Source organism: bacterium (assembly GCA_037128595.1).
Taxonomy (GTDB): Bacteria; Verrucomicrobiota; Kiritimatiellia; order CAIKKV01; family CAITUY01; genus JAABPW01.
The window spans coordinates 1-57,200 of sequence record JBAXWB010000026.1 but is presented as its reverse complement, the minus strand read 5'-3'; the positions used below and the strand labels follow the sequence as shown (position 1 = coordinate 57,200).

The 57,200-nt window shown below is 57.3% G+C and carries 54 protein-coding genes and 1 other RNA gene (1 of these 55 running past the window's edge); 33 read left to right on the top strand and 22 right to left on the bottom strand.

The features are described 5' to 3' along the window. The 8 genes from WCS52_14995 to ruvX form a co-directional block, all read left to right on the top strand. Positions 1-1,230 carry the 3' portion of an ABC transporter substrate-binding protein gene (locus WCS52_14995; GenBank protein ID MEI6168487.1) on the top strand. It extends 519 nt beyond the left edge of the window, so only the last 1,230 of its 1,749 coding nucleotides appear in the window; its start codon lies off the left edge, out of view; it ends in the stop codon at positions 1,228-1,230. Positions 1,231-1,233: 3 nt separating this feature from the next. After that, complete coding sequence (locus tag WCS52_14990; GenBank protein MEI6168486.1) at positions 1,234-2,622, top strand: aldehyde dehydrogenase family protein; 1,389 nt, start codon at positions 1,234-1,236, stop codon at positions 2,620-2,622. Positions 2,623-2,651: 29 nt separating this feature from the next. Continuing rightward, positions 2,652-3,329, top strand: coding sequence for a hypothetical protein (locus WCS52_14985; protein ID MEI6168485.1), 678 nt, complete (start codon positions 2,652-2,654; stop codon positions 3,327-3,329). Between the two features lie 65 nt (positions 3,330-3,394). After that, complete coding sequence (locus WCS52_14980) at positions 3,395-4,180, top strand: ABC transporter permease (GenBank protein ID MEI6168484.1); 786 nt, start codon at positions 3,395-3,397, stop codon at positions 4,178-4,180. A 1-nt stretch (position 4,181) separates the two neighbouring features. Beyond that, positions 4,182-5,366 carry an ABC transporter ATP-binding protein gene (locus tag WCS52_14975; protein MEI6168483.1) on the top strand — a complete coding sequence of 395 codons (1,185 nt, stop codon included), beginning with the start codon at positions 4,182-4,184 and terminating at the stop codon, positions 5,364-5,366. Then, a complete protein-coding gene (nadC, locus tag WCS52_14970; GenBank protein MEI6168482.1) occupies positions 5,363-6,217 on the top strand; it encodes a carboxylating nicotinate-nucleotide diphosphorylase in 855 nt (284 codons plus the stop codon). Before WCS52_14975 ends, nadC begins: the two co-directional genes overlap by 4 nt. A gap of 20 nt (positions 6,218-6,237) precedes the next feature. Beyond that, positions 6,238-6,999, top strand: coding sequence for a type III pantothenate kinase (locus tag WCS52_14965; protein ID MEI6168481.1), 762 nt, complete (start codon positions 6,238-6,240; stop codon positions 6,997-6,999). Next, complete coding sequence (gene ruvX / locus WCS52_14960) at positions 6,996-7,445, top strand: Holliday junction resolvase RuvX (GenBank protein MEI6168480.1); 450 nt, start codon at positions 6,996-6,998, stop codon at positions 7,443-7,445. The genes WCS52_14965 and ruvX overlap by 4 nt, the downstream gene beginning before the upstream one ends. Here ruvX and WCS52_14955 read toward each other — a convergent pair. From WCS52_14955 to WCS52_14945, 3 genes are all read right to left on the bottom strand, one after another. Beyond that, positions 7,378-8,904, bottom strand: a complete 1,527-nt coding sequence (locus WCS52_14955) for a metallophosphoesterase (GenBank protein MEI6168479.1) — start codon at positions 8,902-8,904, stop codon at positions 7,378-7,380. The genes ruvX and WCS52_14955 overlap by 68 nt on opposite strands. Before the next feature lie 239 nt (positions 8,905-9,143). Further along, positions 9,144-10,790, bottom strand: a complete 1,647-nt coding sequence (locus WCS52_14950) for a metallophosphoesterase family protein (protein MEI6168478.1) — start codon at positions 10,788-10,790, stop codon at positions 9,144-9,146. A 67-nt stretch (positions 10,791-10,857) separates the two neighbouring features. Further along, positions 10,858-11,241, bottom strand: coding sequence for a RidA family protein (locus tag WCS52_14945; GenBank protein ID MEI6168477.1), 384 nt, complete (start codon positions 11,239-11,241; stop codon positions 10,858-10,860). Between the two features lie 133 nt (positions 11,242-11,374). On the opposite strand from WCS52_14945, the gene WCS52_14940 reads away from it, so the two are divergent. From WCS52_14940 to WCS52_14920, 5 genes are read left to right on the top strand one after another with little or no spacing between them, the layout of a single operon-like run. After that, positions 11,375-12,736, top strand: a complete 1,362-nt coding sequence (locus WCS52_14940; GenBank protein ID MEI6168476.1) for a sigma-54 dependent transcriptional regulator — start codon at positions 11,375-11,377, stop codon at positions 12,734-12,736. Between the two features lie 12 nt (positions 12,737-12,748). Continuing rightward, positions 12,749-14,017, top strand: coding sequence for an ABC transporter permease (locus WCS52_14935; protein ID MEI6168475.1), 1,269 nt, complete (start codon positions 12,749-12,751; stop codon positions 14,015-14,017). 3 nt (positions 14,018-14,020) lie between these two features. Then, entirely contained in the window at positions 14,021-14,983 is a 963-nt protein-coding gene (locus WCS52_14930; protein ID MEI6168474.1) for an ABC transporter permease, read from the top strand. A 23-nt stretch (positions 14,984-15,006) separates the two neighbouring features. Further along, positions 15,007-17,217, top strand: coding sequence for a ribonuclease R (gene rnr / locus WCS52_14925; GenBank protein ID MEI6168473.1), 2,211 nt, complete (start codon positions 15,007-15,009; stop codon positions 17,215-17,217). Continuing rightward, positions 17,217-18,233, top strand: a complete 1,017-nt coding sequence (locus WCS52_14920; GenBank protein MEI6168472.1) for a hypothetical protein — start codon at positions 17,217-17,219, stop codon at positions 18,231-18,233. Before rnr ends, WCS52_14920 begins: the two co-directional genes overlap by 1 nt. On the opposite strand, the gene WCS52_14915 is transcribed toward WCS52_14920, so the two are convergent. Then, complete coding sequence (locus tag WCS52_14915; protein ID MEI6168471.1) at positions 18,177-18,629, bottom strand: GtrA family protein; 453 nt, start codon at positions 18,627-18,629, stop codon at positions 18,177-18,179. The two genes, WCS52_14920 and WCS52_14915, sit on opposite strands and share 57 nt — an antisense overlap. Before the next feature lie 100 nt (positions 18,630-18,729). On the opposite strand from WCS52_14915, the gene WCS52_14910 reads away from it, so the two are divergent. From WCS52_14910 to WCS52_14895, 4 genes are read left to right on the top strand one after another with little or no spacing between them, the layout of a single operon-like run. Then, on the top strand, positions 18,730-19,794 hold the full coding sequence (locus tag WCS52_14910; GenBank protein ID MEI6168470.1) for a serine/threonine-protein kinase: 1,065 nt from the start codon (positions 18,730-18,732) through the stop codon (positions 19,792-19,794). Then, complete coding sequence (locus WCS52_14905) at positions 19,791-20,189, top strand: gamma-glutamylcyclotransferase family protein (protein ID MEI6168469.1); 399 nt, start codon at positions 19,791-19,793, stop codon at positions 20,187-20,189. Before WCS52_14910 ends, WCS52_14905 begins: the two co-directional genes overlap by 4 nt. Further along, complete coding sequence (locus tag WCS52_14900; GenBank protein ID MEI6168468.1) at positions 20,177-20,767, top strand: hypothetical protein; 591 nt, start codon at positions 20,177-20,179, stop codon at positions 20,765-20,767. The genes WCS52_14905 and WCS52_14900 overlap by 13 nt, the downstream gene beginning before the upstream one ends. 4 nt (positions 20,768-20,771) lie before the next feature. Next, positions 20,772-21,887 (top strand): LptF/LptG family permease, encoded by a 1,116-nt coding sequence (locus tag WCS52_14895; protein ID MEI6168467.1) that lies wholly within the window; start codon positions 20,772-20,774, stop codon positions 21,885-21,887. Here WCS52_14895 and WCS52_14890 read toward each other — a convergent pair. Genes WCS52_14890 through WCS52_14875 form a run of 4 tightly spaced genes read right to left on the bottom strand, consistent with a single transcriptional unit; the run spans position 21,868 to position 28,317 of the window. Further along, positions 21,868-22,704, bottom strand: coding sequence for a VTT domain-containing protein (locus tag WCS52_14890; protein MEI6168466.1), 837 nt, complete (start codon positions 22,702-22,704; stop codon positions 21,868-21,870). The two genes, WCS52_14895 and WCS52_14890, sit on opposite strands and share 20 nt — an antisense overlap. Next, complete coding sequence (locus WCS52_14885) at positions 22,701-25,094, bottom strand: glycosyltransferase family 39 protein (protein MEI6168465.1); 2,394 nt, start codon at positions 25,092-25,094, stop codon at positions 22,701-22,703. The genes WCS52_14890 and WCS52_14885 overlap by 4 nt, the downstream gene beginning before the upstream one ends. Positions 25,095-25,138: 44 nt before the next feature. Next, a complete protein-coding gene (locus WCS52_14880) occupies positions 25,139-26,815 on the bottom strand; it encodes an SPFH domain-containing protein (protein ID MEI6168464.1) in 1,677 nt (558 codons plus the stop codon). Continuing rightward, on the bottom strand, positions 26,815-28,317 hold the full coding sequence (locus WCS52_14875) for an SPFH domain-containing protein (GenBank protein ID MEI6168463.1): 1,503 nt from the start codon (positions 28,315-28,317) through the stop codon (positions 26,815-26,817). The genes WCS52_14880 and WCS52_14875 overlap by 1 nt, the downstream gene beginning before the upstream one ends. A 131-nt stretch (positions 28,318-28,448) precedes the next feature. Between WCS52_14875 and WCS52_14870 the strand changes: the two genes are divergently transcribed. Continuing rightward, on the top strand, positions 28,449-29,183 hold the full coding sequence (locus WCS52_14870; GenBank protein ID MEI6168462.1) for a TlyA family RNA methyltransferase: 735 nt from the start codon (positions 28,449-28,451) through the stop codon (positions 29,181-29,183). Next, on the top strand, positions 29,180-30,034 hold the full coding sequence (locus tag WCS52_14865) for an NAD(+)/NADH kinase (GenBank protein MEI6168461.1): 855 nt from the start codon (positions 29,180-29,182) through the stop codon (positions 30,032-30,034). The genes WCS52_14870 and WCS52_14865 overlap by 4 nt, the downstream gene beginning before the upstream one ends. Positions 30,035-30,043: 9 nt before the next feature. Here the strand turns inward: WCS52_14865 and larC are convergent, their stop codons facing one another. From larC to WCS52_14805, 12 genes are all read right to left on the bottom strand, one after another. After that, positions 30,044-31,270, bottom strand: coding sequence for a nickel pincer cofactor biosynthesis protein LarC (gene larC, locus WCS52_14860; protein MEI6168460.1), 1,227 nt, complete (start codon positions 31,268-31,270; stop codon positions 30,044-30,046). After that, a complete protein-coding gene (gene larB / locus WCS52_14855; protein ID MEI6168459.1) occupies positions 31,267-32,007 on the bottom strand; it encodes a nickel pincer cofactor biosynthesis protein LarB in 741 nt (246 codons plus the stop codon). Before larB ends, larC begins: the two co-directional genes overlap by 4 nt. 31 nt (positions 32,008-32,038) lie before the next feature. Then, a complete protein-coding gene (gene mqnC / locus WCS52_14850; protein MEI6168458.1) occupies positions 32,039-34,222 on the bottom strand; it encodes a cyclic dehypoxanthinyl futalosine synthase in 2,184 nt (727 codons plus the stop codon). Next, on the bottom strand, positions 34,219-34,842 hold the full coding sequence (locus WCS52_14845) for a heme-binding protein (GenBank protein ID MEI6168457.1): 624 nt from the start codon (positions 34,840-34,842) through the stop codon (positions 34,219-34,221). Before WCS52_14845 ends, mqnC begins: the two co-directional genes overlap by 4 nt. Positions 34,843-34,924: 82 nt before the next feature. Continuing rightward, on the bottom strand, positions 34,925-35,740 hold the full coding sequence (locus WCS52_14840) for a four helix bundle suffix domain-containing protein (protein MEI6168456.1): 816 nt from the start codon (positions 35,738-35,740) through the stop codon (positions 34,925-34,927). A 20-nt stretch (positions 35,741-35,760) separates the two neighbouring features. Beyond that, positions 35,761-37,221 carry a ubiquinone/menaquinone biosynthesis methyltransferase gene (locus WCS52_14835; protein MEI6168455.1) on the bottom strand — a complete coding sequence of 487 codons (1,461 nt, stop codon included), beginning with the start codon at positions 37,219-37,221 and terminating at the stop codon, positions 35,761-35,763. Continuing rightward, positions 37,218-39,002 (bottom strand): UbiD family decarboxylase, encoded by a 1,785-nt coding sequence (locus WCS52_14830; GenBank protein ID MEI6168454.1) that lies wholly within the window; start codon positions 39,000-39,002, stop codon positions 37,218-37,220. Before WCS52_14830 ends, WCS52_14835 begins: the two co-directional genes overlap by 4 nt. Then, positions 38,999-39,559, bottom strand: a complete 561-nt coding sequence (locus tag WCS52_14825; GenBank protein MEI6168453.1) for a UbiX family flavin prenyltransferase — start codon at positions 39,557-39,559, stop codon at positions 38,999-39,001. Before WCS52_14825 ends, WCS52_14830 begins: the two co-directional genes overlap by 4 nt. A 42-nt stretch (positions 39,560-39,601) precedes the next feature. Then, positions 39,602-41,158, bottom strand: a complete 1,557-nt coding sequence (locus tag WCS52_14820; GenBank protein MEI6168452.1) for a UbiA-like polyprenyltransferase — start codon at positions 41,156-41,158, stop codon at positions 39,602-39,604. After that, on the bottom strand, positions 41,155-41,946 hold the full coding sequence (locus WCS52_14815) for a 1,4-dihydroxy-6-naphthoate synthase (protein MEI6168451.1): 792 nt from the start codon (positions 41,944-41,946) through the stop codon (positions 41,155-41,157). Before WCS52_14815 ends, WCS52_14820 begins: the two co-directional genes overlap by 4 nt. 28 nt (positions 41,947-41,974) lie before the next feature. Then, on the bottom strand, positions 41,975-43,630 hold the full coding sequence (locus WCS52_14810; GenBank protein MEI6168450.1) for a glycerol-3-phosphate dehydrogenase/oxidase: 1,656 nt from the start codon (positions 43,628-43,630) through the stop codon (positions 41,975-41,977). A gap of 277 nt (positions 43,631-43,907) precedes the next feature. Then, positions 43,908-44,090 (bottom strand): hypothetical protein, encoded by a 183-nt coding sequence (locus WCS52_14805; protein MEI6168449.1) that lies wholly within the window; start codon positions 44,088-44,090, stop codon positions 43,908-43,910. Between WCS52_14805 and WCS52_14800 the strand changes: the two genes are divergently transcribed. After that, entirely contained in the window at positions 44,083-44,280 is a 198-nt protein-coding gene (locus tag WCS52_14800; GenBank protein MEI6168448.1) for a hypothetical protein, read from the top strand. The two genes, WCS52_14805 and WCS52_14800, sit on opposite strands and share 8 nt — an antisense overlap. Here the strand turns inward: WCS52_14800 and WCS52_14795 are convergent. Next, on the bottom strand, positions 44,238-44,675 hold the full coding sequence (locus WCS52_14795; GenBank protein ID MEI6168447.1) for a LacI family DNA-binding transcriptional regulator: 438 nt from the start codon (positions 44,673-44,675) through the stop codon (positions 44,238-44,240). The genes WCS52_14800 and WCS52_14795 overlap by 43 nt on opposite strands. An 80-nt stretch (positions 44,676-44,755) precedes the next feature. Between WCS52_14795 and WCS52_14790 the strand changes: the two genes are divergently transcribed. The 10 genes from WCS52_14790 to WCS52_14745 all read left to right on the top strand — a co-directional run bounded on the left by WCS52_14790 (position 44,756) and on the right by WCS52_14745 (position 53,981). Further along, positions 44,756-45,337 (top strand): ORF6N domain-containing protein, encoded by a 582-nt coding sequence (locus WCS52_14790; GenBank protein ID MEI6168446.1) that lies wholly within the window; start codon positions 44,756-44,758, stop codon positions 45,335-45,337. An 84-nt stretch (positions 45,338-45,421) separates the two neighbouring features. Next, a complete protein-coding gene (locus WCS52_14785; GenBank protein ID MEI6168445.1) occupies positions 45,422-45,739 on the top strand; it encodes an AbrB/MazE/SpoVT family DNA-binding domain-containing protein in 318 nt (105 codons plus the stop codon). Between the two features lie 164 nt (positions 45,740-45,903). Then, positions 45,904-46,746 carry a PHP domain-containing protein gene (locus WCS52_14780; GenBank protein MEI6168444.1) on the top strand — a complete coding sequence of 281 codons (843 nt, stop codon included), beginning with the start codon at positions 45,904-45,906 and terminating at the stop codon, positions 46,744-46,746. Continuing rightward, positions 46,724-47,971 carry a coproporphyrinogen-III oxidase family protein gene (locus WCS52_14775; GenBank protein ID MEI6168443.1) on the top strand — a complete coding sequence of 416 codons (1,248 nt, stop codon included), beginning with the start codon at positions 46,724-46,726 and terminating at the stop codon, positions 47,969-47,971. The genes WCS52_14780 and WCS52_14775 overlap by 23 nt, the downstream gene beginning before the upstream one ends. Before the next feature lie 21 nt (positions 47,972-47,992). Further along, positions 47,993-48,877 carry a fumarate hydratase gene (locus tag WCS52_14770; protein ID MEI6168442.1) on the top strand — a complete coding sequence of 295 codons (885 nt, stop codon included), beginning with the start codon at positions 47,993-47,995 and terminating at the stop codon, positions 48,875-48,877. Continuing rightward, positions 48,868-49,470 carry a FumA C-terminus/TtdB family hydratase beta subunit gene (locus WCS52_14765; GenBank protein ID MEI6168441.1) on the top strand — a complete coding sequence of 201 codons (603 nt, stop codon included), beginning with the start codon at positions 48,868-48,870 and terminating at the stop codon, positions 49,468-49,470. The genes WCS52_14770 and WCS52_14765 overlap by 10 nt, the downstream gene beginning before the upstream one ends. A gap of 7 nt (positions 49,471-49,477) precedes the next feature. Beyond that, positions 49,478-50,416, top strand: coding sequence for a methionyl-tRNA formyltransferase (gene fmt, locus WCS52_14760; GenBank protein MEI6168440.1), 939 nt, complete (start codon positions 49,478-49,480; stop codon positions 50,414-50,416). 75 nt (positions 50,417-50,491) lie between these two features. Beyond that, the gene (locus WCS52_14755) at positions 50,492-52,060 is read left to right on the top strand and encodes a sialate O-acetylesterase (protein ID MEI6168439.1); all 1,569 of its coding nucleotides are present in this window, start codon (positions 50,492-50,494) and stop codon (positions 52,058-52,060) included. Positions 52,061-52,078: 18 nt separating this feature from the next. Then, on the top strand, positions 52,079-53,272 hold the full coding sequence (locus WCS52_14750) for an aldo/keto reductase (protein ID MEI6168438.1): 1,194 nt from the start codon (positions 52,079-52,081) through the stop codon (positions 53,270-53,272). A gap of 16 nt (positions 53,273-53,288) precedes the next feature. Then, entirely contained in the window at positions 53,289-53,981 is a 693-nt protein-coding gene (locus WCS52_14745) for a Type 1 glutamine amidotransferase-like domain-containing protein (protein MEI6168437.1), read from the top strand. Here WCS52_14745 and WCS52_14740 read toward each other — a convergent pair. After that, positions 53,935-54,816 carry an ARMT1-like domain-containing protein gene (locus WCS52_14740; GenBank protein ID MEI6168436.1) on the bottom strand — a complete coding sequence of 294 codons (882 nt, stop codon included), beginning with the start codon at positions 54,814-54,816 and terminating at the stop codon, positions 53,935-53,937. The two genes, WCS52_14745 and WCS52_14740, sit on opposite strands and share 47 nt — an antisense overlap. A gap of 141 nt (positions 54,817-54,957) precedes the next feature. Here WCS52_14740 and WCS52_14735 point away from each other — a divergent pair, with 141 nt between their 5' ends. The 3 genes from WCS52_14735 to WCS52_14725 all read left to right on the top strand — a co-directional run bounded on the left by WCS52_14735 (position 54,958) and on the right by WCS52_14725 (position 56,949). Continuing rightward, positions 54,958-55,656: a C4-type zinc ribbon domain-containing protein gene (locus WCS52_14735; GenBank protein MEI6168435.1), complete on the top strand. Its 699-nt coding sequence runs from the start codon at positions 54,958-54,960 to the stop codon at positions 55,654-55,656. Between the two features lie 25 nt (positions 55,657-55,681). Next, positions 55,682-56,068, top strand: an RNA gene (gene rnpB / locus WCS52_14730) — RNase P RNA component class A. 179 nt (positions 56,069-56,247) lie between these two features. Continuing rightward, complete coding sequence (locus WCS52_14725; GenBank protein MEI6168434.1) at positions 56,248-56,949, top strand: hypothetical protein; 702 nt, start codon at positions 56,248-56,250, stop codon at positions 56,947-56,949. Positions 56,950-57,200: the final 251 nt, after the last annotated feature.

Sequence of the window (57,200 nt, the reverse complement as noted above, 5' to 3'; positions counted from 1 at the left end):
CTGATCCGTCCTTTCCCGGCCTTGTTGTGGATTCTGACCATGAATTTCGCGTATGCGGTTCCCCGTGAAGCCGTGGAGTATTATGGGGTGGATTTTGTTTCGCACCCCGTGGGAACCGGACCATATATTCTGAAGTCCCACATTCATAATTACCGCCTTGAATTTGAGCGAAACCCGAAATGGCGGGAAACGGGGCGCGAAGAGCGTTATCCGGCTTCTGGTGAGGGATCAGATGTGGCCAATGGTTTTTTGGCCGATGCCAGCAAACCGCTACCGTTCATTGACCGGCTGGTGCAGTACGTCATTACCGATCCCTCGACCCAGTGGCTTTTATTTCTTTCCGGACAACTGGAGGCGACCGCCTTGTCCCGTGATAATTGGGATGCCGTCGTAACGTCGGACCGGAAGTTGACCCGGGAGATGACGGAGCGCGGGATTGAGATGAGTTCTGCGCCGGCTTTGGATACCGCCTATCTTGGCTTCAATATGGAGGATCCGGTGGTGGGAACCAACCGATGCCTTCGCCAGGCGATGATGGCCGCATTCGACCGGGAACGGTGGGTCAAGTTCCAGAATGGACGGGTGACGCCCGCCATGGGACCGATTCCGCCCGCCATGGGGGTGTCCGCCCCCAATGAAAGCCTTTTCCCCTTTGATCTCGAACGGGCCCGTCAATTGATGGTCCAGGCGGGTTATCCCGACGGCAAGGACCCGGGCACCGGACGTCGGCTTGAGCTGACATTGGAGTTGGGGTCCGGAGAACCTGAGACGCGGGAGATGGTCGAAGTGCTGGCCTCCTTCATGGAACGTATTGGGATTGTATTGGTGCCGAGTTTCAACAATTGGCCTTCTTTCTTGAAAAAACTTGAGCAGAAGCGGGCGCAGATTTTCTACCTGAGCTGGATGGCCGATTACCCGGATCCGGAAAACTTTTTACAGCTTTTCTATGGTCCGAATATCACCCCGGGTGCCAACCGCTGTAATTATGTGAATCCGGATTATGACCGGTTGTATGAAAAATCAGGCACCTTGCCTGAAGGAATCGAAAAACGAAAAGTCTATGCCCGCATGGAGAAGATCGTAAAAGGGGATTGTCCCTGGCTGTTTTTACACCATTCACTGACGGTGACGCTCAAGCACGCCTGGTTGAAAAATTTCAAACCCCATGACTTCCCGCTCGGGCTCAATAAATATTACCGGATTGATGGAAGAAAAGATGGTAACTTGTAACGCATGAGCGATTCAGTCAAAGAGCTTGTCGAGCGCGCCCGGCTGGCGCAACAGATCATCGAGTATTGGCCGCAGGAGCAGGTCGATCTGATGGTGGCCGCTGTGGGGTGGGAACTCTATAAAGAGGAAAACGCCATCCGATGCGCCGAATTGGCGATCCGTGAGACCGGCATGGGGGTCTATGAGGACAAGTTGCTGAAACACCGCAAGAAGACCCTTGGTGTGTTGCGCGATCTGCATGGGGTCCAGACGGTTGGCGTGATTGAGACTGACGAGGCACGCGGACTAATTAAGATCGCCAAACCGGTTGGCGTGGTGGCTGCGATTATGCCTGTAACCAATCCGACGTCCACCCCGGCCGGAAACGGGCTGGCGATCCTGAAGACCCGCAATGCGGTCATTTTCGGGGCTCATCCCCGGGCCCGCGAGACGACCGGTCTGGTCGTGGAACTGATGCGAAAAGGCCTTCGTAAGGCAGGGGCGCCCGTCGATCTGGTACAGGGGCTGCCTGAGCCGTCGCGGGAAGCCGTGCGGGAGTTGATGTCAGCCGCGGATCTGGTGGTGGCTACAGGGGCGGATGCGATTGTCAAGGCCGCCTATTCAAGCGGAACCCCGGCGTATGGAGTAGGGGCGGGGAATGCCTGCGTGGTGGTGGATGAGACCGCTGTGATTCCGGATGTGGCCAGAAAGGTATTCCTCAGCAAGACGTTTGATAACGCCACCTCCTGTTCGAGTGAGAATTCCCTGATTATCCAGAAGAGCATCTGGAATGAGTTGATCAAGGCGTTGCAGGCGGAAGGCGGATACCTTTGTACGGCTGAAGACAAGGTCCGTTTGCAGGCGACCCTCTGGCCTGATTCCCATAAATTGAATTCCCTGATTGTGGCCAGACCGGCCCGCACGATCGCACAAATGGCGTCCCTGCAGGTACCGGACTCCACCCGTTTTTTGATGGTGGTAGGCGAGGAACCGCTGGTTAAAGACTTGTTTGCGGGAGAGAAGCTATCCCCCGTGGTGACGCTCTGGCGCTACGATGCTTTTGCGGAGGCGGTGGACTATGTGGAACGTTTGACCCGGGCCTGCGGCTATGGCCATTCCTGCGGCATTCACAGTCTGAATCAAGCCCATATCATGGAACTCGCCACCAAGTGTCATGTGAGCCGGATGATGGTCAATCAGCCGCAGTGTTATGCCAATAGCGGCAACTATGACAACGGGATGCCCTTCACCATGACCCTGGGGTGCGGAACCTGGGGTGGCAATATCACCAGTGATAATATTGTGTGGAAGCATTTCCTCAATAACACCTGGGTATCAAAACCGATTCCCGCGGTCATCCCCGATGAAAATGAAATCTTCAAGAGCTGTTGGGCCATGCTGGGAAAAAGTTGATGACGCAAACAACGCGGGAGCATGTGACTATGGATCCAACCACTTTAGACCTTGAGATATCTGCCGGCATCAATTTCGCGGTCGCCATGTTTCGCTGGTGGCACCCCTCATCGAGCCAGGTGCTGAAGGGGGTTCTGGTTCTGGTTCCGGGAAGCAATGGGGACGGACGACCCGATGTAGCCGATCCCTTTTGGCAGGAATTTGCCCGGGGCCACGACCTTGCGCTGGTCGGGTGCTGGTTCAAGGATCATCCGCATGAAAACATGGCGATTGAGGAGTACGCCCTTGCGGGAAATGGAAGTGGCCAGGCACTGCTGGATGCCGTTGAAGGTCTGGCGAAGGCAGCCGGTCATCCTGAAGCGGGGGCTGCACCCCTCCTGCTCTGGGGGATGTCTGCCGGGGGGCAATTCAATTACGAGTTTGCCTGCTGGAAGCCCGGGCGGGTATTGGCATTCGTCGTCAATAAGGGTGGCTTTTACTTCACTCATCTGGCGCCCCCGGCCACACGCGCCGTGCCTGGAATTTTCTTCATCGGGGGCAAGGATGAGGAGTTCCGGATTCACAGTATTCGCGGCATTTTCGCCGTGAATCACTGTGCGGGGGCGGCCTGGAAACTTGTCGTTGAAGCCGATAAAGCGCATGAACTCGGACGGTCGCGCGAGGAGACGGTCGATTTCTTTGCCGGAGTGTTGGCGCGCCAACCCTGAGGCTCATCCTGAAGACAGGATTCTGAGTTGTTTTCAGTGGCGACACCGCATACAATCCCGCCCCGATGATTTCATTGGTTAAAGATATATTTGCGCGCCGTGAACTGCTATCCATGCTGGTGGTCCGGAACGTCAAGATCCGCTATAAGGAATCGGCCCTCGGATTCCTTTGGACCCTGTTGGGCCCGGTTTTCCTGATTGCCATCTACGGCGTTTTCATGAACATCATCATGAAATTCAATATGCCCATGACCGTGCTGGTATCAGGCATTTTTGTCTGGCAGTACCTCGCCATGTGCCTCGGGGATTCCTCATTCGCCATTATCGGTAATGCGAATCTGGTCAAAAAAGCCTGTTTTCCCCGGGTCTTATTGCCTCTTTCCATTGTCCTGGCCAATTTCGTGAACTTCCTGCTTTCACTGGGGGTGATGCTGGTCTATTTGATCTGGGTTGGCCCACACTTCGGGGGGATCCTGTGGCTTCCTCTGGCATTGGTGGTTCATCTGGCATTGTGTACGGGGGTGAGCCTGGCGCTGAGTGCCTTGAATGTGTTCTTCCGGGATGTCCAGCATCTGACTGGGATTTTCACCATGGCGTGGTTTTTTCTGACACCGGTGGTCTATGACATCTCGATGATTGCCACCATTATCGAGAAACATCCCATACTGGGCCAATTGTACTTTTTGAATCCCATGGCCGGAATTCTGGCGCTTTACCGGACCGCCTTGCTGGGACGTCCTCTGCCGGACATCTCCCTGATCGCCCTTTCGGCGGGCATGACCGTCGTAGTTTTCATAGCCGGCATTCTGGTCTTTCAGAAACTTCAACCCGGATTTGCGGACGAACTGTAACATGAGTGATATTGCCATACAGGTTGAAGGAGTAGGGAAGCGATTCCGGTTGAGGAGTTCCGGCGGCCGCACCTTGAAATCCATGGTCATGGATATGATCCATGCCCCTGGAAGTGAGCGTGACTTGTGGGCGCTCAAGGATATCAGTTTCAGCGTTGAGCGTGGCTCCACGCTCGGCTTGATCGGTGCCAATGGGGCGGGCAAAAGCACACTGCTGTCGGTTCTGGCAGGAACCATGACGCCCACTGAAGGCAAAATCAAGACCACCGGTGTGATTTCTTCCTTACTGGAATTGGGCGCCGGCTTCCATCCCGATCTGACCGGGCGGGAGAATGTATTTCTGGCCGGTGCCATCATGGGGTTGACCCGGGAACAAATGATCCGACGGTTTGACGCCATCGTCAGCTTTGCGGATATCGGCACGTTTATCGACCAACCCGTAAAGCATTACTCTTCGGGCATGTATGTCCGGCTGGGCTTTGCGGTGGCGGTGGAGGTAGATCCGGATATCCTGCTGGTGGATGAAGTACTTGCGGTCGGAGATGCCTCCTTTCAACGCAAATGTCTGCGGCGGATGTCCGAATTCCGTGACCAGAAAAAGACCATGCTGATCATCTCGCATGACCTGGGAACCATTCAATCCGTAAGCGATCAGATTCTGTTTCTTGACCATGGCCGCGTATTGGGCCATGGCGATCCCGGTAAAGTCGTGGGCCAGTATGAAACCTTCTGGCGCAATCAGGCGAGTGCGGAACGCAGTCGGGAATGGGGCACCCGTGAGGTCATTATCACCGGTGCCAATTTTTCCGACGAGACCGGTCTTCCCACCACAAAATTCAAGTGGGGCCATCCCCTGACCGTTCAGCTGGGGTATGAGGTAAAAACGCCTGTGGGTCCTTCGATATTCGGGTTTGGCATCAGCGACGAGGCCGGGCGGCTGGTTCATGGCAGCAACACCGAGATTGCGGCGGTGTCGATCCCCAGGCTGTCCGGTTCCGGACAGGTCGAGTTGAGGATCCCGCAGCTGAATCTGGCCCGCGGCACCTACTTTTTATCGTTTTCCGTTCATTCCGCTGACCACAAGGTGAACTATCACCGGATGGACAATGCCTTTGCGATCGGGGTGGAGTCGGACAAGAGTTTTGAAGGGATTTGTCACATGCCCAGCGAGTGGAGGATCGGATGAGTTCCATTACCGAAAACCCTGTGGTACAGGATCTGATCCAGCGCGCATTATTGGAAGATATCGGGAGCGGGGATGTTACCACCCTGTCCGTCGTGCCCGAAAGCAGTCGGGGAAAGGCGGTGATTCTAGCCCGCGGGAATTATGTGGTATCCGGAGGGGAGGTGGCTCAGGCCGTATTTGCCAGCGTGGACCCGGCCCTCCAGTGCCGCTGTCTGGTCGCGGACGGAATGGCCGTCAGGCCGGATCAGGCCTTAATGACCATTGAGGGCCCCATTCGCGGTATTCTTACAGGGGAACGGACGGCGCTCAACTTCATGCAGCGGATGACGGGCATCGCCTCGCGCACCCGGGAATTTGTAGATCTTGTTAACCCATTCGGAACCCGGATTCTGGACACCCGCAAGACGACGCCCACGTTGCGCGTTCTGGAAAAATATGCCGTGACCTGCGGCGGGGGGACGAATCACCGGATGGGGTTGTACGATATGGTGCTGATCAAGGACAACCATCGCCGTCTCTGGCAGGAGGCCGGCATCACCAATCTGCAGGGGGCGGTCGCGGCGGCGCGGGCTAAATTCCCCGGTATTCCCGTTGAGGTGGAAGTGGAGTCCGAAGAGGAGTTGCGTGACGCATTGCGGGCCTCTCCCGAATGGATCATGCTGGATAACATGGCCCCGGACCGGATGAAGGCCTGTGTCGCGATTTGCGCGAAACGATGCAAGCTGGAAGCCTCGGGTGGAGTTTCCCTGGCCACCGTTGCGGCCATTGCGGCCACGGGCGTGGATGCCATTTCTATTGGCGGCCTGACCCATTCCGCGCCTGCCGCCGATTTATCACTTGAACTTGATTAGTTGCTATGGGGTTGAGTCCTATGGAATATTTTTTCGTTATTGATATTGGAAATACCAGCACCCATATCGGGCTGGCCCGCGGCCGGCGGATCATCCGTCAGTGCCGAATGTCGACCCGCGAGGGGCGTGAAGAGCGTAAAATCATGCTGCTCCTGCGCAAATTGGCCACTGGCCGGACGGTCCGGGATGCGGTCTTGTGTTCGGTGGTCCCCGGTCTCAACCCGCTCTGGGCGCAGGTGCTCCAGAAACTGTGCGGGAAAGCCCCTTTACTGGTCGGGCATAGTATTAATTTGAATATCAAGGTGGATTATCCCCAACCTGAAACCATCGGGGCCGATCGGCTGGCTGATACCGCGGCCGCCTGGGATCTCTATGGGTCTGCCGTCATTGTGGCCGACTTCGGAACGGCCCTGACCTTTGATATCGTCACGGGTGATGGCCGGTATGTGGGGGGCGTGATTGCGCCCGGGCTCCCCTTGATGACGGATTATCTGGCCGAACGGACGGCCTTGCTGCCCGAGATCGGGCTGGATGGCCGGTTTAAAAATATCGGACGCTCCACGAGTGAGGCCATGCGAATCGGTGTAGTGGTTGGCTACCGGGGCATGGTCCGGGAGATCCTCAACCATGTGAAGGCCGGGATGAAAGAGCGGAAAGTGCAGTTCTGTGCGACAGGTGGATATGCCGGGTTGGCCCTGAAAGGCCTCGATACCCCTGTTGATATTGTGCCGGATCTGACGTTGAACGGACTGGTATTGCTCAGGGAGTTAAACCGCTCATGATGGGCCGGGTCCTTGGTGTGGATTACGGAACCCGACGCGTAGGCATTGCGATCAGTGACCCCATGGCCATGCTGGCGACGCCACTATCCGTCGAAACCATTCGCTCCGTCGAGGAGGCGATCGCCGCCGTGTGCCGGATTGCCCGTGACCGCGGGGTGGTTAAAATCGTGGTGGGCATTCCGATCAACATGGATGGCACCAATGGCGCGATGGCGCTGGAAGCCGGAAAATTTGTCGAACTCTTGAGAACGGCGAGCGGTTTACCGGTCGATACAACGGATGAGCGCTTAAGCACCAGCCTGGTGGAGCGGATGCTTCTGGAGGCGGATGTCTCGCGCGAGCGGCGCAAAGAGGTTCGCGATAAACTGGCTGCACAAGTCATTTTGCAGGGCTATCTGGATACGAAGGCTGAAGCGAACTACGTTCATGATCCGGATAATGATTGAGCTCCAGGGACAGGCTTCTGGTCCGGAGGGTTCCGCGAAATGCCCCCCGGATCTGCACCTGAATCGTCTCTCCCCCTGCGGGAATCGTGAATGACTGCCGCACTTTCATCCACCCATCTGACCGTGCCAGAAGCGGCTCCTTTACGGCAAAATTTTGATTTGTGATTGATCCCTGATTGCCCCGCCGTATGAGCGTCACGGCCATGACAGTAGTTCCGGCAAACGAAACTCCTTTTCCGAATAATCCACTCATACTCCAACTCTGGCCAGGTTGGACGTGAATGAGCGGGGCCGTAAGGGTAACCCCGGCCTCAGCTGCTCCGGATTCAAGCTGGATACAAATGCCCTCTTTTTTGAGGGCAAGAACCGACGCCTTCTGAAGCCGGTAATCTCCAAGTTGGATTTGCCATCCGGGAATGGCTCGACCGGGCGGGACGGGGGATTGCGGGTTAATAAGCAAATTGGTTTTTACCTGAACATGGGTTGCGGCCAGTGGGGTAGGTGAGACTCCTATAGTGGCGCGATAGTCTCTTTGCTCGAACCAGACCCGGATCGCGGCAAGGATTAAAAGCACCATAATGACGGCAGCAGACAAAAACAGCCTTTGCCACTGGCGGATGGATCGTCGCAAGGTTGTAATGTCCTGCATCGCGACAGTCGGGCGTGCCAATTTTTCCGGGGCTGTGGGCGGGGTAAAGTCCAAACGGGCCCTCAACGGAAGTGTCTGGACCAGCGGATCGGTCTTCAACAAGGCGCACCGGTCCAGCTCAAGCCCTGAATGAATCAGGGTCGTCCGGAAACTATCCAGATCAAAGGGCACCCGCCGCCAGAACACCGCACGGGCAGCCGTGTCGTAAATACAGTAACTGGCCCGGGGGTCACCATCCCGCGAACAGCCCACTGAGCCGACATTGACGAAATAGCGTTTGCCCGGCTCGATCTCGAAATCCTGAGGGGCAATCTGGCGAGGCACACCGCTTGGCCCGAGGAGGAAAAATGCCGGCTCGTGTGTGTGGCCCGCCAACAGAAGTGGTGAGTCGACGGCCTGCCAGGACGGGATCGTCTCTTCCGGATTCAGCACATAATCAAAACTTGCTGGACGGGAAAATTCGCCATGGGCACACTGGAATCCATTGCCGATGATGGTTAGGGGAAACGAGGCTAAAAAGGCAGAGGCCTTCCGGTTGAGCCTGGCGGCCGTCCACCGGATCATATCCCGGGCATGGGGATTAAATGACGTGTCATCCATTCTGCCACTGACCACCGCGTCATGATTCCCCAGCACGAAAGCGTCGATGTGCGCGTGTGCCTCATTGAGCACTTCGACGGGAGAGGGGCCATAGCCGATGAGGTCGCCGAGGCACAGGATATAATCAATTTTGTTGCTGCGGATATCGCGATGAACGGCCCGCCACGCCGGCAGGTTGGCATGGATGTCAGAAATAAAGGCATAACGCATAGCTAATAACTAGCACGTTATAGCTAATCATCTCAATTAAATTATTCAGGCGATGTTTCCGCCGGCAAGGTCTATTGCTTTGGCCCTTCTGGCACAGGTTTCGACAGAGCGAAACCCTCCATAAGGGTTGAAAGCATGGCCGTATCGCGTGTGTTCGAATGGAGGGATGCGCTCCGTCGCATCCGCAGCGCCAAAATAGGCCAAAACAATACCCCCTCCTTCAGCCGGGTGCGGCAGCTTTATTTAGCCTTCATCGACCATTTATCCTCGGGATCGGCCGGTTTGGTCGCGGGCTCAGCGGCAACGGCGGGAGCGGCGGTGACGACGGGCTCAGCAGGTGCGACCGGAGCAGCGGGAGCGGCCTCCTGAGGCACGGCAGGAACGGGCGCGCTCACTGGCTCCACGGCTTCTGCCGGTGCCTTGATCGGGACCTCTGTCGGCTGCGCGGTGAATAATTTAGGTTTCAGGATTAATAGTTTTCCTGAAAAGTTTCCCTGCAGGGCCAGACGCAGCTGCACGCCTCCCTCAGGAATAATAAACTGCTCCTGAATTTTCGAGAGTCCGGAGGCCTGGGCGGGCGGGATGTTCAAGGTGACAAAATTCGAGACAATCGTCCCGCCGCTTTTCTGGAGCATGAGCGTCAAAGAGACGGTCCCATTGAAGTCCTTTTTCTTCTGCAACGAGGTGTCAAACGTCCAGCTTTGGCCCAGTTGAACACTCACCCAGCTGGATGACAGGGCAATTCCCTTGGTGGCTTTTTTGGAGTTGAAATACAGGAACGGCTGTTTGAAGGGGTCGAGGTTAATCCCGACCTGCTGGTTATTTTTATCCTCCATATGAATATCCCACCCGGCGATCGGGTCCCCGGGCTTAACCGCCCGATCCGGCAGGGAGAGACTATTCCGGTCGGAAGCGGCCAATGGCTTCGTACTGGCTGCATTGATGTCGTCGACGTGCGGGATGGTTCGCCAGACCGCAACGAACACAATCAAAACGACGAACAGGGCCAGCGAAATCATGCTGAGCGGAAGTTTCTTTTTCCGTTTAGGAATGGTCTTCAGGTCCTGGACGGCGACGACATCGCGTGTCGCCTGTGCGGGTGATTTCGGCGGGGAGAACATGACCTGCCAGTTTGCCGAAGTTTGTTCGGCCGCCCCTTTCACCGGCTCGGGCAGGTAGTAGCTTTGATCGAGTTTAAGCCCGGTGGCCTTGAGCGCCTTCCGATAGGCCTCGACATCAAATCTGACGCGGCGCCAGTAGATCGCCCGTGATTCGGTTTCATAGATGCAGTAACAGGAGCGCAGGTCGTTATCGCGAGACTGGCCCACGGAGCCGACATTGACGAAATAGCGTTTGCCCGGATCGATGGTAAAGTCCTGGGGTTCCACCAGGCGGGGAATGCCGCTGTTGCCCAGGACGTGAATGGAGGGAACATGGGTATGACCGACGAAAAGCAGGTCGGCTTCCGTCGCTTTCCATGAGGGCATGACCTCTGCCGCTTCCGAAGCATAGTCAAAGTTCCCCGGCTCTGAAAATTCACCATGGGCGCAGAGAAAGCCGTCGCCAATCAGGGTGAGGGGGAGGGAGGAGATGAACTTCAGGTCATCCGCACTCACCTGCTTGCGGGTCCATTCCAAAAGACGCTGGGCATCCTCATTGAATAACGTTGCGTCCAGCTTCCCGCACAGGGCAGCATCATGGTTGCCCAGGATAACGGCATCCACATTATTGCGGACTTCGCGGAGCAGTTGTGCCGGATTCGGGCCATAGCCTACGATATCGCCCAGGCAGATAATACGGTCTACATTATTATTCTGGATATCTTCGTAGACGACTTTCCATGCCTGCATATTGGCGTGGAGATCTGAAATAATCGCATAACGCATAATGACCGCCCTGTTGGTTTGTGTTGTTCAGTTTATTAGGATGAAATGGTGTCGGGAGCAGGAATCGTTAAAGTGCGGCGATGGCCTCGATTTCAATGGCCACATCTTTCGGAAGGCGCGCCACTTGCACCGTGGAGCGGGCCGGGGCAATCGCTTCCCGGAAATATTCGGCATAAACGGCATTCATCTTGGGGAAGTCATTCATGTCGTGCAGAAACACCGTAGTTTTGACCACGTGATCCAAGGTCGTTCCGGCCGCTTCCAGAATGGCCTTGAGGTTTTCAAGAACCTGCCGGGTTTGCGCCTCGATGGAGCCGGTGACAAGCGCCCCGGTCTTCGGGTCGATGGGAATCTGGCCGGCCGTAAAAACCAGTTGGCCGGCACATACCGCTTGCTGGTAGGGCCCGACAGGAGCAGGGGCCTTGGTTGTCGAGATGATCCGTTTTTGCATAAGTACAAAACTCTATCATGTAAAATGACGGCTTCAACCGATAAATACAGCCATTCGCGGAGGCGTTGGATACAGACCTCGCTTGACACACCCCGTCCGGATGAGGATCATACCCCGTTTTCGAATTAATTGTATGAACAGCACCGCTAAAATTCTTGTCATTGAAGATGATCCGGATGGGCTACGTTCCGTGGAGGAGGCCATTCGCGAGGCGGGGTATCAGGTCATCACGGCCACCACCGGGCGGGGCGGCGGGGATGCCTTTTTACGCGAAACCCCGGATGTAGTGCTATCCGATCTTTTCCTGCCCGATATTGACGGTTTAGCCGTGTTGGAACAGTGCCACCGGCAGAAGCCCGGCACTCCGGTCCTGATCATGACGGCGTTCGGTTCGGTGGAGACCGCCGTAAAAGCCCTCAAGCAGGGGGCGTATGATTATCTGGTCAAACCCCTGGATCTGGATGATCTGCACGCCAAGCTGGCTCGGGCACTGGAAACGAGCCGCCTGAGAGGGCAGGTGACCCGGTTGCGCAGCGAAGTTCAAGGGCGCTATTCAGGCCGGGCCATGGTCGCAGGGGCCCCCGTGATGAAGGAGCTCCTGAGACAGATTTCAGCCGTCGCCGGAACTCATGCCACGGTCCTGGTGCTGGGGGAAAGCGGAACGGGCAAGGAACTGGTGGCGCGGGCACTGCATACGGACGGACCCCGCGCGGACGGGCCGTTTGTGGCCGTCAATTGCGGGGCCTTTGCCGAGACATTGTTGGAGTCAGAGTTGTTCGGTCACGAGAAAGGGGCCTTTACCGGGGCAGTGGCGCGTCATCAAGGCGCTTTCGAACGGGCCAGCGGGGGAACCTTATTCCTTGATGAAATCGGGATTGCGCCTAAGGCCGTTCAGGCGAGGCTCTTGCGCGCCCTCGAGGAGCGCGAGGTGCTCCGGGTGGGCGGGCGTGAGCCGGTCAAGGTGGATGCGCGTGTGGTGGCCGCCTCCAACCGGGATTTGAACGAACTGTTTGAAGCCGGGGAGTTCCGGCATGATCTGCTTTACCGCCTTCAGGTGGTCACCCTCCGGGTGCCGGCCCTGCGGGAGCGGCGTGACGATATCCGCGCGCTGACCGATCGGTTTGTGGCGTTAGCCTGCGCGGAGCACGGTCGACACATAGAGTCAATCTCCACGGCGGCCTACACCAAACTGGAGGCGTATAACTGGCCTGGGAATGTCCGGGAGCTGAGAAACGTGATCGAGTCATCGGTGATCCTGGCCACAGGCCCCGAGCTGACTCCAGAGGCCCTGATTCTCGGGCGGAGCGAGTCCGGCCCGGCGTCCCGGCAAGCGCTGGTATTTCCGGCGGGCATGACGTTGGCTGACATGGAGAAAGAAGCGCTGGCGCAGGCCTTACGTCGCCACGATGGGAACCGGCAGTTGACCGCCGATGAGTTGCAAATCTCCGCGCGCACCATTCAGCGGAAGATCCTGGAGTACAAGCTGGTGTTTTAGACGGCTGGTATTATGACCCGTTATATTATTCGACGCATTCTATATATGATTCCCATGGTGCTGGGGGTGATCCTCATTACCTTTCTGTTGTTTAATGTGGTGGGGGGGAGCCCGGGCTCCATGGCACTCGGGAAAAATGTTTCGCCCCAGGCTTTGGAGGAGTTTGATGAGCAGCGCGGCTTCAACAAGCCCGTCTTGTTTGGTTGGTGGACGACCACCCGCGCTTTTCCGGAGCGGGTATTTGCCGAGCCGCTCACCCTCATCGCCGGAACGAATGTCCCGGTCCGGCTCCTTTTCCCCTTGCGACTGGATTCGCGATACCGCCTCCGGGTTGAGGTGAGAGGCCTGGCCGGCGGCTCCGGGGTCCGGTTCCTTTCCGACAGGGTGCCTCGATCAACGCCCCCCGTTGAAGTGGCCGCCCGTTGGCAATGGGTAGACTTTCCGTTTTCGCCGGAGTCCACGGGCTCGATGGCGCTATCGGTGGAGACTGGGCCGGTGGAACTCAGGCGGGTGAGCCTTGAGCGCCGCATGCCGCACGTCTGGGACTCCCAGCTGGCACATTACTTCAAAACGCTGGCCCGCCTCGATCTCGGGACCTCCCTTTCCACCAATGAGAAAGTTACCACGATGCTGAAGCGCGGGGTGCTTCCCTCGCTCGCGCTGACCGTGCCCATTTTTTTTGGCGGACTGGTGTTTTCGGTGGGGCTGGCACTGATCTGCGCCTATTGGCGGAATCGCTGGCCGGACCGCATTTTCGTCTTTCTGGCGGTAGCCCTGATGAGCGTGAACTATCTCGTCTGGATCATCTTCGGCCAATTTTTCATGGCGTACAAATGGCATTGGTTTCCTATCTGGGGGTTTGAGTCCTGGGGGTACCTGCTGTTGCCTGTGATGATCGGGATTCTCAGCGGGCTGGGGGCCAATCTCCGGTTTTACCGCACGGTGATTCTGGACGAGATTTATAAAGACTATGTACGGACCGCCTTTGCCAAGGGGTTGAGCCCGGCTGGTGTGCTGTTCAAGCATGTGTTGCCCAATGCGATGATTCCCATTGTAACCAATACCGTGATTGCCCTGCCATTCCTCTATACAGGCAGCCTGTTGCTGGAGAGCTTTTTCGGGATTCCCGGGCTGGGCGGGCTGAGCATCAACGCGATTAACTCCTCGGATGTGGATGTGGTGCGGGGGGTGGTTCTGGTAGGGGCCATCCTCTATGTGGTTGCCAGCCTGGTTACGGATTTATGCTATGCGCTGGTCGATCCCAGGGTGAAATTGAGGTAGGTCATGGACGCGAGTGGACAATCATTATGGCGGGAGACATGGCGGGACCTGCGACGGCGCCGGCTCATCCGGGGCTGTCTGGCGATTATTGCCGGCTTTTTCCTGGTCGCCCTCTACGGGGAGATTGTCTACCGCTATTACCAACTTGCGGACCGAACCCCCTCGTACTCCTTGGTTAACTTGAGCGAGCGGTATCTGCCGCCCAGCATTTTCAGGCATCCCTTTGCGAAACCGGGTATCACGCAGGCGCCTGCCGGACTCTGGGGCGGACTCAAGGCACTGGCGTACCGGCCCTTGGGAACCGATAATCTGGGGCGGGACGTACTGCAACGGACGATCCAGGGAACCCGGATCGCTTTTCTGGTGGGGGTGGTAACCTCCCTGATCGCCATTCCGATCGGGGTAGTGCTCGGATGTGTCAGCGGCTACTTCGGAACATGGGTGGATGATGTCATTGTGTGGCTGTATTCCACCATCGAAAGCATTCCCGGCCTTCTCTTCATTCTCGCCATTTCCATGGTGGTAGGCAAAGGAATCATGGGAGTCTATCTGGGCATTGGCCTGACGACCTGGGTGGGGTTGTGCCGGCTGTTGCGGGCGGAAGTGATGAAGCACCGCGACCGGGCTTATGTGCTGGCCGCCCGCTCCCTGGGCTATCATTCCTGGCGCATTATCTTCCGGCATATCCTGCCCAATGTGTTTCACATTGTCATCATTACCTTCTCCATCCGTTTTCCTGCGGCCATCGGAACCGAGGTATTTATGAGCTTTCTCGGAATTGGAGTGCAGGGAGAGCCTTCATGGGGTATATTGATAGGAAATGCACGTTTGCGTCTCTGGCAGGGTGTGTGGTGGGAAATGGCGGCGGTCTCGGCTGCGATACTACTGGTTGTGCTGGCCTTCAATCTGGTCGGGGATGCCCTGCGAGACGCCTTGGATCCGCGATTAAGATCGAAAGAAAAATAACCCAAGCAAGGGGAGTCTGTTACATGATGCCGAAATCTGCGATGAAAAAAGTCACCCACGAAGCCATTCTGGAGTTCTTCCAGAAACCGGATTATACCCCGATGACGCTGGGCGAGCTGACCGACGTGTTGGTCCTCCGCGGCGGAGAGCGTAAAGCCCTGGTCGATATTCTTCAGAAAATGGTCCTTAACGGCGAAATTGTGATCATCCGGAAAACCCGGTATTCCCTAGGGGCACCCGCGGATCTGGTGACCGGTCGCTTGGAAGTCAAGCGGTCGGGTGGGGGCTATCTCACCAATCTGGACGGCGAACTGGCCGTACAGATCGAGCGCGGGAACCTGAGCACGGCGTTGCCGGGGGATCAAGTGGTGGTCCGTCTCGAGCCCCGACGTCCGGGAACACCCGAGTGGCAGCGACAGGGCGTCGTGATCCGTGTGGTCGAGCGCGGGACACGCGTGGTGGTGGGAACACTCAAAAGTACGGGAAAATTTCTTTATGTGCTGCCGTTAAATCCCTCTTACCAGCAGGATTTTTATGTGCCGGATGCGCAAGGCGCGCAACTCAATGACCGCGTCGTCATCCAGTTCACAAACTGGGAAAACCGGCATGTCAATCCCGAGGCCGAGATCATTGAGGTTATCGGGCCGGCGGATAATCCGTCACTGGACACGCTGGCCGTCATGCGTCAATACGATCTACCGCAGGAATTTCCGGCCGAAGTCATGAGGGAGGCCTCCGATTCCGCAGCACGGTTGACCCAGACGAGCAAGCGCCTGGATCTGCGTAGTAAATTCATTTTCACGGTGGATCCCGTGACAGCCAAGGATTTTGATGATGCGCTTTCCCTGGAGCGCGACGAAGAAGGGCGCCGGGTATTGGGGGTGCATATTGCCGATGTCTGTCATTTTGTGACCAAGGGGAACGTGCTTGACCAGGAAGCCATTGAACGCGGTAACAGCGTCTATCTCCCCGACAAGGTGATCCCCATGTTACCCGAAGAGCTTTCAAACGGGCTTTGCAGTTTGAAGCCGGATCAGGACCGGTTGGCGTTTTCCGCCTTTATGACTTTCGATCAGGCCGGACGCATGATTGCGGCCAAGTTTGCCCGGACGATGATCCGCTCACGCTTGCGCCTGAATTATGAGCAGGCGTTGCAGGTGATCCAGACGCCCGCCGGCATGCATTGCAAGGTGGCGATGCCGGCCGAGGCCCGCCCCCTGATCCTGGACGTGTGCGAGCTGGCTATGCAACTGCGCGCCCGACGCATGGCCCAGTGGGCGCTGGATATCACGATGCCGGAAAATTCCGTGATCATTGGTGCGGACGGAATGATTGAGGATATCCGCCCCGTTGAAAACGATATCTCACACCAGATGATCGAGGAATGCATGGTGGCGGCGAATGAGGCGGTCGATCGGGAATTGAGCGCAAAAGGAATGAAGCTGATTCACCGGCTCCACGAAGAGCCTGATGCCGAGAAAATCGAAATGCTGACGGCTGATCTGCACGATATGGGGTATCAACCCGGTCAACTGAAGCACCGGCGCAACCTGATGGAATTCCTGACCCGGATCAAGGATACCCCGCTTGCCAACAGCGCGCAGATGGCGGTGCTCCGCAGTATGAAGCGGGCGATCTATAGTTCCAAAGAGGGCGGGCATTTCGGCCTGGCAAAGAAGTATTATGCCCATTTCACCTCACCCATCCGGCGCTATCCCGATTTGATTGTACACCGCATTTTGGCGGCCATGTTGGAGGGAAAGAGCAATCCGTATCCCGCCCAGGAACTGGAACGGCTTGCGGTCCATTGCTCCGAGACCGAGCAGGTGGCTCAGGCGGCAGAACGCGAATTGCTGGAAATCAAGAAATACCGGTTCCTCGCCCAGCAAATCGAGCAACGAAATGTACGGGTATACGAGGCCGTGGTGGTCAAGGTGATGAACTTCGGGCTTTTCATTGAGCTGGACGGCCTGGGCGTGCAGGGCCTGCTCCATGTCTCGGCCATATCGGAAGCCTTTGTGCGCTTTGATCCTGCGGCAAAAGCGCTGAGGGCGGGTCAGGACCTCTACAAGTTGGGAACTCGCCTCAAGGTCATTCCTGTAAAAGTGGATTTTGATAAACGGCGTATTGATTTTGCCCTGAGCCGGCCTGAGGCAGAAAAGCCAAAGGCGGTCGGCAAGGGAGCACGGCCGGAACGAAGTGGGGAGCCAAGAGGGCGGAGGAGACGTCGGTGATGACGGGTAACAAAATGTTACTGGTGACGGCCGGCCTGCTATGGCTGCTGGCCATCACGGCGAAGGCCGGAGAGAAGCCGTTAGCGGATATTGACGCCCGTTTCACACCCATGGAAACCCCTATATGTATGGAGTATGATGTGGGCTACCGGTTCCTGCATCTGGAACTCGCCCGTGTCGGAAAAATCCTGGCGACCACGACGATCGGAACATGGCGTCATCGGGTGACGGGGGAACGCATACCCGCCCTGTTTCTCGATATGCAGGTCAATTCTCCGGATAGCGGGAAGGTCGGTGAGCGCAATCGCGTGTCCATTCACGACCGGATCATTGCCGTTATGACCTTGCCGGAGATGAAAGCCCTGGTATTTGCGAAATATACCGACGAGTACCTGCACCCTCTACTTGGACGTAAAAAGGAGGCCCTGATTGTTTCCGTCTACGATGCGCAGGCAGGACATATGGCCTATTCCACCCGCAACCTGCAGACAGGGTTGACCTCAACCAATCTGGCGAATCCGGAAGCCTTGTTTGATTTAAGCCAGCGGATTAAGCCGGTGATGGATTTCCTTGTGGCGCGGCAACGAGGGGAAGGGGACGCGGATTCCGGGAAGGGCCGGATCGTGGCTAACCTGGATGGGAAAGTGGTGGCGTTAAGGATCGTTACAAAACCGGATCGCAGTCCGGCCTGTTTTGGGCGACAACGTTTTGAGACCACCTGCATTATTCCGGAGGCTGAGCCCGGCAGCTCCGTCAAGCCGAGGGAATTTCATGCCTGGAGTATGGACTTCAAGACGCTGGCAGCCCTGTGCAAGGATGAGGGGCTTATCAAGGCGGCGCGGGAGGCCCCGATTGAATCTATTGTTCCCCTGGTAATGGATTATGAGTTGGGCCTTGGTAGTGTTCGGACCACGATGACGGCCATTCACATGGGGGGTGAGCCGGTCGCCAATCTAGCGTTAGTGCTGTCTGAAGGTCCAAAACCGGTGGCTCAGGAAAATACCAGTACACACTAAGCCTTCCGCGAAAAGCTTTGGCAACACGGTTTCCAGGTTAAGGGTATAACCGGAAAGATGCTGAACGATCTCCGACAAGCCCGCCGGCAGGCCCGGGTTCCGGATGAAAAACTGATGAAATAACCAGACCAGCAGAATGGATGCGCAGTACGAAGCGACCCAGACAATGCCAAAACGGATGAACTCACGGTGGGTCCCTGAAATCGTGCTCCGGTCAAATGTCCAGATTTTATTAAAAGTGAAGCTGACCAGCCCCCCGCACGGACGGCTGATGAGGTTGGCGGCTTCCGGGGAGAATCCTGCAAAATGGACTAGTGAGCCATAAATGGATAAATCCGTAATGGCACTGCCAATTCCCACGGTGGCATATTTTTTGATCTGAACCAGCCAAGTCATCGGGAAACTATACACGAGCTTGGTGATTTTTTGTTCCTATTTTTTTTGCTTTTCCTGTTTTTGCCTGTATGATCGCCCCTTGTTTTGGAAAGACTTCTGAATGACTGATATTCCTATAAAATTGAAAGGTGTGCCGGGGGCAACGGCTCTAAATAAGACAAAACCGGCATTCCGGATCGTGTCGCTTTCTTCCCGTCAAGTTACGCCCAAGCCCGGGCCCGTCTCGATGACCCGGATTGTACCCAAACCGCAGACCCGAATTGTTCCGAAAACTGCGGCAAAGGGGGTGGGCGCGCCCCTTGTTCCGCAACAAAAGAATCTGAAGCTGTTCCCCCCAAAAAAGGACAAAAATAAAGCCCTGAACAGTTTGCCCTTTTCCAGCACTCGCTATGAGATCATCAAAGTCATCCATGAAGGGGGATTTGGCACCGTTTTCAAGGCCCTGGACAAGATGTTGAAAATGGATGTAGCGATCAAGCTGTTAAAGCCCGCCTCGTCACAGAATCAGGAGGCGCTAAACCAGATCAAGGCGGAAGCCGCCGTCACGATGAAGTTGTCGCACGAGCATATTGTCCGCCTTCACAATATCGAAAGCGAGAAGGGGCAACTGTTTATTGTCATGGAGTATGTTGATGGGCAGACGTTGCGCGAGATTATTGAGCAGATGGGGGCTCTTTCGCTCCATACGGTTTTGGATATCACCCATTCGTGCACCGGGGCACTGACGTATGCTCATGAACAGGGTGTGTTACATCGTGATATCAAGCCTGAAAACATCATGATTAATCAACAGATGTCGCTCAAGCTTTTGGATTTCGGGTTGGCGATCAAGATGTCGCGTGGACAGGATCAGAGCGATTATATCGAAGGCTCGCCGGGCTATTTGAGTCCGGAGCAGTTGCATGGCCTGCCCGTGGATGCAAGAACGGATGTGTTTTCTTTGGCTGCGGTTGTGTGCGAGTTGCTGACAGGACGACGCGCCTTTCCCGAGACCGCCCGGTTGAAACATATGTATGACCAGGACCCGGTTGGTATTGAATCTCTCCCGGCGGAGGTGGCGCAGGTGATCCAGTGGGGGCTGTCACGTGATATGAATGCCCGATATAACACCCCCGCTGAATTCTACGCCGCTTTCGAACAAGTGATCAGGCCGTTGATCTCATGAATCTATTTGTCTCAGGACCATTGATGTTCAGGGACTTGGTCAAGGCCTTGACCGGTCAATCCTATCCGGCTAAATTCGGACAATTGCATGGATACGCCCAGTTTTTGATCAAGGATGAAGGACAATCGGCCATGATCCCTTTCCCTGACAGAGTGGTCGATGGGGTGGTCTATCTGGATGTGGATGAGGAGTCCTTAGCCCGGCTGGATGCCTATCAGGGGAAACGTTTCACGAGGGAAGAGGTTTCGATCGAAGGGGAGGGCGGGGAGTGGTTGGACGCCGACGCCTACTGTTTAAAGCTGACCCGGAAATCGCTGTTAACCGGTACGGAGTGGGATGAAGATCATTTCCGGGAAACCCATTTAAAGAAAGCGTTGGCATCGTGCCGGAAGTAACAGGTCTTGATCTCCTTGAAGGCCCCTGCAGTGAATCTCATGCAGAGCGCCTGACGTTCTCCCAGTTATGCCGGCGACTGGGGCGTTCGCCCCATTACCTGCGGAATATCCAGATTAAGCTGGGGCTATATTCCCCGAAGGAGACGGAGGGGTTTTCTCCCGCGTATCTGCATTTTCTGGGTACGATTATTATTCTCCGGGCTTTCTCCGTTCCCCTTGAAGACATCGGCGAGCTGTTTGAGGCGGAAAAACGCATTCTCCGGTTTCTCCGGATTGATACCTTGACCTTGTCTCCCACCTGGTATCTGGATCAATGCGGACGCAACGAGGAAAGCGCCAACCGGTTGCTTCTCACCAATCAGGATTTAGGCGGTTCCATCACGGAAGGAGGGGTCCAGTTTCACCTCGATTTCCGGGGCATGCATGGGGAATTATTTTCTGGAGCCGAAATGGGGCAGGACGCCAAACGTGTGATGGCCGCTTATGATACCCGGCTTGAAAAAGTCAGGGGCCGGGTTAAAACCGAGGAAGTCGTCCTGCGTCGCGCATTGGCCTGGTCCGACCGTTGGGAGACATAATCGCGTGAAGATAATTGATAAATATATGCTGAAGCAGTACCTGATCCCCTTCGGGTACTGTTCCGTGGCCTTCAGTCTGCTGTATGTTGTCCTTGATCTGTTCGATCGATTCTCGGACTTTCTGGACGCCAAGGCACCGATCACCGATATTCTGATCTATTATGGACTCTTCCTGTTCAAAGTGAATGGGCATAATCCCTTCATCGTCGTGGTGCTTCCCATTTCCCTGTTGTTGGCCACCCTCTACACCATGACCCAGTTTGCCCGCCACAATGAACTGACGGCCATGAGCGCCAGCGGGGTGAGTGTGCGGCGCTTGATGCTTCCGCTCATGGGGGTGGGGCTTTGTGCCAGCCTTTTCGGGGCCGTCATTCAGGAAACCGTCGGACCGGTGGCCACCCGCTGGATTGCGGAATATACCAAACAGGTGCTCAAACGCTCCCCGGACTCTGCTTTTATTGTCAGGGATTATGTCTATCATACCGGGCCCTCGCGACGGCAATGGTTGATCAAATCTTTTGATCAGCGGGCCCCGAGCCCTTTGACCGGGGTCAAGGTCTCGCAACAACGGATCAATGGAACGGTTGAATCGGAAATCACCGCGGAGCGGGCCGAGTGGCTTGATGGCACATGGTGGTTTTACGGGGTCCAGAAAAAGGAATTTGACGAAAAGGGCGATCCTCTCGGGCCGCCTTCCGCCATGTTGGACCGACCGCTGGAAATGCCCGATTATTCGGAACGACCGGAAGATTTCGTAAATGAGATGAAAGACTCTGACTATCTCTCTACTTTGGAAATGATCCGTATTATACAGAACCGGCCCAATGTTTCCGCCAAGTGGGTCGCCTCGCGTCTGACAGATATTCATGGACGGGTAGCCATGCCCTGGTCCTGTCTGGTCCTGCTGTTGCTAGGGCTTCCCGCAACGGCGGGCGGAGCGCGCCAACCGGCGATGCGCAGTGTGGTTTTCGGATTGTCCGCCTTGTTCGGATTCTACTTCCTGGTCCAGTTCGGACTCATTCTCGGGAAGCAGGAAATTATCGCTCCCTGGCTGGCCGGGTGGCTACCCAATATCGTCTTTCTCACGATCGGCGGGATTCTTACCTGGCGGTTGAAATAATCCGTTTCCTCAGGTACCACACAATCAGTGACATGGCTCCAAGCCCCAGCATGGCGGCGGTAATCTGCGCGACCGAGTGCTGGAGGGTTTCTTTGTCAAAGCCTTTCCCGAAGCTACTGCCGATAATGGCCACCATAATGGAGCTTGGCAGGTACCCGAGAAATGAACCCAGCAGGAAATAGCGGTGCTTGACGGGGGTGAGCCCGAGAATCAGATTGGGAACGATCCCGGCAATCGGCAATTGACGCACCAGGAAAATGGTAAAGGTCGATGGCTTCTTGAGCATGGCGCGGAGCCGCTGACTATTTTCAATACGTTTCCGAACCCACTCCCGGCCACCCCAACGAGAAAACACGAAGGTGGCATAAGATCCGAATAGTGCCGAAAATTGGCCGATGATCACCCCTGTAGTGAATCCGAAAAGAACGCCGGCAAGCCAACACAGGAACATGCGGGGGATGCCAATGGCGATTAAAATCACACTGACGACAAAGTAGATGGACGAGGCCCAGATCCCCAATTGGTGGATATGCGCTTTCCAGGCGACATCACTGGTAAGGGCCTTTAACGGCGTAAAATGTATTAACGCGATACAGGCAATGACCACGAGCGCCATCACGAGGATCTTCTTTTCGGATTTCCCTGCCGATTCCGCCGCTTCGATCTCCAACTCGACGGGAATGGGATCTGGCTCATCATCGGGGGGAAGTGGCTCGTGGGGGGCAGGAACCGGAGTTGCCGCGCCGGGCGCTGAGGTCAGGGTATTACCCTCAATATCTGGTAAGTCAGTATTCCGATCGCCTGGTTCCTCGCTCATGGCTGGTCATTCCTGTAAAGGATGTGAATTCGAACTTGCTTCCCTTGAGAGTAGTTAAAGCCGGAAATGATATCCAGCGTTTGGATTCGGGCCGAGCGAAAGGCCTCAATATTGGGAAAAAGCCGGGACTCGGTCACTACTAAAATGCCTTTGCCTGATGCTCCGGCCCATCGGGCGAGATCAGGGCCTTCAATGGGCGTAATCGGGCCGCGGCCCAGGTAAAAGTTTAGGCTGGGTTCACCATAGCCGCAGGTGGCGACCGGCATCGAGGCGGCACTGTTATGTTGAATGACATCCGCTATTTTGGGCGACAGTTTTAATCGCTCGATGGCGGGCAGCAGGAAGAAACTGGCGGAAGCCAGGATCACGAGCATACCCGCCCCGAGAATCCCTGCCACGCGGTCATGCAAGGCGCTCCGGTAATAATGCCAGGCCAGGGCGGTCATGGCTAAAAAGACTCCCCCCAGTATCGTGGCGGGGACCCGAACGCCAAATAGAGGAATGTTGGCCAGGACCCAGGGGGCGACCATCAAACCCAGGCCCAGGATGGAGCCTATCGTCAGGAAAAGGCCGAGTCCTATTCTGGCGGCGACAGAACCATTTCCCTGTCGCCCTGTCCGGGCTGCCTGGGCGAGGCCCCATGCGGCGGCCATGGCCAGCGCCGGCCAGGCGGGAAGAATATAGTGAGGAAGTTTAGTCGCCACCACACTCATGAGGATGATGACCGGCCCCGCCCAGCAAAAAAGAACCCGGCGTCGGCTATGGCCTTGCTCCGGAGAGGAGCCCAGGCGGTCGAAAATCCGTGGGAGATAAAGGATCCAGGGGAAAAATGTCAGCACCACGACGGGGAGGTAATAGAAATAAAAGGCGAAGGATTTTCCCCCATGGCTTTCCATGGCAGTCAAAGAACGGTTCACTACATGCTTCCCTATGCCGAGTCTCAGGAACTCGCCCTGGGTCGCCGCATTTGCGGGAAGTCCCCATGCAAGGAAAAGCAGGGTTGAGGTTATGACCGCCAACACCAGCCAGCCGGCATAACGCCATGCCTTCAGGGCTCCGCCCCCGGCGAAAATCAGGACGGCGGCAATGACCAGCAGGGGAATGACAAGCCCGACCGGACCTTTGGTCAGCATAGCCCCACCCAGCGCAAGGCTGAGGAGCACCAGATGCCACAACCGGAAACCCTTGAGCCAGGAGAGCATGAACGCCGTGAGGGAACCCGTGATACAGAGAAGCAATAGCGCATCCGTGGTGGCCGCGGTGCCACTGACCGTCATCAATGGGGTGAGCATCAGGATCAGCCCCGCCCAGAAGGCGATCTTCCGGTCAAAAAGACGGCAGGCCAGCCAGTACGTCAGAAGGGCCGTCAGCAGGGTGGCCACCGGCGCCACCATGCGGCAGGACAGTTCGGAAACGCCCAGGACCCGCACCGGAATGGACATGAGCCAATATATCAGGATGGGCTTATCCGGACGGAGCTGAGCATTAAACGTCGGGTAAAGATAGTTTCCCGACTCCACCATTTCCACGGTTGCCCGAGAGAAGCGCGGTTCGTCACGATCCCAGAGGGAAGAGGCAGTCGTGAGCGAAAGATAAACGGTGAAAACCAGGCAACCGAGAAGCAGGAATCCTCGTCCGGAATACCACATCTCTTTTTGGTTGCGAAACCAGATAGGGACGTACCGGGCCAACATCAGAAAGCCTCCGAGCGGCCCCCAGACACGGAGGAAATCCAGCACGAATGGGGTGGCCCGCGCCCAGGACAGATTGACAACGGAAAACAGCAGAATGAGTCCGCCTATAATCAGGAACCAACGGCGGCGGGGTTTCCACGGCCAGCGGCGAAGCATGCCCCCTGCCAGGCTGCTGGCAATGATGCCGAACGCCATGCCCGCCAGCACATCGCTGGGATAATGACGCCCGTCATACACCCGACCGGTTCCGACTCCGGCATTCAGGATGATCGCAATTGGCGCCCCCCAGGGGGACGCGGTGACAAGCGGCATGCAAAATGCCGCCGCAGTGGCCGCATCACCACTCGGGAAGGAATGCGTGTTCCTGAAGCCGGGCCGCTCACGACCCACACCCAATTTAAACGGCCAGATAAGCACCGACATGATCAGGAGGGCAAGGATGATATGGGTCGCCCGTTTCCGTGCACCACATATCCCCAGTCCGGCGACGACTACCAGAATGACATCTCCCTTCCCGAAAGGACGGAACAGGTTCAGCACTTCCTGGAAGATATGGGTTTTGCCTACTGACCGTGAAAACGCACGGATTGAATCCGATAGAGCGTAGTCAAACGGATAGATGGCCACCGCCACGGCCAGCAGGAGGGCCGCGGCCAGAAGCGTAGGGGCGTAATGATGTTTAGTCGGAACGGTCATAGCAAAAGCCCCCCAGGCGAGACCTGGGGGTGTGATGGCATGGCTTATTTCTGTTTATTCATTAAGGTGGCGCCACCGAGGTCACCCATGGAGGCCTTTTGAAGGTCGGTCCATAATGTTCCGGGTCCGGCATGCAGGATGTTGATGCGCAAGTCCGGTTTCAGTGATCCGGCGAATTCCCACATCGTGAAGGCCACGGGATCCCCGAACGCCAAGGTCTTCATCTGGGACCCGCGGGCACGCTGGGCTTCAACGACTTGCATGGAGTCAGCCGCCGCTTTGCCAAGCGTACGGACCTTGCTGGCGCGGAAGCCAGCGGTCTCCTTGTCGATCTGCGACATCAACCGGAGTGTTTCCGCCTGAATCTCGGCAACCTGCTTATCCTGATCGGCGGCAATTTCCGCCTTTAACTTCTGCGTCTCCTGAGCCACCTGGGCACGACGTTGATCAATCAGTGACATTTCCGTATTCAATTCACCCTGTTTTTTAGCGGTATTTTGCCGTTCCTTATTTGTTAGATCCTGCTCCATAGCCACGCTGGCCTTTTGAATCGGATCCAGGATCTGCATAGGCACCTCCACATGCCGGATCAACGCGTTGTGAGTAATGATCTTTTTCTCGCTCAGCGTTTTGGACAATGCCTCGGTCATATCCATTTGGAATTTTTCGCGTCCCTCACCGACGATAAAATCTTTCGCCCGGTATTCGGAGCCCTTGTTCCGTGAGATCGACAGGATTTGAGGCATGATGATTTTGTCGATTACGGCAGGGAGGTCACCATAACTGCGATAGAGCCAGGCAATGTTTTCCGGCAGCAGTTCAAACTCAACCGTCATGTCGAGACTGATCAAAAAGCCGTCACGTGAAGGAAATGAGACATATTCATTGAGGACATGAATCCCCTCGGCGGGTTGCTGCTGAGCGGGGGCGGAGCGCTTCGCCTCTGCCGAAAGTGCCCGTTGAGCCACTTGAGCTTCAGCCTGTTGATAATAATCCCGGCGCTTGGCGGCCTGCTTCTCAAGCATCTTGTCCTGCAACACATCCATGGCGGCATTTTGAGCCTCGATTTGTCCCTTGGTGATAACGGTGCTGCCTTCTTTGCCAAGCAGGGAGACCTGATTTACACCGATTTCGACAATATTGATTTGGAATTCCTTGGGGTTGATATAATACAACCCCGGCTGAAGAATATCCGATCGGACCCCTTTTTCGCCCGAAACGGCAAAGGCGCCATCCGGGGCCTGACGACCGGATAGGGACGTAATAATCCCGACATAACCAATGGGGATCACCACCGCATCTTCAATTGTGATCTCATACCCATAGGGATTGAGCCGATAGGTTCCGGGCCCAAGAACGCGGCGCCAGATTCCCTTTTGATTTTCATTGGCCAGGAACTCCCCTTGCGGCAATTCGGCGCCGACTTTGGCGGTAACGACCCCGATTTTTCCCGGCATGATCGTAATCACCGGCATAATAATCCGATCATACTCATAGGGATTCCTGAAATGGCGACCTTCCCCCAGTACCTCCTCCAGGATACCCATTTGCCCCTTTTTGGCCAGAATCTCGCCTGGGGGCAACGCATCGCCCACCTTGGCGGTGATGACGGCCATTTGCTCCGGGCCGACATAGAACCGACAGAAGCCCCATTCCCATACGAATACAAAAAACAGAACAATACCGAGTGCAGCGACAATCATCGGGGTGAGTGACTTCATTATTTGACCTCCTTGACAGTGGGAAGATAGGGCTGGAAGAGGGCACCAAGCCCATCCCCTTGATCCGTACTCAAGATCGAGTCGATCCGGGGGCCAACCTTTTTATAAAATGTATAACGAGCAAAGTTTAATCCATTGCTGAAGGCCTGCACCTGACTGGCCATCACGCTTGCTTCCGCGGTATTTTGCATATTCAGCACGGAGGCTTCGGCCTCGGCCTTGAGCATAATCGCCTGGGCCTGGGCCGCAGCGGCTTCGTTGTCGATTTTCGCAACCTCCAACTCCTGGTTGGCTTTGACGACAAGAACGGCTTGTCCCTGTTGGGCCCCGATGACAGCGCGGATACGGGTCGTGTCGGCTACCACCTTTTCACCGCTTTGCTGGGCCAGCATCTCCTGCTTAACCAGTTCGGCCTTTGATTTCGCCTGGCCGATTTCCTGGTCATATTTCCGGCTTTCCTGAACAGCCACTTCACGATCACGGATGATACTGGAGATCTGCTCGGGGGGGCTGATGTTGCGGATCAGTACTGATTTGATCGAGATGCCCCAGCTTTCACACGTTGTCTGAAGATGGTGTTCCAGGTCTTTCTGGAATTGCTGGCGCGTTTCTCCGACAATGAAGGTCGTTGCGGGATGTTTACTTCCCTCAATGCGGCTGAACCCGCGGGCACGCGGCAGAATGATCTTTTTGATGATATCATTCATATCCCCGACCCGGTGGGTCAGCAGGGCCGCCTTCTCGCCGATGATCGCGAACTCAATGGTCCCCTCGACATCTACCCCAAACCCATCCATGGTCAGGAAACTGATGACGTCGGCGCCGCTCATCTCGAAACGCTGGCTTTGCAGGTTCACCTCGGCCACGCTCACCACATAGGGGTTGAGGTAGTAGGTCCCGGCATCCAGAATATCCGGAAGAATCCCTTTCATTGAACTACTGACGAGAAACCCGTTCGGCTTGTTGGAGGAGGCGACGCTTAACACGTCATCCCCGATCAGGGAGTTCACCACCCCCGCATACCCCGGGCGGATTTTGATCGCGTTAAAAATATCGATCCGGTAGGCGTACGGGTTGATTCGATATTTGCCGGGGCTTAAGACGTCCCGCACGATCCCTTTCTGGCCGGGGCCGGCAATGATCTGGTTCGGCGGGAGATCGCTTCCGTACAGCCGGGTGAGTACGCCTAATTTACCTGCAGGGATATCCGTGATCTTGTATATCCGCCAGTCCCAGGAATAGGGGTTGCGGAAATAGCGCCCCTCCGAAAGGACGTCCAGCTGGATCCCTTTCTGGTTTTCATTTTCTGCAAGGATCTGCCCCGTGGGCAGATTCTCACCCGTCTTATGAATCAGGATGGCAATTTCGCCGCTGTCCGGCTCAATTCGGCAAAAGTACCAATAGAAGATCGCCGCCCCCATCAGAAGGCCCATCGCGAAAATCGGAACGAATGCGGCACGCATCAGCGAAAACGAAGGGCTATTTTCAGTCATTCTCATCATAGTTACCTCTATTCTTTCAATTGGGCGGAGTTTAGAGGCCTTTATGTGAAGCGTCAATTCAAGTTCTGCTCATAAAACCTTGCCTTCAGACAAGAGGCTGGGGCATTCTGACTCTCTGGAAGGGTGATGATATGTCAAAACAGCGGCTGGATATAATGCTTGTTGAACGAGGGCTCGCCGAGAGCCGGGAAAAGGCCCAACGCCTGATTCTGGCCGGGGCCGTGCGCGTGAACGGGCAGGTTGCGGATAAAGCCGGTCGCCCCTGCGCCGAGGACGCTCAGGTTGAGGTAACGGCCAGCGATAAATTTGTCAGTCGCGGGGGTGGGAAACTGGATGCGGCTTTTGAGGCGTTCCATCTGGACGTAACGGCCCGGGTTTGTGCGGATATTGGAGCCTCCACCGGAGGCTTTACTGACTGTCTGCTCCAGCATGGGGCGGCGCGCGTCTATGCCGTGGATGTCGGCAAAGGGCAACTTGACTGGCGGCTCCGCAATGACCCGCGGGTCATCGTGAAGGAAGAGCTCAATGCCCGCTATCTCTCTGAGCGCGATATCCCGGAACCTTTTCAGTTCGCGGTGATCGACGTCTCATTCATCTCCTTGACCCTGATTCTGCCGCCTGTTACAAAACTGATAGCGCTGGGCGGCCAGATCGTCTCACTGATCAAGCCACAGTTTGAGGCGGGCCGGGAGAATGTCGGGAAGGGCGGGGTGGTGCGGGATCCGGCGGTTCATGAATCCGTGATCGCGCAGGTCCGCCAGTTTGGCACACAGAGTCTGGCGCTGGAATGGCTGGGGTTATGCGAGTCGCCATTGCGAGGTCCGGCCGGGAATATTGAGTTTCTGGCCTGGTGGAGGAAATTATGAAAATTCTCGGCGTCATTGCGAATTGTGCAAAAGAAAAAGCTCCGGCGGTCCTGGCACGCCTTCGCCTGAAAGCGGAAACATTAGGAGTGCGACTGTTGCCCGATTCGGCTACGGCCAAGTTGATGGACGTGACCTCTGCCGCCACTCCTCTCGATGTGGCTCAACAGGCGGATACGTTGATGGTGCTGGGCGGTGATGGCTCCATGTTGCGCGCCGTCCGGGATCTGGATGGCCGCGACATCCCCCTGATCGGAGTCAACCTCGGGGCATTGGGGTTCATGACGAGTGTCCCGGAAGATGAACTTGAGCGGGCGCTGGAGTGTCTCGTTCAGAATCAATACACCACCTCATTGCGGTTGATGTTGGATGCGTCGCTCTGTCGCAAGGGCCAGTCTATTGGTCGCTATCGCGCCCTGAATGACGTGCTTATGACCTGCGGGGCCCGGGTGGGCACCCTGCGCATGACGGTTGATGGCCAGGATGTTGGCGATTTTGTCTGTGACGGTTTGATTGTTTCGACTCCTACCGGAAGTACGGGCCACTCCCTGTCGGCGGGGGGGCCGGTTCTGCTGCCCACCGCCCCGGCGGTGGTCGTGTCCCTGATTTGTCCCCATACCTTAAGCACGCGCCCCCTGGTCATTCCTTGTGACGCGACCATTGAAATCAAGGTGGTCGAGCGTGCGGTGGCAGCGATGCTGGCCGTGGATGGCCAGGTTGGGCAGCCACTTGAAATCGGTGACGTCGTCCGCGTCAGCCAAAGCCCGCATCGCGTCCGGTTCATCCATTTACCCGGGTATGATTATTTTTCCGTCTTGCGCCAGAAACTGCACTGGCGGGGCACAAACGTGTGACGTTAGACGTTACCCCAGCAAGCGTCGGCCTTCGGTCTGTGCAGATTCGTAGACAACCCTGACCGGGACATGATGCGTGACGGCGGCCTTGGCGCAATCCTCATATTCCGGCGAAGCGGTTACGGGGGTTCCATGCCAGCGCCCGATCTTAATCTGGATCGGGCCATAGGCGGTGGTCACCGTTGCAAACTCCCGCTCAAGCATGGTGCGCCGCGTCAGATGTTCGCGGACTCCAAAGGTCGTGCTCTCCGTAAAAATCAAATCCAGCATGACCGGCTTAAGTTCGGGGGCGCAAAGTACGGTTAAGAGGGTGGCGGGCCTCTGCTTCTTCATCTGAATGGCCGACGTAAACGCATCGTACGCACCTACGGACATAAGCTTCTGGACCAGGGAGCCCACCAGTTCAGGCGTGGTATCGTCAACGTTGGTCTCCAGGACCAGGCATAGGTCCGGGTCCGTGCCCTTGACGGGCGGGGCTTCCAACAAGGTGCCTCGCAATAGATTGGGCCGCTGGTCAAGGGTGCGCTGGCCGAAGCCATGCCCCACCGCCTTGATCAGCCAGCCTTCCGGCCAGCTCTTCAGATTGCGCCAGGTTGTCAACAGGGCCGCACCGGTCGGGGTCACCAGTTCATGCGGCTCATCGGTATGGGTGACGGCAAAGCCTTTGAGAAGTTCGACGGTGCCGGGGGCGGGATTCGGGAAAATGCCATGAGCACAGGTAATGGTCCCGTACCCCTGCGGCAACGGAGAACAGCCGACGTGGTCAACCTGCAGCAGATGCAATCCGAGACAAGCGCCGACGATGTCCGCGATGGCATCCAGGGCACCTACCTCATGGAAATGAACTTGTTCAGGTGTTTTTCCATGAACCCGCGCTTCAGCTTCCGCCAGCCGCTGAAAGACGGCGATACTCTTTTTCTTAACATCCGGCGGCAGGACGGCCGCCTCGATCATGGCCTGGATTTCAAGGAGTCCCCGGTGCGGGGCATGGTGGGGCGCGTGATGGGAATGCCCGTGAGAGTGGGGCGCGTGATGCTCGTGGGCATGCACGGTGATTTGAGAGCCATGCATGCCGTGCGAGGCGTGTTGCCGGGCCTCAATGGAGATATGAAAATCTCCCAGCGAGGCCAGGGCCTCATTCAAATCGGAGGGACGCACCCCTAGATCAATCAGCGTCGACAGGATCATGTCGCCGCTTGCCCCGCCCACACTGTCGAACCATAATACGCGTTTCATTTTTCCTTGTTAATCATGGCGGCTGCCACACCGGCGCCGAATCCATTATCGATGTTGACGACAGTAATTCCCGGAACACAACTGTTCAGCATGGCCAGCAACGCGGTGATCCCGCCCATACTGGTGCCATAGCCGATACTGGTGGGAACCGCAATAATGGGACAGCTGGTGAGGCCGCCAACCACCGAAGGGAGCGCGCCTTCCATCCCGGCCACCACAATCATCACGCGCGCCTTTCTCATCACCGGCAGGTGGTGGAGCAGGCGGTGCAGCCCCGCCACCCCGACATCGTAGACGCGTTCAACCTTGGCTCCCATGGTTTCAGCCACCAGGGCGGCTTCCTCCGCAACCGGGATATCCGTGGTCCCTGCGGAAAGCACCACGACACATCCTTTGGGACGTGGACGCGGCGTGACATCCAACGTCAGCACCCGGGCCGCTTCATGGTAACGGAGGTTCGGGAATTCCGCCTTTACGACGGCCACCTGTTCTTTTGAGACCCGTGTCGCCAGACAATTCTGGCCGGCCTCGGCCAGGGCAGAAACTATTTTCAGCAATTGCTCCGGCGTTTTCCCCTGTCCGAATATCACCTCGGGGAATCCGCGGCGACGGAGGCGGTCCATATCCAGCCGTGCACACCCGATGTTTTTTTCGCGCAATCCTTCAATCTGACGGAGCGCTTTTGCGGTCGACAGTTTCCCTTCCGCAACAGAATTCAAGATGTCTTTTACAGTCATGGGTAAACAATGAAAGAGAGTGCTGAGGGAATCAAGCAGGAAATCGGCGAAGAATCCCGTACTGCGTGTCCCGTTGGGCAGGTATCAGGCCGGTTTGGGCGATCAGGGCAACGACCAGATCCGGAGCGACGGCGTAGGCCGTTCCGGTGGCGCGGACCACCTGTTCATCCATGAGCACACCGCCAAAGTCATCGGCCCCGAAAACGAGCGCCAGTTGGGCCAGATCAGGTCCTTCCGTCACCCAGCCGGCCTGCACATGCGTAATGTTGTCGAGCACCAATCGGGCCAGCGCAACCATGCGCAGGTAGTCCGGTCCGGTGGCCGGGTGCTGGATCAGCTGGGTTTTATTGGGTTGGAAGCTCCATGGAATAAAAGCGGTGAAGCCACCTGTTTTGTCCTGCAGGGTGCGCAGCCGAATCAGATGTTCCACCCGTTGGGCAGGGGTTTCCCCGAGCCCATACACCATGGTGGCCGTAGTCTTCATCCCCAGTTCCTGTGCAATCTCCATGACCGTCAGCCATTCGTCGGTCGTGATCTTACGGGGACTGACCTGCTGACGCACTTCATCCACTAGGATTTCTGCACCGCCCCCCGGTAGGGAATCAAGGCCCGCCCGCCGCAATCGCGCCACTGTCTCGCGCAGGGTTAACCCGCTTTTCCGGGCGAGAAAGGTGATCTCGGCGGGGGAGAGCGAATGGATGCAAACATGGACGTGTTGCTTGATGGCGGTGAACAAACGCTCGTAAAACTCCAGATTGAGGTCGGGATTCAAACCGCCTTGGATCAGTACCTGGGTTGCCCCGCGCTCAACCGACTCAATCACCTGCTTCAGGATGTCGTCGGCAGAGAGGCAGAAGCCCCCTGCGGCCCCGGGCGCGACATGGAAGGCACAAAATTTACACCCGGCCTCACAGACATTCGTGCTGGACAGATTACGGTCGATGACAAAGGTCCCCAGGTTTCCGGGAACCGCCTGCAAGCGACGCCGATGAGCCAACGTACCAAGTTGGCCCAACTCGGCTTCAGCCAGAAGCGCCACCGCCTCCGGGGCCGAGAGTCGCTCGTTATTACAGGCTTTCCTGAGCGCGGTGGTCAACAGTGGGGAGGGGGCCGGCGGCTCGGCCGGAATCGCCATCGCAGGTGGTGAGGCACAATCCGCCGCTTCGTAACGGCTGTTTACCAGACGGGGACTGAGGCCGAGTTGGCTGATGAACGACACCATTTCACCGGTTGATCCGAAGCGTTGTCCGGTGGGGGCGCCTGCGGCCTTGGCAATCCGTTCGTCCAGACTGGTTCCGCCGACATCATCCACCCCGCCCTCAAGCAATACCTGAAGCAACTTGCGATCAACATAGTTCACCAGCATCCGGATGTGTGGCACATTGTCCAGAAACAGCCGGGAAATCGCGACCACGCGAGCGACCGTGTAGCCGCCGGGGCCGCGGGCAACCGAGAGGCGGGTGCCCTGGGGCTGAAAGGGCAGGGGGATAAAGGCTTTAAACCCGCCCGTGACATCCTGTAAGTCCCGCAGCCGGGTGAGGTGATCGATAATGTCTTCGGCGGCTTCCAGATGCCCGAAGAGCATGGTGGCATTACTGGGGAGTCCGAGGCCGTGGGCTTGGCGGTGAACCGATAGCCAGTCCTCCGCGGAAATCTTTTTTGAGCAGACCCGGTCGCGTACGGAGGCATTGAAAATTTCCGCCCCACCGCCGGGGATAGCGGCGAGACCGGCCGCTTGCAGGCGCTGCAGAACGGTTGCGACCGGCAACTTGGATCGGTTGGCCAAGGAACGGATTTCCACGGCGGTCAGGCCCTGGACAAGAACCGAGGGCATGATTTCGCGGGCCAGCCGGAACAAGGATTCATAATACTCAAGCCCGACCGCCTCCTGAAGTCCACCGACAATGTGCAGATCCGTCAGGCCCATATCACGGGCAGCGAGGAGCCGGTCACGGGCCTGGTCCAAGGTCAGGACATAGGCGTCGGCGGCATCGGGCTCGCGCCAAAAAGCGCACAGTTCACAGCGGTTTTCACAGACGTTGGTCGGGTTGAGATTCAGGCTGTGGGTAAAGCAGGTGACCGGCCCATGCATCTGGTGGCGCATCAGATTGGCACGGCCCATGAGTTCAGCCGTATCGCCATGGCGCAGAAGATCCAAAGCATCGGCGGAGGATAGGCGGGGCCGCTTCATCGTCATGTGAGCGGGTGAAGTCATTTCATTGCGATAGGGATTAAAACTTCATTCCTCCGGAGAAACCAGAGTGTGAACGGCGGATTGTAGCGGGCCCAGACAGGTTCGCCTGTGGCGGTAAACCCTTTTTTCAGGATCCAGGAGTCCAACTGTTCCTTATTTTCCAGATACCGTTCCTGGCTCCAGGTTCCGCTATAACGGATGACCGCCATGCGACGGGCAGGAACCTCCCGTACGCTCAGCGTCGGGTCGGTCGGCAGGGGCAGTGTTTGCAAGGTATAGTTCGCCGGCATCATGAAGCTGACGGCCCAACCGCCTTGGGCCGCCTGCTGCCCCACAGGCGCCGTCATGGCAATTTTCCCGCCACGGGCCTCCTGGGCGACCGGGGCGGTCATCGCAATGCTGTTATTGGATACATTATTTCCAGAGATGTAGCGGAACAGCTTCCTGAAAGCCAGATTCCCGGCGTCTTCCAGGGAACTATCCACAATGGTTTCGACCAGAAGATGGCGCTCATAGTCGCGGATTTCGAACGCGCCGGACTTTTCCACTAAAGTGTATTTTGCTTCTTCAGTTGCCATCGCGCCCACCGCTCCCAGCAGCACGATCACCGCTGCCATGATTTGTTTTAAAAACGGGTTCATAGTTCGCTCCTTATCCTGCATCTCATCGTACTCATGAACTGATGCGCTGACAAGCCGGATTGAGCCATCCCCCTACAACCTTTTAGTCCGTTGGCCGGATCCCTTTGCATCCGGGGTACCCGGTGCATCCCCAGAACTCGGCCCCGGCATTTTTTCCCTGACGGGCCATTCGCAGGGTCATTAGTTTGTTGCAAAGGGGGCAGTGTTTTATCAGATCTGACGGATCCGACCGATCTGTCGGATTTTTTCGAGCCCGCTCCCGCTCCGCGAGCCGGGCGACCGCCAGTTGCTCGCTATAGCCTCCACCTTTGATAAAGGCTTTCTCCAAGGCGATAAGTTGCTGGTCCATCAGATAGTTGGCCTGGTGGATCAGGCAGATCAGGGTATTCGCCACAATAGCAGGCTCCTTGTGTTCAAGCCAGTGGGCATAGAGAGCCCAACGGGATTTATCGCCCACATCCGTCGGATCGGTCAGATCCGGCCGATCTGACTTTCTGCCAAGGCTGCGCACTTCTAAGGCCGCAGGGTCGTCTTTTGGCCACTGTCGCAGTTTTCTCTGCCGCAGGTAATCTTCGTAGTCCAGCAGCAGTTCGTCCAAACTGCTGCGCGCCACGTTGGTCAGGTGGGTTTCCGTCTTGCTACTGGTGGCGCCCGCACGGCTGCCTTCCGCGATGTTCTGCCGCCCGCTCCGTGCGGCCTGCACCATCTGGTCATGCGTTCGTGAGCGTTTGTCAATAAACCGGTCGCAAAAAGAGGCCGTGGCATCGTAGATGAGTGTGGCCACCTGAAAACTGCGCAACTCGCGGTAACCACCACTGGGGCGCAGGCGGCGATTCTTGCTTTCTCTATCCGTCGGATCCGACCGACCTGCCGGATCACTTTCTTTCTCGCTGCTCATTTAGCTATATATAGACTAAATTAGCATATCTCCGCCAGCATATTCCTGAACAGCTCCATGGCCTGTCGCTCCCGGGGGCCAAGCTCGTAGTAAATGCACTCAGTGAAATATTCAAGACAGGTGGCTTCGCTTAATCCCAGTTTGACCGCCTGTTGCCTCGCGATCTCGGGGATGGCGGCTATTCCCGCTTGACTGGCCCTTTGGATCACTCCGGTCAAAGCTGCCGGATCAGGATGATCACGGCGTACGGCCCAGACCGCAAACACGAAGGGCAGGCCTGTCATTTGATTCCAGGCGGTTGCCAGATCGTAATCTCCGCCCGGGCCGGAACTTTCGCAGAGGGCCCGGTCGCCAATTACCACCGCCGCGTCGGCTTCATTCGAATTCACTACAATCTGGATATCGCGCTTCCAATGGCGCTTCAGCAGGATCTGCGCCAGAGCGTTCGAAGTCCGAGACGCCGGATCAAGGCACACGGTTCGGACCTGGTCAAGCGGCCGGTTACACCGCAGCACTACACTGCGCACTTTTTGGCCGGCACAAATCCCAGTCCCTTCAAGCGCGCTCAGGGTCGGATTGGCAAACAAGGCGGCGACCGGGATTAAGGCGGCATCGATCTCGCCGCTCAGGAGCGGAGTCAATAGTTGCGACGGGGTATTGAGAACCACCCGGGAACCCGGACTGACGGTGGGAATGAATTGTGCCAGCGGCACCGAGTTGGCGTATTCCGGCGCAGCAAAGACATAGTGCCCCGGCGCCCGCGCAGTGAAGAGGGTCACAAAGCCGCCGGTCAGGGGGGCATGACGGGCCTGGACAAATCCGGCGTTGGTCATCTCGGACACAATCGCGTCAGGCGGCGGGAAATGCTCGATCGAGTCGGCTAGGTAGCGGTACGCGCTGCCTTGGGACAGAAGGGCCCCCAAAAACGGGATGACCTGTTGGGTATGAAAATGATGAACCAGACGCGGCAAGGCCGCTACGGGCTTGGTGAGTTCCAGGATGACCACGGTACCGCCAGGGCGAAGAACTCGCCGCATTTCCTGAAAGGCTTTTGAGCGGTCATCGATATTCCTCAGGCAGAAGGCGCTGACAATGCCATGAAAGGCGGCGTCGCCAAACACCAGCGCGGTGGCATCTCCCGTTTGATAGGTTGCCCGGCTCTGCAGGCCGGCTGCGCGGGTTTTCTTTTCGGCGATTTCAATCATGGGCCGGGAAAGGTCAATGCCGGTCAGACGGGCGGTCGGATACTCGCGAAGCACGGCAATGGCCACATCACCCGTGCCGCACCCGATATCCAGAAAGTCACGCACAGCTTCTTGGGGGCCTTTCACACAAAGGCTTTTGACGGCACGCCGGCGCCAGATACGGTGCAGCCCCAAAGACATCAAGGCATTCAGGAGATCATAACGCCGGGCAATGCCGTCGAACATCCGGCGGTTGTCCTCTGGCGGGATGAGTGCGTCACGGGCCGGACTGGTCATCGGGTTCGCTCCGGCAAGTTGTAGCTGGCCCAGTTCTCGTTCACCCGGCGTTCGTGATCCGGATCAAAGGCGACTGGCTGGCGATAACCGGGTTTCCAGGTCGCATCGATCGCGATGGGGAACTGCAGCACCAGCCGGTTCCCGACGATTTCACGCCGCGCGGGATGGAGGTCAAGCAGGGGATCGAATCGTGTAAACCAACCCCACAGGATCATGCGCAAATCGTTCAGGGGCACATCGGGGGAAACGAGTACATGGAAGAGATAGGGGCCGGTGGCCGGGTGTGTTGACAGGGCCTCACGAATCGCCGGCTTATCGGCTTCAGGTGGGACTTGAACGACCAGAAAGGCTTCGCCGACGGCCACCATCGCCAGAATTTGGGGGTGAACCGCAGCCGGAGCGGGCGGGGGCGGTGGGGGCTGCAGCCGGAGGGGCGGGCGATTCCCCCGGGTTCCCAACAGGATCAATTTGCTGCCGGTGTTCATGGACGGCCCGGTAAAGTCCAAAGTATCTTGCGCGGTGGGGGCCAGCAGATGGATCCCCTGGTGGGCGTCGAGCGTTTGCCACAGGGCGTGGCTGACCTGCCTGAAGTCCCTGACATTGACGTCGTGATCAACCACCATCATGATTTTGGTGAGGGAGAGTTGACCTTCGCCCATCAGGCCAAGGGCGTGCTTGAGCGCTTCTTGTCCATACCGCTCCTTGACAGCGGCAATCGCCAGGGGGTGGAATCCGGTTTCCGGATAGGCCCACAGATCACTAATGGCCGGGCGGATGAGCTTCAAGAGTGGGAGAGTCATTTCCTGGAGCGCCTCACCAATGTAGTAATCTTCCTGAGGCGGCTTACCCACCACGGTGGCGGGATAGATGGCATCTTTGCGCGCCAGCATGCGATCCACACGGAATACCGGAAACGGGGCACTGTGGGAATAATGGCCCAGATGGTCGCCAAAAGGACCTTCCTGGCGCATATCCCCGGGCGTCACGCTGCCTTCAAGCACGAACTCGGCGTTGGCCGGAATCCGGTGCCCCGTACCGGCCCGCTTGATGACATCGAGCGGGTGGCCCATGAGCAAGGCCGCGAGCAACCGTTCATCGATGCCTTCGGGCAGCGGGGTGATGGCGGCAATGGTCAGTGCCGGCGAACCACCCAGAATGACGCTGATGGGCAGCGATTCCCCGCGGTCAGCGGCCATTTGAAAATGGAAGCCGCCTCCTTTTTCGATTTGCCAATGCATGCCGGTGCTGGTGGCATCATAACGCTGAAGGCGGTAGATGCCGAGATTGCCGGCTCCGGTGCGCGGGTCAACCGTATGCACCAGTGGCAAGGTGAAAAAAGGACCGCCATCCAGCGGCCAGCAGGTCAGACAAGGCAATAGATCCAGTCGGGCCGGGCTGTAGCATTGCTCCAGGATGGGGCCGCGCCGTACCGTTCGCATACGGGCCTGCGCCACCTTCCAGAGCTTGCGGCGTTCTGTCCACACTGCTGACAGGGTGGGAGGCATGAAGCGCTCGGCAAGTCGTACCAGATCTTCGCCAATCGCGCCGGGATGGCGTCCAAACGCCAGCTCCACCCGTTCCGGTGTTCCGTAGAGGTTGGACACCAGGCGGTAAGGGGAGCCTTTGACGCGCTCAAATAAAACGGCCGGCCCCTGTTCGGCGAGAAGCCGGTGCTGGATGATGGAAATTTCCTGATCAGGATCGACCTCGGTCGTAACCCGGGCGAGTTGACCACTGGCCTCCAATTGGTTGATGAAACTGCGGAGATCAAGGGCGCTCACGAGATGCTCTCCCAATTCGAGGGGGCCGGGTGCCCCAACACGGCCAGGACGCGATCCACATAAAGCTCGAGCAGCTCAGCCATGGTGACCTGCCGGGGATCTTTGCCGGCCAGCTGATAAAATGGCGGGGAGAGGGGCATGATCACGCCACCGGCGCCTGACACCGTGGCGGCATTCTGAAGATCGATCTGGGTCCAGGGCGATTCGCGCACACAAAGCACCAGTTTGCGCTGTTCCTTCAGGTGACAGTGCGCGGCTCGGGAAATCAAGGTATCGGCGATGCCGTGCGCTACCTTCGCCAGCGTATTGGTGGAGCAGGGGAGAATGACCATCCCTGCGGTAGGAACCGACCCCGATGAGCCGGGCGCCGCCAGATCGGCATCGTCAAAGACCCGGGCCGCCATGGCGGCCAGTTTGGCGAAATCCCCGCACTCGCGCTCATAAACGTTACGGCCCCAAGCGCTGGCAACTAATGCGACCGGCCACGGCGACTTCTTGATCAGAAGCTCCGCCGCATAAGACCCCGTCGCTCCACTCACAGCCAGTAATAGGTTCATAGTTATCCCGCGCTTGACGTTTCACATCTTACGTCTCACTTCTTACAACATGGCGATCATCGCGCCGGCAATCCCGGCAATGGCGGATACCGGGAAGAATCTAACATGAAGCGGTAATTTTGGATAGTAGGCGAGAGTCAATGTCCCGACGGTGACAGCCAGCGCGAGCCCCGAGGCAAGGCCGGCCCCCACCAATACCCAGAGTTGAACGGCCGCGGCGGCCGCAACCAGATGGGTGAGCGCGGCCATCCATTGAGCGCCGGTACTGCCCAGCGCGGCGGGAAGACTGTGAACGCCTGTTTCCCGGTCCGCCTTCAAGTCCTGCAGGGCGTAAATGATGTCAAACCCGCTGATCCAGCAGAAGGTAAACAGGGCCAGCATGAGCGTCGCCCCATCGATGGCCGTGGACCCGGTGACGGCCACGTAGGCCCCCAGTGGCCCTAACGCCAGACAGACGCCGATCCCGTAGTGACAGAGGTTGCTGAAGCGCTTCAGCATTGAGTATGTAATCAACACCAGGGCCGGGATCGGGGACAGTTTCAGGCATAAGGGGCCCAGTGCCGCGCAGGCGGCAAGGTAGACGATCAGGCCGGTCGCCGCGACCGTCCAGGCGTGACCGGAAGAAAGTTTTCCGCTCGGCAGTTCACGGCTTGCCGTACGGGGATTGAGCTGATCGATATGACGGTCCAGAATCCGGTTCATTGCCATGCCTAAAGCCCTGGCGCCGACTCCCGCCAGCATGACCAGCAGCAGTGGCCGAAGCCCCGGCCATTGCCGTCCCGCGCCGAGCCAGGCACCGGCCAGTATCAGCGGGATGCTGAAAATGGTGTGCTCGATTTTGACAAAGTTAAACAGCCGTGACATCAGGTTTCCGCCAGGATGGGCCAGATGATACTCCAGTCCGGCGATCACTTCCTCCGCCAGAATGGTGGAGACGCGTGTAAGGTTGAGATGCAACTCCTCGTGGCCTGCGTCATCCGCCCGGTCGCTGACGACTTTCAGCAACTGAAAGGGCACGCCGTGTTGCTTGCAAACCCGCACAATGTCGTACCCTTCCATATCGACCATATCGGCATGGGCGGCCAGAATTGTGCGGCCTTCTCCCCCGAAGACCGGTTCGCTGACGGATGCCAGCCGGGCGGGCGGAAGGGATTTCCAGAGCGACTCAGTGGCGAGTGGCAGGGAGGGGGGCGCTGGATTTTTCAGAAGGGCATCGCCCTGAATGATCTCGGTGATGTGACACATATGCCCGGGCTCAACCGCAGGCGTCAGGGCTCCACAGATTCCGACATTAAGAATGTGACGGGCACCCCGGGCCTGAATGGCGTAGTCCGCTGCGGCGGCGGCCTGTTGGGGCCCAATTCCGGTGATAATCACCAGCCCGCCCGGCCGACGGCCTCTGGCTTCAAAACTGTAAGTCTCAAAGGTCTGCGGGAGAGCCGCCGTGAGGGGCACTCCCCCCGTGGCGGACCGCAACAGGTTATGCTGGAGATCGCGCTCCTGATGCTCGTCTCCAGACGCACTGAGCCGCTTTTCGGCGTGAAGCCGATCGAGCAGCGGTTGCGCCTCACTAAGCGTGGCAAGAAGAATGGCAATCATGGAATCACCCCCGCCTGGCGCGCCATGGATGCCAACACGGCAATTGCCTTGTGCCCTGCTTCTCCGAGATCAACGGAGAAGTCAGTAACAAACATGTCGATATGTTTTTTCATGACCGTGGCATCCATTTCCCGGGCATGCTCGCGGACATACCTGGCGGACTCCTCGGGATGAGCGCGGGAGTGGATGATCGATTTCCTCAGCAAGGCTTCGAATTCGGTAATGACGGTATCGCCCAGGGTCTTGCGGGCGACGATACAGCCCAGGGGAATGGGCTGCCCGGTCTCCTGCTCCCACCATTGCCCGAGATCCTGAACACAGAAGAGGCCGGCTTGCTGGTAAACGAAACGTGATTCATGGATGAGAATGCCGCAATCAACCTCTCCGGCGCGCAGTAGTTCCATCACGCGGTCATAGGAAGTGAACATCTTTTGGCGGGCCTCAGGCGCCCAGAGTCGCAACAGCAGGTGCGCGGTGGTCAATTCGCCGGGCACGGCAATCCGGTAGCGGGCGATATCGGCAGGCGCTATGGGGATACGCGACACAAGCAAAGGCCCGCACCCGAACCCGAGTGCAGCTCCGGCGTTTAGGAGCTGATAGTGCTCCTGTACCAGCAGGTAAGTGTGAAAGGAAATTTTGGTGATGTCGTAGGCAGTGCTGAGCGCCAGACGGTTCAGGGTCTCGACATCATGAAGATGGGTGGACACCGCGAAACCATGGCGCTCCAATAGTCCAGTCGCGATGTCATGAAACATCGATGTATCATTCGGACAAGGAGAGTAGCCCATACTGAGGTTCATAACGAGGAATCCACCTTCACTCCTTCGGCCAGCAGGGGAGGGCCTTGAGAATGGCCAGCTCCTTGTCGAGGCGCGGGGCTCCCCAGGCGAGCTCGCGGGCCATAATTACCGCCACGTTCATCAGCGCGGCTTTAGATGGCCGGCCGGCTGAACCCAGGTCGGTTCTGCGAAGCACCACATCGGTCATGGTGTGAGCCATCTCTTCACGCAGGGCAAAAATAACTTCAGCGCCGGTGACGCAGGTGCCTTCCCCAAGGGGACGTAACCAGAGCGGATTGGTGGAACCTACACGCACCACTTCCCGGTAGCCGGTGCCGTAGTTGCCGACCAGGTGCCTGGCCGTGACTTCAGGAAGTCCCGCCTGTATGGCCTCGTTGATCAATGCCGCGACATCAGGGATGTCACCGCCCGGCAAAGGACGGGTGGCAGGGCTCGACGGGCAATTGGGCTGCCCCAGCCTGGCATTCAAACTGGCCAGGGTGCGTTGCGCCACATCGCGGGCGGTGGTCCATTTCACTCCGAGCACGGAGATCAGTCCCTTGACCTTGTCGGAGACTTCATGATCCATAATCTGAAAATGATTCAGGAGGCTGGGTTCGCCATCGGGTGCCACTTCCTTGTCTTCGGCCGGCATCACACCCGCTTGGATGAAGGCAATATCCTCAGGTTTAAGCAGAGCGGCGGGATAGGCCAGATTCAGGTTATCAATGAATGACTGAATGTCCTCGGGCGTAATGGTGAGTTGGTTGGGACTGCCGGTATGGGGACGCAAATAGGTGCCCACCATAGTGCGATCCCGCCAGGGCACGAAAAAGAAAAGTCGTCCCTTTTTCCAGCCTTCCTTGAACGCCATCAACCCGACGGCATGGCTGGCGATCAATTGTCTGCGCAAGACCACATTCATGGCGACAGCGCAGCGGTAGGCCGGAGCGGTCACCTTCTCGTCAAGCAGGCCCAGGGTTTCTTTGACCCAGGGGCCGGTATTGTTCACCGTCACCTTGGCCCGGATGGATAGGGGCTGGTTGGTGATCCGATCGATGGCGGTGACGCCGGTCACGTCGCGACCACTCTTCAGAAAGCCCGTGGCTTCGACATAATTGGCGACCGTCGCGCCCGCATCAACGGCTGAGGCAACAAATGCCAGGCTGAGTCGTTCCGTATTGCCGGTTATGGCATCGTGCCAGAGGGCGCACCCGTTGTAGCGGGGATCATCCAGCTGCGGCGCAATGGCCAACCACTCAGCGCGGGACCCCACGCGTCCACCAGGAATGGTTTTTTCAGGAGGCAGTCCCTCGTTCCGGTCCCGGCTGAGGAAATCATAGGCCAAGAGGCCGCAGAATAGGGCCGCTTTGCTTTTCATCCCATACCCCCAGGTCGGCATGGCACAGGGAAGGGGATTCACGAGGTGGGGTGCCAGTTGGAGTAGAGTGCGCCGCTCGATGACCGACTGCCGCACACGCGGCAGGTTGGCCTGTTGCAGGTAGCGGATACCGCCATGGAGGATCTTGAGGCTGTTTGCGGAGGTGGCGGACCCGAAATCCGATTTTTCGATCAAGGCGACCGAGCGTCCCGCCAGGGCCGCCTCCCGAGCCAGGGTAACCCCATGGATGCCGCCCCCGATGATTAAAATATCAAACTCACGCCCCGTAAGGCCTGCAATATCCCTATTCATTAGTAACTCCCTGAAAAATACCAAAAAAGACTTTGCATGAGTTACTTTGAACTCAGGGGCATGTCAACCTTGAATAGCCGCCCCCATTGTACCAAGGTCTTTTGTTTTGGCGCTTTTTGGCTCCGCAGATGCGACAGTGCGCATCCCTCCATCTTGAAAACACATGATATTTTCATCTTTTCACTCCGTGATGGAGGGTTTCGCTCTGTCGAAACCAGTGCCAGAACGGACAAAACAAAAGACCCTGCCTATTGGGGACGTCGGCCGCCACACTGAATTACATGCGGGTCGCCAGGTTCGTCGGAAAAAACCGAAGCGCTTCGGTTTTTTTGAGCTTGGCCCCCACCGTTCTGCAGAGCCTCGCCGCCTTGCCTGACGAGAAGGCCGCCACACTCACGCCCGATACGCTGCTGACCGACCCGCGAACCGGGCTGCAAACAGCCCTCAGCCAGATGAGCATTCGCTCGTTAGACCGGGCACTCGACGCCCTGGAGGGCAAGACGGTCCCGCAGAACCCGAAACCGGTCTCCGTGGGCGTTGCGTTGGCAGGTGTGACCCGTGAGGACGCTGCCGCCGCTGCTCAGCAAATCATGGGCCTGCTGGTCGATCAACTGGCGGACTCTTCCTCTCCCCTTGAGGGAGAGGACTGAGGTGAGGGGTTTCCGGACCCCGATTCAGCACCCCCCGCCGCCCCGGCAGGTTCGGCTCCCGCTACCGGCTCTATCACCGCCACCGCCGGGATCACCGGCTCAGGCTGGGGCGGCGGCGTCACCATGATCTCGGAGACGGGCGCGGCTTCCGAGGATGCCATGACGGGAATAATGGGAGTGTTGCTGCGAGTCAGCGACCCGCCCAAACCCAAAGCCATGTTACGGGCGATCAGGTTCGGTTGGTAGCCGAGTTGACTGGCCACCGCCCGCACCCTGACCTCTGTTGCCGTGGCGATGTGACACGCCTTTCCCTTTCCAGAGAGCACCCGGGAGACGGTAGATTTCGATACCCCCGCCATGGTTGCCACCTCCCTGATCGTAATCGACGAACTCATAAGGACCAATATACAATCGGTTGCGCAACCGTTTCAATAAAAGTTAATAATAACAAGCTGCCTGTCCCCAACGGCCTCAGGTGGCGTTCGCCGTCCCGGCGAACGATTCGCCCCTTGCGCTGCGCTTAATCGGCCGCCGACCTGCCCGCAATGCTACGCGCATAGCGTTGTATGAGCCTAAGATTATTAATTTACGTGGCCAGAAAGTGATCTTGGATTCGGAGTTGGCGAGGGTGTATGGGGTTTCAACTTCTCGATTTAACGAGGCGGTTAAACGTAATCAGAAGAGGTTTCCTCAGGATTTTGCGTTTCAACTGGTGAGTTCTGAGTGTGAGCACTTGATGTCGCAAAATGCGATATCAAGATCAGGACATGGTGGAGTGCGCAAATTGCCATGGTTTTTTACCGAGCATGGAGCCGTTATGGCTGCAAATATCCTGCGGAGTGAGAAGGCCATGGAGATGAGCGTGTTCGGGGTCCGTGCCTTTGTGAAGATGCGGGAATATCTGCTCAGCAGTGAGATTTTGTCCCGCAGGTTGGCCGAGATCGAGAAGCAACTGGTTGTGCATGATACCGCCCTCGTGGAACTGTATGACCAGATACGTCCACTGTTGCTACCGCCGCCAGATCTGCCCGCGAAACCGATCGGTTTCGGTTTGTAGGCCCCGCCCTCGGTGGTGACGGGGTCACCTGCTTATATCTGCCGCAATGATGATTTTGCCGTTTATCCGTTTTTTGTGCTTTAGATGAGGGTTGACCCTGGATATTCCTTACCTTATCGTAAGGAATATTTAATTAGTAAGGAGAATGGACGTGTGGTCACCGCGACAATAACGAGCAGGGGGCAAATCACCATCCCCAGAACTGTCAGAGAGTCGATGCACCTTCATTCCGGCGACAGAATCGCGTTCATCATGCATGGCGAAACTGAAGCCTTGATGAAGCCGGTGGCCAAAACCGTGGCTCAGGTTTTTGGCAGGCTGCACAAACACGGGCAGGCCGGCAAAACCGTTTCTGAAATGAACCGGGCCATCGCGTTACGGATGAGGAGTGCCCGATCATGATCGCATCTCTCTGACCTGTTGATTGCGTTAGCGGCAAAGTCTTCTGGTTCCAGCGGGGGTATAACCTTCGACAAGAAAGCATCGAAGTTTCCGTTTTTTCAGTTACTGAAGTGAGCCTCCCGTCCAAAACAACCTGCCTCCTATTGTAGGCTCTGGAGATTGACGTGATTGATCTACATGTCCACTCGACATTTTCTGATGGCAGTATGACTCCCGAGGAGCTGGTCGAACTGGCGGCCAAGTCAGGGATCACAGCCATGGCGCTGACCGATCATGACGGCATGATGGGGATTGATCGCTTTATGGCGGCCTGCCAGCAACACGGACTGCGCGGCATCCCCGGCGTGGAGATCAGTATCGAGCATTCGGGCGGCACGTTGCACATGCTTGGTTATTTTATGGACCCTCACAACCCCCGGCTCCTCGAGGCGCTTGCGCGTTTGCGACGCGGCCGCGAGGAACGCAATCAGTTCATTCTCGAACGGCTCGCCGCCCTGGGCATGCCACTGGCCTGGGAGGACGTTGCCAGCCTGGCCAAGGAGGATGTCGTCGGCCGTCCCCATTTTGCGCAAGCCATGATCACAAAAGGGTATGTGAAGAAAAAGGATGAGGCGTTTGATCATTATCTCGGCAAGGGAAAGCCGGCTTATGTGGAAAGGGATCGCTTTACTGTAGAGGAAAGCATTGAACTGATCCGGGGGGCAGGGGGAGTCCCTATCCTGGCCCATCCCTATACGCTCAACATGGGGCGGCGGCGACTCCGGGAGTTCCTGGCGGAATTGGCCGCAAAAGGCTTACAGGGGATTGAGGCCTATTATTCAGAGCACAGCCATGAGCAGCATCGCTTTTGCCTCAATATGGCCCGTGACCTGGGTTGGGTGGTCACCGGGGGGTCTGACTTTCATGGCGCCATGAATCCGCACATACGCCTGGGCCTGGGGTTTGGGGCCCTTGATATCCCTGATGAATTGGTGGATCTGCTCTATGCACGCTGTCCCAAAAATTAACGGCCTCTATGTTCATGTTCCCTTCTGCGATGGAAAATGTCACTACTGTGCATTCTATTCCGTCCCCTATGCGCGTGAACTCGGGGAAGCCTGGCTTACAGCCATCACCCGGGAGCGGGATCAGGCTCTTGCGCGTTATGGTACCTTGTCCCTGACCTCCATTTTCATGGGTGGGGGAACTCCCAGTATGCTGCCGCCGGATCAGATGGAACGCCTCCTGACGCTCCTGCGCCCTGAGCGAGAACAGGTGTTGAGTTGGCAAGTTGCTGAGTTGTTAAGCGAAAGCCCTAAGGCCTGTTTATCTACCCACTCAACAACTCAGCAACTTAACAACCCGGCAACCACCACCCCCCCGAGGGGGCTGGAATGGACGAGTGAAGCCAATCCAGGGTCGCTGACCCGCGACACCCTAAAGATGATGAAAGCGTTTGGGGTTAACCGGATCAGTCTGGGCGTACAGGCCTTTTCAGATCCAGTCCTTCACCAACTGGGACGCCGCCATTCGGTTGCCGATGTGTATGCGGCGGTAGAGTCCATTCATGCCGTCGGCTTCTCTAATTGGGGGCTGGATCTGATCGCCTGCATTCCGGGAGTGAGTGAGAAGGCCTGGCGGGAAACCCTTGAATCCGCCTTGCGCATGGCACCGAAACATATTTCGGTCTATGCCCTCACCCGCGAGGAGGGGACACGGCTTCACCAGGACTGTGCGGCGGGAACGTTCGCGCTGCTGGATGATGATGAACAACTCCGGATGCTGGATGAAGCTGAGGCCATCCTGGGCGAGGCCGGTTTGGGACGGTACGAAATCTCCAATTATGCCCGTCCCGGCTTCGAATGCCGGCATAATCTCTCCTGTTGGCGGGGCGGCAACTATCTCGGGCTCGGCTGCGCCGCTGCCTCACGGGTCGGGGATCAACGCTGGACGAACGGTTCCGATGTGCATGCCTATATTGAAGGAACGAACCAGCAGGAACGGGAAACGTTGGCGCCCGTAACGGATGCCGTGGAGCGACTCGTCTTTGGCTTGAGGATGGCAGAAGGCATTGATCTGCAGGCGATCCTGTTGACGTCCGGAATGGAGCAAACAGATCAGGCGGCAGTCTGGTGCCGGTCTTTGGAGCGACTCGGGCGCGATCAGCTTGTGGAACAGGTGGCGGGACGCTGGCGACTGACGTCCAGGGGGCGAACGCTGGCCGATCACGTGGCGGTTGAATTGATGCCGTGAGTCTGATAGCTTGGACCCCTTATGAAGAAACACGCCTTATGGGAAGCGAGTCTGTTTGAGCTGATCCGCCGTACGTCGGTCGATCTGCCCGCTGATGTAGAGCAATCCCTTCGCCGTGCCTGTAAAACGGAGAAAAAGGACAGCCGGGCTCGCTGGGTCCTGGACACCATCCTCGAGAACGTTCAAAAGGCGCGTGATAACGATGCGCCCCTCTGCCAGGACACCGGCAGCCTGATCTTCCATTTCCAGGTCCCCCTGGGCTTTGACACCAATTTCCTGGTGGCCGCCACCCGCATCGCGGTCGCCCGGGCAACCCGGTTCGGTTATCTCCGCCAGAACACGATTGATTCCCTGACCGGCGAATCCTGCGCCACCAATGTGGCGCACGGGGCGCCCACCTTCTATTTTGAACAATGCGCCCGCACCACCGTGGATGTCCGCCTCATCATGAAGGGTGGGGGATGCGAGAACGTCGGACGCCAATATAGTCTGCCCAATGAGGAATTGACCGCGGGTCGTGATCTTGACGGGGTTCGCCGTTGCATTCTGGATGCCATTGTGACCGCCCAGGGGAATGGCTGTGCGCCCGGCATTCTGGGCGTCTGTATCGGGGGCGATCGGGCCACCGGCTACGAGTGTTCGAAGGCCCAATTCCTGAGGAAAATCGATGACCGCTCTCCCGTCAAAGTCCTGGCGCGCCTGGAGGATCGTATCCTTAAAGAGTCGAAGCAATTGGCGATTGGCCCCATGGGGTTTGGCGGGAATACAGCCTTGCTGGGCGTCAAAATCGGATCGCTGAGCCGGCTACCGGCTTCCTTTTTTGTAACCGTTTCATATATGTGCTGGGCGTTTCGCCGGCGGGGAGTGCTGCTTTCAGCGCGGGGAGGATTCAAAAAATGGCACTGACAGGGCCCCGTAAACTTTCATACCCCTTCACCGCAGAACAAATCACGCCCTTGCGGGCGGGCCAATTTGTGTTGCTGAGCGGAACGCTCTATACGGCGCGGGACCGCATGCACAAGTACCTTTTTGAGGGCGGGAAAAGCCCCGTCGATCTCAAGGATGCGGCGCTCTACCATTGCGGGCCGGTCGTGATCCGGAAGGATAACAACTGGGTGGTCCGTGCCGCAGGGCCCACCACCTCCATTCGGGAGGAACCCTATCTGCCGCGCATCATCAAGGACCATGGCGTGCGGGTGGTGATCGGGAAAGGCTCCATGGGCAAGGTGACGGAACAAGCCTGCGTGGCGGGGGGATGCGTCTACCTTCATGCCGTTGGCGGTGCCGCCCAGGTGTTGGCTGACCGGGTCAGCGCGGTGAAAGAGGTATATTTTGGTTCAGAGTTCGGACCGGCAGAAGCCATGTGGGTTCTGGAGGTCAAGGATTTTCCTGCGATTGTGGCGATTGATTCCCGCGGTCGAAGCCTGCTGAAAAAAGTTCAGGCCAACTCCCGCACCCTGTTGCGGAAACTGGTAGATGCCGATCGATTTGAAGCCTGAGGGGACCATGCGAATACTTTTTATGGGATCTGCAGGCTTTGCCTGTCCTTGCCTGGAAACCCTGTTGCAAAACCCGCAGGATGAAATCGTGGCGGTGGTTACCCAGCCGGATCGCCCCAAAGGCCGCAATCTGGAACGCTCGGCCTGTCCGGTAAAAACCTATCTCGGAACACGCCAAATCCCGGTCCTGTCGCCTGAAAAGGTCAATACCCCCGAGAGTTTGGCCGCTCTGCACGCCTTAAGCCCTGATCTGATTGTGGTCGTGGCCTACGGTCAATTGCTCAAAACGCCTATCCTTGAAATGGCTCCTTTGGGCATCATCAATGTGCATGGTTCATTGTTGCCGAAATACCGGGGGGCCGCGCCCATCCAGTGGGCGGTGGCGAATGGGGATTCCGTTTCGGGCGTGACGACGATGTTTCTCAATGAGCGGATGGATGCCGGGGATATGATCCTGAAGCGCGAATTGGCCATTGACGCCTCTGATACCGGCGGAAGTTATCATGATAAACTTTCAAAGGTGGGCGCTGACGCGCTGAGTGATACCCTCGAACTGATCCGGCAGGGACGCGCACCCCGCGTGGTCCAGAATGAGGCCGATGCCACGATGGCACCCAAACTGAAGAAAACTGACGGCCGGATTGATTGGACCAGCCTGGCAGAAAAAATTGAGAACCGAGTCCGGGGGTTTAATCCCTGGCCGGGTTCCTTCTGTGTCATGCCGGCGGAAGGCGGAAAAACGATCAAGGTTCTGTCTGCCCGCGTGGAGGCCGGTTCCGGCATTCCTGGAACGGTGATTGCCCTCGGGGGCGAAGGGCCTCTCATTCAGGCCGGCAATGACCGGGCTATCCGACTGATTGAAGTCCAGCCTGAAGGGCGCAAACCCATGTCCGGCGCCGCCTTCCTCTGTGGGCACTCCCTGGAAATCGGGATGCGGGTCGGGTAGGGGATAGACAGTCGGTGTCGTGCATGGTAGGTTCAGGCCTCGTTTTATTTCACAAGCAGAATCAGGAGAAGAAACATGAACGCGTTTAAACGATACGGGTTGGCAATAGGAGTCGTGCTGGCAGGACTGGTGGGCTCGGCGAACGCCGAATTACGGCTGCCAAAGGTGTTCTCCGATCATATGGTTCTGCAACGCGACCTCGCCACGCCTGTGTGGGGCTGGGCGGACCCGGGTGAAGCCGTCACCGTAACATTCGCCGGACAGTCGCTGGCCGCTACGGCGGATAAGACTGGCCGCTGGCAAGTGCGCCTCGCTCCGCTGAAGGCGGAGTGTAAATCCCAGGAACTGACCGTTGCCGGCAAGACGACCAATACCGTGGTCCGGGATATTCTGGTGGGCGACGTGTGGCTTTGCTCCGGTCAGTCAAACATGGAATTCGGCCTGGGCAATGCCGACAACGCGCAGGACGTGATTCCGGCCGCCACAAACGCGATGATCCGGTTGTTGAGCGTCAAATCCCCTCAAGCCGGGCAGGCCGTTGATGATGTGCCGGCGCCCTGGGTGCTTTGTGATAAACAGTCAGTTGGTGCGTTCTCAGCGGTCGGCTATTTCTTCGGACGCAAGATTCAGAAGGAGACCGGGATTCCGATCGGGCTGATCAACAATGCCTGGGGCGGGACGGCCATTGAATTATGGATGCCTTCCGACGCGCCCGCGGCGTTCCCGGAACTGGCCAAGATCTCCCAGGAATTCGATCAGAAACAGGACATGTTCAGACATCAACTCGCCAAGGTGATTGACCCCGTCGGTCAGTGGGTGGAGAAGGCGCGCCAAGCCCAGGCCAAAGGCGAGAGTATTCCCTTTCCCCCCACTATGCCGACGCATCCTGCCATTGGCAGCCTGTCCGGCATCTATAATGGACGCGTGACGCCGCTGATCCCCTTCGGCATCAAAGGGGCACTCTGGTATCAGGGCGAAGCTAACGGCAGTGACGATGATATTTATGCCGTCAAGACCCGCGCGTTGGTCAGTAGCTGGCGTAAAGCGTGGAATCAAGGCGATTTCCCCTTCTATTTCGTGCAACTGGCCAACTTTAAGGACACCGACACCATTCCGGCTGGCGGCTCGGGGTGGGCGAAGGTCCGCATGGCGCAATTTAAAAGCCTGGAGATCCCTCACACCGGCATGGCGTTGGCCATTGATATCGGGGATGCAAAAGATATCCACCCGAAGAACAAAGAGGATGTGGGTGACCGGCTGGCATTCTGGGCGCTCAAATACGATTACGGTCAGAAAGGTCTCATCTGCAGCGGCCCCCTCTATAAAGGGATGGCCATTGAGGGTTCGAAAATCCGCGTGAGTTTTGATTATGCCGCAACCGGGCTCATGGTGGGGGAGAAAACAGGACATGGCCCTGCCACTGAATCCCAAAATGGGGTCCTGAAGCGGTTCGCGGTTTCAGGCGCAAGCAATGCCTGGTTCTGGGCCGATGCGGTGATTGACGGCTCGACGGTGCTCGTATCCAGCACCAATGTGCCCGCGCCAGTCGCCGTCCGCTACGCTTTCAGCATGAATCCGGAAGGTTGTAACCTGTACAATAAAGAAGGCTTGCCCGCTTCACCTTTCCGCACCGACACCTGGTAAGGTAGGGAAGTCAACGTTATGACTAATACATCTCTTATTCCAACCCGACGATTTGGACGCACCGGACTGGCCATGCCGGTGTTGACGTGCGGCGGCATGCGATTCCAGCACTCCTGGCAGGATACCGACGACATCTCTCCTGAAAGCCAGGGAAATGTCGAGGCCACCGTCCAGCGGGCCTTTGAACTTGGCCTTCGCCACATCGAGACCGCCCGCGGGTATGGTTCTTCCGAGGTTCAGATCGGGCGTGCCATCAAGTCGCTGCCCCGTGATCAGTTTATCCTCCAGACCAAGGTCGGGCCGGATGCTGATCCTGCCGTTTTTGCCGCCCAGTTCGAGCTCTCCCTGAAACGACTGGGACAGGAACGTGTAGACCTGTTGGCCATTCATGGCATCAACAACCAGGAAATCCTTGAGATGGTCCTGCGCCGGGGCGGATGCCTTGAGATGGCCCACCGGTTCCAGCGCGAGGGGCGTTGTGGTTTCGTAGGATTTGCAACCCATGGACCTCCCGAGGTGACCGTGCGCGCGATCCGGACCGGCGAGTTCGACTACGTCAACCTGCACTGGTATTACGTCAATCCCTTCACCTGGCCGGCCGTGCAGGCCGCTGCGGCTCAGGACATGGGCGTCCTGATCATCAGCCCGAACGATAAGGGCGGCAAACTTTACGCACCCCCGCAGAAGCTGGTGGAGCTCTGCCAACCCCTGACCCCCATGGCCTTTAATACCCAGTATACCCTGGCCCGGCCGGAGGTTCACACCTTGAGCATCGGGGCGGCTCGCCCAACGGATTACGATGAACATGTTCAGGCCCTCACCGGGTTGGGGGATCCTGCCCGGGCGGCCTCGATCGCCGCCAGGCTGGACGCCGAACTGGCCCGGGTATGCGGTGCGGACTGGATGGCCCGCTGGCACGAAGGATTGCCGAACTGGGAGCAGGTGCCGGGGAAGATCAACCTGCATGAGATCCTGCGCCTCTGGAATTTCGCACGGGGCCTGGACATGGTGGATTTCGCCAAGATGCGTTACAACTTACTGGGGCAGGCCGAACATTGGTTTCCAGGACAAAATGCCGCCCTTGCCGGCGAACAGGATTTTTCAGAGGCACTGAAATCGAGTCCCTTTGCCCGCCAGATTCCAGCCCTGCTGATTGCAGCCCACACCGCCCTTTACGATCAGCCCGTCAAACGTCTCAGTCAGTCGGACTGAAGCGGAGCCCGCTCCCATGATCAAACCGGTCTATCTTCTTGCAGGAGGAGCGTTCCACCGGCGCCAATCACATGATCCCCTGATTCATCAAATGCTCAGGGAGACCGCCCGCCCGCAGCCGACCGTCGCTTATATCGGAACGGCCAGCGGTGACGATCCTCATTTCTTTAACGCCCTCAAAACGCTCCTGGAGCAGAACGGCGCAGGCCGGGTGGACCTGGTGCCTTTGGCTTCGCCCCATTGCAAGCTGCCGGCGGCCCGGTCATTGCTCGCCTCCGCGGATCTGATTTTTTTCAGTGGCGGTGACGTGGAGTTGGGTATGCGGCTCCTGCGCGAACGCGGAGTGGTGGAATTGATCAGCGACCAGTTCCGGGCCGGCACCGTTCTGGCGGGGATTTCGGCGGGCAGCATTCTGCTTTGTCAGCAGTGGCTTCACTGGCCCGACCCGGATGACGATTCCACCGTGGAACCATTTGACTGCTTGGGGATCGTTCCCCTGATCTGTGATATGCACGACGAGGCCGGGGGATGGACGGAATTGAAAACCCTCCTGAGCCTGCGGCAGATCGACGGGGAAATTGGCTACGGAATTCCCGCGTCAGCGGGACTGCGCATTCACCCCGATCACCGGATCGAGGAAATCGGGGGGAGGGCGCATCAGTTTATTTTCCGGAACGGGCGCGTGACGCCCTGTGACGCATATGCTTGAAGACGGTATCGCCCGTCTTGACCCCCAACTCGGCCGCCACAATGTCGCATTTGGCTTTGAGCAGGAAATAGTAATTACCCGGTTTGCCGACACAGGTTTCGAAATTTCCGTGTCCCTTTCCTAGAATGAGGTCGGCATTGCGGACATGCCGCCGGAACGAGGAGGACACATTGGCCCAGCCCACACCGATATCGTCAGATCCTGTTTCAATCACCGGGCAGAGCGAGGTGATTCCCGCGAACGCGGCATCCTCCCGGGTAGCGTCATTGATGATGGGCCCGGACTTGACGACCACGGTCACCTTGAGCCCGGCGGCGAGGAGTTGCTCCACCAGCACGCGGTCGAACACGATCTCTCCGCAATTGTCGGCAAGATAGAGCAGGGTGCGCCCCCGCCGGAGTTCCCGTTTGAATTCAGGATAGTCATCAATGGCAAAGGCTTGCTTCATGATCCGGGCGACATCCTTCTTGAGATTGAAGGCATGACCGATCCCCAGGTCAATGATGTTGCCCGCCACGGCCAGATGAATGGCCTGCTTCAGGGGATCCGGGGAATGGTGGATGGCGGCCTCGAGGGTCGCCAACAACTCCATCGCCGCCTGGTTGGTTTCTTTTTTGGAACGGGCATAAGGATCCCGGACACCGGTGACATCGAACACGATATCGTACACCGGTTTGGAAAGGGTTGCCGGCGAACGGTTCATATTCATGGCGGGCAGCACCCGAGCCAGTCGGCGCAGAATCTCGGTGTGGGCTCGTGTGTCTTTGGTGGCCACGCGGGCCGTGTTTAAGGCCTGCCGGAACATACAGGCCAGGCATTCGGGTTGTGTTTTCAAATGATAGTCGTCCTTTCCTGATGAGGCGTATCAGTTATTGATGACGGGTTAAAGGCAAAAATGCCGCCGTAGGCGTTGACTTGATTACTTTCGTATGCGATAGTGAAGAGCGTTTTTTACAACCTTTTACTGCGGAGTGATATGACGCCTATTATCGAGAAGTTGCTGATTATTCAAGATCATGACCTGAGAATCTTGAAATTCGAAAAAGAACTGGCGGACATTCCATTGCGGAAGAAGGCCATTGATTCACTTCTGGATGAGCATCGCCAGGCGGTGGTTGCGGCCAAGGAGGTCTTGAAGACCCGTCAGGCCGGCATCAAGAAATGTGAGCAGGAAATTGAAGCCTACCGCGATAAGATCCGCAAATACCGCGATCAGCAGATGCAGCTCAAAAACAACCAGGAATTCCGCGCCATGGAAAATGAGATCACCGGCGTGGAGAAACTGATCCGCCAGTGTGAAGACCGCATCCTCGAAATCATGGAAACCGTCGAAGCCGCCAATGCGGATGTCAAATTGCGCGAGGACGCCCTCAAGCTCGAGGAAAAGGGGATTACCAGCGAATTTTCGGCCATTGAAGGGCGGGGGAGTGAAGTCCAGGGCGAACTTGACCGCGTGAAACAGTTGCGGGCGGGTTATGCGGTGGATGTGGATAAGGCCCGCCTGGCCCAGTATGACCGCTTTTTCAAGTCCAAGAAGGCCAAGGTGCTGGTTGCCGTGGAAGCCAATGGGACCTGCGGGGGTTGCCACATGAAGCTGCCGCCTTATATCTGCCATGATGCCAAGAAACAATTGGATGTGGTGGCCTGCGGGTATTGCGGACGAATGTTGTATTGAGTCTGGGAACGTTGTGATGTCGAAAGGCAGGGGGCGTTCGGTCGCTCCGGTTTTAGCGCAAGCGGATCGGGGAGGAAAGTCCGGACTCCATAGGGCGGAATGCCGGTGCCTAATAAGCCCGGGGGGCTCTCCTTAAAGGGAGTTCACGGAAAGTGCCACAGAGACTATACCGCCACAGAAGACCTGAAAGGGTCCGCTGCGGTAAGGGTGAAAAGGTGGTGTAAGAGACCACCGGGCGCGAAGAAATGAGCGTCGCATGGCAAACCCCATTCGGAGCAAGATCAAATAGGGAACCTGAGGTAGCCCGCCTCGTGTTGTCGCGAAAGCGGCACGCGGTTTCGGGTTGATCGCTTAGATAAATGACTGATCCCGTTCGCGGGAAACAAAAGCCGGCTTATGCCCTCTGCCTTTCGATATCAGAATGCTGTTAAGTGGACGGTCGGAACGACCGTCGCTGCAGGTGCCTGCCTTTCTCTTTTCTTATACCGTGCCGGAAGCGCCTCGCCCGATGTCACCCTCGCCTCAACCCGGGCTTCGGAGCCCTCGCTCCTCGCTCCTCCCGGCAGTCTCACCGGAGAATTCTGGAACGCCTTGCAGTCTCGCCCGGAAGTCTCCCCGCGATCTGCCCCCGGAGTTTCGTCGGTTGATCGCTTCCGGCTGGCCGGAACTTTTTCCATTGAGGGACTGGGTGCCCCTCTGTCCAAGGCAATTTTGGATGACAGCCAGAAGCGTGATCAGTTTATTGTGGCCGAGGGTGACCGGCTGGATGATGTGACGATTAAAAAGATCTTTTATGATCACGTGACCCTGGAGACGTCGTCAGGCTCACGGGATATCTGGATGGAGTTCAGCGGTCTGACCCAGACCGGAAATGTGGCGGTCGTCACCAACCAGCTCTCGGCGATGTCCGGAGGAACCAACAAATTCGGATGCGCCAAAGTGCAGGAAAATCGCTGGCAGTTCAGCCGGAAACCACTCCTGGATTACTACCAGGAATTACTCGATGAGCCAGACCGGATGGTGGCTGTTTTCGACACCATGAAACCGGTCAGGGATGAGCAGAATAAGATCACCGGATATGTGGTCGGACTGGAGGGCGAGAAAGACTTTTTTGACGCCGTCGGACTCCAGCAAGGCGACATTGTCCGCTCCGTAAATTCGGTCGCCATGACGCACCGACGGCGGGCTGAATCGTTCATCGATCAGTTCCTCAAGGACAAGCTGAATGCCGTCGTTCTGGAAGTTGAGCGGGGCGGCCAAGTCACCAAGCAAGTCTATCAGATGCGCCCCTGATGATAACTCCCTGTAACCGGCAGGGAAGTCCAGCCATTCGCCAAAGCCTCTAAAAAGCCCAATTCAAGTATTTCCTAGGAATCTCAGGGTTTCCTACACCTCTGTAGTAGACATAAGATATATTATGCGACGTTGTGTATAACCTGTCATAGGCTGTTAAAAGGCAGAAAATGAAGGGCTTGGAATCAGGGCTTACTAACCCGAGTTCGCCAGTTGGGCGGGTATTGAAGTTGTAAGTCATTGGAAATCAA

What these genes read in the sequence shown, in the direction of transcription:
- WCS52_14990 (MEI6168486.1), top strand. Translation starts at nt 1,234, where the DNA reads ATGAGCGATTCAGTCAAAGAGCTTGTCGAGCGCGCCCGGCTGGCGCAA.
- WCS52_14985 (MEI6168485.1), top strand. Translation starts at nt 2,652, where the DNA reads ATGGATCCAACCACTTTAGACCTTGAGATATCTGCCGGCATCAATTTC.
- WCS52_14980 (MEI6168484.1), top strand. Translation starts at nt 3,395, where the DNA reads ATGATTTCATTGGTTAAAGATATATTTGCGCGCCGTGAACTGCTATCC.
- WCS52_14975 (MEI6168483.1), top strand. Translation starts at nt 4,182, where the DNA reads ATGAGTGATATTGCCATACAGGTTGAAGGAGTAGGGAAGCGATTCCGG.
- nadC (MEI6168482.1), top strand. Translation starts at nt 5,363, where the DNA reads ATGAGTTCCATTACCGAAAACCCTGTGGTACAGGATCTGATCCAGCGC.
- WCS52_14965 (MEI6168481.1), top strand. Translation starts at nt 6,238, where the DNA reads ATGGAATATTTTTTCGTTATTGATATTGGAAATACCAGCACCCATATC.
- ruvX (MEI6168480.1), top strand. Translation starts at nt 6,996, where the DNA reads ATGATGGGCCGGGTCCTTGGTGTGGATTACGGAACCCGACGCGTAGGC.
- WCS52_14955 (MEI6168479.1), bottom strand. Translation starts at nt 8,904, where the DNA reads ATGCGTTATGCCTTTATTTCTGACATCCATGCCAACCTGCCGGCGTGG.
- WCS52_14950 (MEI6168478.1), bottom strand. Translation starts at nt 10,790, where the DNA reads ATGCGTTATGCGATTATTTCAGATCTCCACGCCAATATGCAGGCATGG.
- WCS52_14945 (MEI6168477.1), bottom strand. Translation starts at nt 11,241, where the DNA reads ATGCAAAAACGGATCATCTCGACAACCAAGGCCCCTGCTCCTGTCGGG.
- WCS52_14940 (MEI6168476.1), top strand. Translation starts at nt 11,375, where the DNA reads ATGAACAGCACCGCTAAAATTCTTGTCATTGAAGATGATCCGGATGGG.
- WCS52_14935 (MEI6168475.1), top strand. Translation starts at nt 12,749, where the DNA reads ATGACCCGTTATATTATTCGACGCATTCTATATATGATTCCCATGGTG.
- WCS52_14930 (MEI6168474.1), top strand. Translation starts at nt 14,021, where the DNA reads ATGGACGCGAGTGGACAATCATTATGGCGGGAGACATGGCGGGACCTG.
- rnr (MEI6168473.1), top strand. Translation starts at nt 15,007, where the DNA reads ATGATGCCGAAATCTGCGATGAAAAAAGTCACCCACGAAGCCATTCTG.
- WCS52_14920 (MEI6168472.1), top strand. Translation starts at nt 17,217, where the DNA reads ATGACGGGTAACAAAATGTTACTGGTGACGGCCGGCCTGCTATGGCTG.
- WCS52_14915 (MEI6168471.1), bottom strand. Translation starts at nt 18,629, where the DNA reads ATGACTTGGCTGGTTCAGATCAAAAAATATGCCACCGTGGGAATTGGC.
- WCS52_14910 (MEI6168470.1), top strand. Translation starts at nt 18,730, where the DNA reads ATGACTGATATTCCTATAAAATTGAAAGGTGTGCCGGGGGCAACGGCT.
- WCS52_14905 (MEI6168469.1), top strand. Translation starts at nt 19,791, where the DNA reads ATGAATCTATTTGTCTCAGGACCATTGATGTTCAGGGACTTGGTCAAG.
- WCS52_14890 (MEI6168466.1), bottom strand. Translation starts at nt 22,704, where the DNA reads ATGAGCGAGGAACCAGGCGATCGGAATACTGACTTACCAGATATTGAG.
- WCS52_14885 (MEI6168465.1), bottom strand. Translation starts at nt 25,094, where the DNA reads ATGACCGTTCCGACTAAACATCATTACGCCCCTACGCTTCTGGCCGCG.
- WCS52_14880 (MEI6168464.1), bottom strand. Translation starts at nt 26,815, where the DNA reads ATGAAGTCACTCACCCCGATGATTGTCGCTGCACTCGGTATTGTTCTG.
- WCS52_14875 (MEI6168463.1), bottom strand. Translation starts at nt 28,317, where the DNA reads ATGATGAGAATGACTGAAAATAGCCCTTCGTTTTCGCTGATGCGTGCC.
- WCS52_14870 (MEI6168462.1), top strand. Translation starts at nt 28,449, where the DNA reads ATGTCAAAACAGCGGCTGGATATAATGCTTGTTGAACGAGGGCTCGCC.
- WCS52_14865 (MEI6168461.1), top strand. Translation starts at nt 29,180, where the DNA reads ATGAAAATTCTCGGCGTCATTGCGAATTGTGCAAAAGAAAAAGCTCCG.
- larC (MEI6168460.1), bottom strand. Translation starts at nt 31,270, where the DNA reads ATGAAACGCGTATTATGGTTCGACAGTGTGGGCGGGGCAAGCGGCGAC.
- larB (MEI6168459.1), bottom strand. Translation starts at nt 32,007, where the DNA reads ATGACTGTAAAAGACATCTTGAATTCTGTTGCGGAAGGGAAACTGTCG.
- mqnC (MEI6168458.1), bottom strand. Translation starts at nt 34,222, where the DNA reads ATGACTTCACCCGCTCACATGACGATGAAGCGGCCCCGCCTATCCTCC.
- WCS52_14845 (MEI6168457.1), bottom strand. Translation starts at nt 34,842, where the DNA reads ATGAACCCGTTTTTAAAACAAATCATGGCAGCGGTGATCGTGCTGCTG.
- WCS52_14840 (MEI6168456.1), bottom strand. Translation starts at nt 35,740, where the DNA reads ATGAGCAGCGAGAAAGAAAGTGATCCGGCAGGTCGGTCGGATCCGACG.
- WCS52_14835 (MEI6168455.1), bottom strand. Translation starts at nt 37,221, where the DNA reads ATGACCAGTCCGGCCCGTGACGCACTCATCCCGCCAGAGGACAACCGC.
- WCS52_14825 (MEI6168453.1), bottom strand. Translation starts at nt 39,559, where the DNA reads ATGAACCTATTACTGGCTGTGAGTGGAGCGACGGGGTCTTATGCGGCG.
- WCS52_14820 (MEI6168452.1), bottom strand. Translation starts at nt 41,158, where the DNA reads ATGATTGCCATTCTTCTTGCCACGCTTAGTGAGGCGCAACCGCTGCTC.
- WCS52_14815 (MEI6168451.1), bottom strand. Translation starts at nt 41,946, where the DNA reads ATGGGCTACTCTCCTTGTCCGAATGATACATCGATGTTTCATGACATC.
- WCS52_14810 (MEI6168450.1), bottom strand. Translation starts at nt 43,630, where the DNA reads ATGAATAGGGATATTGCAGGCCTTACGGGGCGTGAGTTTGATATTTTA.
- WCS52_14800 (MEI6168448.1), top strand. Translation starts at nt 44,083, where the DNA reads ATGAGCATTCGCTCGTTAGACCGGGCACTCGACGCCCTGGAGGGCAAG.
- WCS52_14805 (MEI6168449.1), bottom strand. Translation starts at nt 44,090, where the DNA reads ATGCTCATCTGGCTGAGGGCTGTTTGCAGCCCGGTTCGCGGGTCGGTC.
- WCS52_14795 (MEI6168447.1), bottom strand. Translation starts at nt 44,675, where the DNA reads ATGAGTTCGTCGATTACGATCAGGGAGGTGGCAACCATGGCGGGGGTA.
- WCS52_14785 (MEI6168445.1), top strand. Translation starts at nt 45,422, where the DNA reads ATGAGGGTTGACCCTGGATATTCCTTACCTTATCGTAAGGAATATTTA.
- WCS52_14775 (MEI6168443.1), top strand. Translation starts at nt 46,724, where the DNA reads ATGCACGCTGTCCCAAAAATTAACGGCCTCTATGTTCATGTTCCCTTC.
- WCS52_14770 (MEI6168442.1), top strand. Translation starts at nt 47,993, where the DNA reads ATGAAGAAACACGCCTTATGGGAAGCGAGTCTGTTTGAGCTGATCCGC.
- WCS52_14765 (MEI6168441.1), top strand. Translation starts at nt 48,868, where the DNA reads ATGGCACTGACAGGGCCCCGTAAACTTTCATACCCCTTCACCGCAGAA.
- fmt (MEI6168440.1), top strand. Translation starts at nt 49,478, where the DNA reads ATGCGAATACTTTTTATGGGATCTGCAGGCTTTGCCTGTCCTTGCCTG.
- WCS52_14755 (MEI6168439.1), top strand. Translation starts at nt 50,492, where the DNA reads ATGAACGCGTTTAAACGATACGGGTTGGCAATAGGAGTCGTGCTGGCA.
- WCS52_14750 (MEI6168438.1), top strand. Translation starts at nt 52,079, where the DNA reads ATGACTAATACATCTCTTATTCCAACCCGACGATTTGGACGCACCGGA.
- WCS52_14745 (MEI6168437.1), top strand. Translation starts at nt 53,289, where the DNA reads ATGATCAAACCGGTCTATCTTCTTGCAGGAGGAGCGTTCCACCGGCGC.
- WCS52_14735 (MEI6168435.1), top strand. Translation starts at nt 54,958, where the DNA reads ATGACGCCTATTATCGAGAAGTTGCTGATTATTCAAGATCATGACCTG.